Raw genomic sequence first — 42,123 nt, 5'->3', positions numbered from 1 at the left:
GCTTTTGAGCTTTTGAGCTTTTGAGCTTTTGAGCTTTTGAGCTTTTGAGCTTTTGAGCTTTTGAGCTTTTGAGCTTTTGGGCTTTTGAGCTTTTGAGCTTTTGAGCTTTTGGGCTTTTGAGCTTTTGGGCTTTTGGGCTTTTGTGGCGAGGGAGCTTGCTCCCGCTGGGCTGCGCAGCAGCCCCTCTCAAGCTCACTCAATCGACCTGATCCACCGCGTCGCCGGGCTCCAGGGCCGCTGCGCGCCCCAGCGGGAGCAAGCTCCCTCGCCACAGGCGTGGCGACCCCGATTCAGTCCTTACGGACCCAGCGCGCCTGGCGCCAGGCCTGTTGCTGGGCCTCGGTCTGGAAGGTCCAGGCCACGAAGCGACTCTGCTTCTGGCCCTGGGACATCTCCACCACCTGGCTGTGCAGCGCCCCGGCCTTTTTCAGCGCGGTTTGAATCGCCGGCAGGTTCGACGCTTTTGACACCAGGGTGCTGAACCACAGCACTTGCCCGGCCAACTGCGCGCTTTCGCCGATCAGTTGCGTCACGAACCGGGCTTCCCCGCCTTCGCACCACAACTCCGCAGCCTGCCCGCCGAAATTCAGCACCGGCAGCTTGCGCTTCGGATCGGCCTTGCCCAGTGCCCGCCACTTGCGCTGGCTGCCCTTGGTGGCTTCCTCCAGGGACGCATGGAACGGCGGGTTGCACATCGTCAGGTCGAACCGTTCGGTGTCTTCCAGCAGGCCCAGGAGAATCTGCTTGCGGTTGGCTTGCTGGCGCAACTGGATGGCTTTGTTCAAGCCATTGGACTGGACGATGGCCTTGGCCGAGGCGATGGCCGTCGGGTCGATCTCCGAACCGAGGAAGTGCCAGCGGTAGTCGCTGTAGCCGATCAACGGATAGACGCAGTTGGCGCCGGTGCCAATGTCCAGCACCTTGACTGCTGCCCCGCGGGGGATTTCACCGGCGTTGTGGCTGGCGAGCAAATCGGCGAGGAAGTGCACATAGTCCGCCCGACCTGGCACCGGCGGGCACAGGTAATCGGCCGGGATATCCCAGTGGGCGATGCCATAGAAAGCTTTGAGCAGCGCCCGGTTGAACACCCGTACGGCTTCGGGGCTGGCAAAGTCGATGCTTTCTTTACCGTAGGGGTTGATGATCACGAACTTCGCCAGTTCCGGCGTGCTCTTGATCAACGCTGGGAAGTCATAGCGGCCCTGGTGGCGGTTGCGCGGATGCAGGCTGGCCTTCTCACGCGGCGCCACGGTTTTAGCCTCTGGGGTGGACTTGGGCTTCTGGCGGGCTGGTTTGGGTGTGCGGGGGGCGGTCATGGGCGGGTCGATTCGGGGATGGCTCAAAAAGTGGCGGGCATTGTCCCACATCCGGCCTGGTCTTGAGGCTTGTGCCGATTAAATGTGGGGGCGGGCTTGCTCGCGATGGCGGCGACACATCCAGCATTGATGCAAGCTGACCCACCGCTATCGCGAGCAAGCTCGCTCCCACAGGGGCTCAGCATGAGTGAGAAAGTGCCAGGCAAAAAGAAGGAGGCCACCAGGGCCTCCTCCTTCAGCGACGAACCCTCGTTACAGACTGGAGATCCGCGCGTGCTGCTCGGCCAGTTTGCCCAAGGCCTGTTCCGCCTCGGCCAGTTTGGCCCGTTCTTTCTCGATGACTTCGGCCGGCGCCTTGTCGACGAAGCCGGCGTTGGACAGCTTGCCGCCGACCCGCTGCACTTCGCCTTTGAGGCGCAGGATTTCCTTGTCCAGGCGCGCCAGTTCCGCGGCCTTGTCGATCAGGCCCGCCATTGGCACCAGCACTTCCATCTCGCCGACCAGGGCGGTGGCCGACAATGGTGCTTCTTCGCCGGCAGCCAGGACGGTCACCGATTCCAGCTTCGCCAGTTTCTTGAGCAGCGCCTCGTTCTCGTTGAGGCGGCGCAGGTCTTCGGCGCTGGCATTCTTCAGGAACAGGGTTAGCGGCTTGCCCGGGCCGATGTTCATTTCGGCGCGGATGTTACGCAGGCCGAGCATGAAGGTCTTGAGCCATTCGATGTCGTCTTCGGCCGCCGGATCGATGCGGCTTTCGTTGGCCACAGGCCAAGGTTGCAGCATGATCGTCTTGCCTTGGGCGCCGGCCAGCGGTGCGATGCGCTGCCAGATTTCCTCGGTGATGAACGGCATGAACGGATGCGCCAGGCGCAGGGCCACTTCCAATACGCGCACCAGGGTGCGACGGGTGCCGCGCTGGCGCTCGACCGGGGCGTTTTCGTCCCACAGCACTGGCTTGGACAGCTCCAGGTACCAGTCGCAGTACTGGTTCCAGATGAACTCGTACAAGGCTTGTGCGGCCAGGTCGAAACGGAACTGATCCAACTGGCGGGTCACTTCGGCCTCGGTGCGTTGCAGCTGGGAGATGATCCAGCGATCAGCCAGGGTCAGCTCGAAGGCTTCGCCGTTCTGGCCGCAGTCTTCACCTTTATCCAGCACGTAGCGCGCGGCGTTCCAGATCTTGTTGCAGAAGTTGCGGTAGCCTTCGACGCGACCCATGTCGAACTTGATGTCGCGACCGGTGGACGCCAGCGAGCAGAAGGTGAAGCGCAGGGCGTCGGTGCCGTAGCTGGCGATGCCCTCGGCGAACTCTTCGCGGGTGGCCTTCTCGATCTTCTTCGCCAGTTTTGGCTGCATCAGGCCGGAGGTGCGTTTCTGCACCAGGGTTTCCAGGTCGATGCCGTCGATGATGTCCAACGGGTCGAGGACGTTGCCCTTGGACTTGGACATCTTCTGGCCCTGGCCATCGCGCACCAGGCCGTGGACATAGACCGTCTTGAACGGCACTTGCGGTGTGCCGTCTTCGTTCTTCACCAGGTGCATGGTCAACATGATCATCCGGGCGACCCAGAAGAAAATGATGTCGAAACCGGTGACCAGCACGTCGGTGGAGTGGAATTTCTTCAGGAACTCGGTCTGTTGCGGCCAGCCCAGGGTCGAGAAGGTCCACAGGCCCGAACTGAACCAGGTGTCGAGGACGTCGTTGTCCTGCTGCAACGTGACGTCCGGACCGAGGTTGTGCTTGGCGCGGACTTCGGCTTCATCGCGGCCGACGTAGACCTTGCCCGACTCGTCGTACCAGGCCGGGATGCGATGGCCCCACCACAGCTGGCGGCTGATGCACCAATCCTGGATGTCACGCATCCAGGAGAAGTACATGTTTTCGTATTGCTTGGGCACGAACTGGATGCGGCCATCTTCCACGGCGGCAATCGCAGGTTCAGCCAGCGGCTTGGTGGACACGTACCACTGGTCGGTCAACCACGGCTCGATGATGGTGCCGGAGCGGTCGCCTTTCGGAACTTTCAGGGCATGATCGTCGACGCTGACCAGCAGGCCGGCGGCGTCGAACGCCGCGACGATCTGCTTGCGCGCCTCGAAACGGTCCAGGCCGGCGTATTCAGCCGGGATCTGGCCGTCGATGCTCTCGTTCAGCGTGCCGTCCAGGTTGAACACCTGGGCTGCCGGTAGGACGTTGGCGTTCTTGTCGAAGATGTTCAGCAGCGGCAGGTTGTGGCGCTTGCCGACTTCGTAGTCGTTGAAGTCGTGGGCCGGGGTGATTTTCACACAGCCGGTGCCGAATTCCGGGTCGCAGTAGTCGTCGCCGATGATCGGGATACGACGGCCAACCAGGGGCAGCTCGACGAACTTGCCGATCAGCGCCTGGTAGCGTTCATCGTTCGGGTTCACCGCCACGGCCGAGTCGCCCAACATGGTTTCCGGACGCGTGGTGGCGACGATCAGGTAATCCTTGCCTTCGGCGGTCTTGGCGCCGTCGGCCAGCGGGTACTTCAGGTTCCACAGGAAACCTTTCTCGTCATGGTTCTCCACTTCGAGGTCGGAAATGGCCGTGTGCAACTTGGTGTCCCAGTTGACCAGGCGCTTGCCGCGATAGATCAGCCCGTCTTCGTGCAGGCGTACAAAGGCTTCTTTCACCGCTTCGGAGAGGCCATCGTCCATGGTGAAGCGCTCGCGGCTCCAGTCTACCGACGAGCCGAGGCGACGGATCTGGCGGCTGATGTTGCCACCGGACTCGTCTTTCCATTCCCAGACTTTCTCCAGGAATTTTTCGCGACCCAGGTCATGGCGATTCTGGCCCTGGGCTTCGAGGCGACGCTCCACCAGCATCTGCGTGGCGATACCGGCGTGGTCGGTACCCGGCTGCCACAAGGTGTTGCGACCCTGCATGCGGCGGAAACGGATCAGGGCGTCCATGATCGCGTTGTTGAAACCGTGGCCCATGTGCAGGCTGCCAGTGACGTTAGGCGGCGGGATCATGATGGTGTAGGAATCGCCCGCGCCTTGCGGAGCGAAATAATTCTCGGACTCCCAGGTGTTGTACCAGGAAGTTTCAATGGCGTGCGGCTGGTAGGTCTTATCCATGCGCGGCGGGACCCTATTGGCATTTATTCAGGAAAAGCCGGGAAGTATAGCGGGGCGAAGGACGCAGGGCGAGCCAGCACGCAGTGAGCGCGTATTAACAGGCGCAACAAATCCTGTGGCGAGGGAGCTTGCTCCCGCTGGGGCGCGAAGCGGCCCCCAAAAGTGTCAAGGTGAGTGAGAGGGGGCTGCTCGCCAGTGTTACGGCTGCTTTGCAGCCGAGCGGGAGCAAGCTCCCTCGCCACAAAAAGCGGGGGAGTGCTTTTATTCGTACTGACTGAGCAAGCGCTCCATCCGTGCATCCAGCCGACGCTTGATCTCGGTCTCGATGTGCGGGGCGAAGTCGTCGATGACGTCTTGCATGATCAACTGCGCAGCAGCGCGCAGTTCGCGGTCCAGGTGCAACAGGGCGTCGGGCCCTTTGGCTTCGGTCTTGGCAGCAGGCTTGGGTTCCGGCTGGCCGTTGATCGGGTCGAACAGCAGGGGGATCTGTTCGTCATGCACTGGCTCGTGCACGACCGTGTCGGTCAGCAGTGGCGGTTGCAGGTTGTCGTCGCCGAGCAGTTGGCGGATCGACTCGAGGTCATCCAGCAGGTGCGCGGGTTTTTGTGGCGGTTTTGGAGTGTCCATCGTAGGGCTCAGAGTCGCTGTAAACGGTGGTCTTGCAGAGGATAGCCCTGTTCGCGGTAGAAACGGAAACTCTCCCGCGCGGCTTGTCGGATGGCCGGGTCTTCGACCACCACTTCCGCCACACGGGCGAAGCGCTGGGCAAAGGCCGGAACTTTCAGGTCGAGGTTGACCAGCAGGTCCTGGTGCTGGCCGCAGTCGTCCCCCAGTCCCAGCACGATCACCCCCTCGGGTTCGCTTTCGGCCGGGCCGTGGGGCACGAAGCTCTCGCCCTTGAAAGCCCACAGGCGTGCGTCCAGGTCCTCGCGTTGGGCGGCATCGCTGCAATGCAGGTAGATGCGGTGGCCCATGCGCCAGGCCTTTTCGGTGAGCTTGCAGGCGAAATCCAGCCGCGCCGACGGGTCGGCGCTGGGCAGGATATAGAAATCGACTTTGGTCATTGCGGTTCCTGAGCCGCCGATGACCCCACCCGAGGGTGGGGCCAACGACGGTCATTGGTGTCAGGCCTTGGCGCGGTCCAGCAGGTACTGGGTCAGCAGGGGCACCGGACGACCGGTGGCGCCCTTGTCCTTGCCGCCGCTGGTCCACGCCGTGCCGGCGATGTCCAGGTGCGCCCAGTTCAGGTTCTTGGTAAAGCGCGACAGGAAGCAGGCTGCGGTGATGGTCCCGGCTTTCGGGCCGCCGATGTTGGCGATGTCGGCGAACGGGCTGTCCAGTTGTTCCTGGTATTCGTCGAACAGCGGCAGTTGCCAGGCGCGGTCGTCAGCTTGTTGGCCGGCGCTGAGCAGTTGGCCGATCAACTCGTCGTTGTTGCCCAGCAGGCCCGAGGTGTGGGAGCCCAGGGCGACGATGCAAGCACCGGTCAGGGTCGCGATGTCGATCACCGCTTGCGGCTTGAAGCGCTCGGAGTAGGTGAGGGCGTCGCACAACACCAGGCGGCCTTCGGCGTCGGTGTTGAGGATTTCAACGGTCTGGCCGCTCATGGTGGTGACGATGTCACCCGGACGCGAGGCCGTGCCGCTGGGCATGTTCTCGGCGCAGGCCAGGATGCACACCAGGTTGATCGGTAGTTGCAGTTCGAGCACGGCGCGCAGGGTGCCGAACACGCTCGCGGCGCCACCCATGTCGTACTTCATCTCATCCATGCCAGCGCCCGGCTTGAGGCTGATGCCGCCGGTGTCGAAGGTGATGCCCTTGCCGACCAGTGCGTACGGCTTCTCGGACTTCTTGCCACCGTTGTATTGCATGACGATCAGGCGCGGTGGTTGGGCGCTGCCCTGGCCAACGGCGTAGAACGAGCCCATGCCCAGGTCCTTGATCTTCTTCTCGTCGAAGACTTCGACCTTCAGGCCCTTGAATTCCTTGCCCAGTGCCTTGGCTTGTTCGCCGAGGAACGTCGGGTGGCAGATATTCGGTGGCAGGTTGCCCAGGTCGCGGGTAAACGCCATGCCGTTGGCAATCGCGGTGGCGTGGGTCACGGCGCGCTGGACTTCAGCCTGGGCGGCTTTGATGGTCAGCACGGTGATTTTTTTCAGGGTGCGGGGTTCGGCTTTCTGGCTCTTGAACTGGTCGAACCGGTATTCGCCGTCTACCAGGGTTTCGGCCAGCAAGCGGTTCTTGCCGTAGCTATCGCGGCCCTTGATCACCAACTCGTCCAACGCCAGGGCGGCATCAGCGCCGCCAAGGCCGTTGAGGGTGCCCAGCACGCCGGCGATGAGTTTACGGAACGGACGATCGCCCAGTTCAGCGTCCTTGCCCACGCCCACCAGCAGCACGCGCTCGGCCTTGAGGTTGGGCAGGTTGTGCAGTAACAGGCTCTGGCCGACCTTGCCGGCCAGGTCGCCGCGCTTGAGTACGGCGCTGATGGCCCCGCCGCTCAGGGTATCGAGCTGGGTGGCGACCACGCCGAGCTTGCGGTTTTCACCGACGGCAACCACCAGCGTGGCGGTTTTCAACGTTTCTGGGCTGACGCTTTTTACAACCAGTTCCATGTCCGGATCCCTGAGTCAATGGTCAAGATGCCAGGCGCTGACTTGTGGTGAGGGAGCTTGCTCCCGCTCGGTTGCGCAGCAACCGCAAAGAAGCGGGGTCTGCTACGCAGCCCAGCGGGAGCAAGCTCCCTCGCCACAAGTCCTGAGTGAAACGGTCACGGTCGCGCCGGCGACAAAGGCCGCAGTTTGAACCTCGGCGCCCGAGCCTGACAACCCTCGACGGCGCTAACTTTTGGCTTTAAGCACCGGCTTAAAGCGTGCGAAGTGACAGGCGCCTCCAATCACAGGATAATGCGGCTCTTTTTTCGGCGGCTCGCGTTGGCGGGCCGACTCGATACGTTTGCTTGTTTGGCCGCCTTAAGGGTTTTTATGCAAAGTCGCCGAACGGCGATCAGGCAAGGCGAAAACAGGCGAGGAAGCGGAGTTGACTGGCTGTCAATGAGCATTCCGAGCCTGTTTTCAACGCAGCATGATCGTCGCGCAGGCACTTTTCATACAAAACCCAGCCTGACAACCCTGGAGTGTCTGGTGTGATCGTCTTTCGTTATCTATCCCGTGAAGTCCTGCTGACCCTGAGCGCCGTCAGCGCCGTGCTGCTGGTCATCATCATGAGCGGGCGCTTCATCAAATACCTCGCCCAGGCGGCTTCCGGCGCCCTGGACCCGGGCTCGCTGTTCCTGATCATGGGGTTCCGCCTGCCGGGCTTCTTGCAATTGATCCTGCCGCTGGGGTTGTTCCTCGGCATCCTGCTGGCCTACGGGCGCTTGTACCTGGACAGCGAAATGACCGTGCTGTCGGCCACCGGTATGAGCCAACAGCGCCTGTTTCGCATGACGCTGTTCCCGGCCACGTTGGTGGCGTTGGTGGTGGCCTGGCTGAGCCTGAGCCTGGCCCCCCAAGGCGCCAACCAGTTCCAGTTGCTGATCAACCAGCAGGACGCCATGACCGAGTTCGACACCCTGGTGCCAGGGCGTTTCCAGGCCCTGCGCGACGGCACGCGGGTGACCTACACCGAACAGCTCTCGGACGACCGGATCGACCTGGCCGGCGTCTTCATTACCCAAAAGAACCTGTCTTCGGATACCAAGAAGGACCGTGGCATTTCCGTGCTAGTGGCCGAGAAGGGCCGGCAGGAAATCAACCCCGACGGCAACCGCTACCTGATCCTGGAAAACGGCTATCGCTATGACGGCAAGCCGGGACAGGCCGATTACCGGGCCATCAAGTACGACACCTATGGCGTGCTGTTGCCCAAGCCCGAGGTCAGCGACGAAGTCACTGATCGCGACGCGATGCCGACCGCCAGCCTGCTGGGCAACAAGGACATTCGTGCCCGTACCGAGCTGCAATGGCGCCTGTCCTTGCCGCTGCTGGTGTTCATCGTGACCCTCATGGCGGTCCCGCTGTCGCGGGTCAACCCGCGCCAGGGGCGTTTCCTCAAGCTGCTGCCGGCGATTCTTCTGTATATGGCTTACCTGACCATCCTGATTTCCGCTCGCAGTGCGTTGGAGAAAGGCAAGATTCCGCCCGCCTTGGGCCTGTGGTGGGTGCACTCGATCTTCCTGGCCATCGGCCTGGGGCTGCTCTATTGGGAGCCGCTACGCCTGAAGCTGGCCAGTCGTCGCAGCGCGCTGGAGGTGGCCCGTGGTTAAACTCGATCGGTACATCGGCAGCAGCGTGTTCATGGCGATCCTTGCGGTGCTGGGGATCATCCTCGGTCTGGCGACCCTGTTTGCCTTCATCGATGAAATGAGCGATGTCAGCGACACCTATACGCTGACGGACGTGGCGAGCTACGTGCTGCTGACGGCGCCACGGCGTTTGTACGACATGCTGCCGATGGCCGCGCTGATCGGTTGCCTGATCGGCCTGGGCAGCCTGGCCAGCAACAGCGAGCTGACCATCATGCGCGCCGCCGGCGTGTCCATTGGTCGGATCGTCTGGGCGGTGATGAAGCCCATGCTGGTGTTGATGCTGGTGGGTGTGCTGATCGGCGAATACATCGCCCCAGCCACCGAAAATACTGCCCAGGCCAACCGTTCCCTGGCCCAGGGCGGCGGCGATGCGCAAAGCGCCAAGCACGGCCTGTGGCACCGCCAGGGCGACGAGTTCATCCATATCAACTCGGTCCAGCCCAACGGCATCCTGTACGGGGTGACCCGTTATCGCTTCGACGACCAGCGGCACATGCTGTCGTCGAGCTTCGCCAAGCGCGCCAAATTCGCCGAGGACCACTGGCAGTTGATCGATGTCACTACCACCTTGTTCCATGACAAGCGCACCGAGGTGGTCGCCGCCCCACGGGAGCGTTGGGACGTGTCGATCAGCCCGCAACTGCTCAGCACCGTGGTGATGGCGCCCGAATCCCTGTCGATTACCGGCTTGTGGGGGTATATCCACTATCTGGCGGACCAGGGCTTGAATAACGGCCGCTATTGGCTGGCTTTTTGGGTCAAGGTGTTGCAGCCGTTGGTCACCGCCGCCCTGGTGTTGATGGCGATTTCCTTCATTTTTGGTCCGCTGCGTTCGGTGACCCTTGGCCAGCGGGTGTTTACCGGTGTACTGGTGGGCTTCACTTTCCGCATTGCCCAGGATCTGCTGGGGCCGTCGAGCCTGGTGTTCGGCTTCTCACCGCTGTTTGCGGTGCTGGTGCCGGCCGGTGTCTGCGCGTTGGCCGGGCTTTGGCTGTTGCGTCGGGCGGGTTGACCCCGATTCTTGTGGCGAGCGGGCTTCTGTGGCGAGGGAGCTTGCTGTGGCGAGGGGATTTATCCCCGCTGGGCTGCGAAGCAGCCCCCTGCGCCCTGCCTGGCACATCGCGATGGCTGATGGATCGTGGGGCTGCTTCGCAACCCAGCGGGGATAAATCCCCTCGCCACAATGGCGTCTGTATCAGGTACAATCCCCGGCTATTTTTCGGCGGGCTATGCCTGCAGCCTTTTTGAGTGTTGATCCGTGAGTGATTTGAGTCATATCCGCAATTTCTCCATCATCGCCCACATTGACCATGGCAAGTCGACGCTGGCCGATCGCTTCATCCAGATGTGCGGCGGCCTGGCCGAGCGTGAAATGGAAGCCCAGGTCCTGGACTCCATGGACCTCGAACGTGAACGCGGGATCACCATCAAGGCCCACAGCGTTACCCTCTACTACAAGGCCCGCGACGGCATCACCTATCAGCTGAACTTCATCGATACCCCGGGCCACGTCGACTTCACCTATGAAGTCAGCCGGTCGCTGGCGGCCTGTGAAGGTGCGCTGCTGGTGGTCGATGCCGGCCAGGGCGTCGAAGCCCAGTCGGTTGCCAACTGCTACACGGCCATCGAGCAGGGCCTGGAAGTCATGCCGGTGCTGAACAAGATCGACCTGCCCCAGGCCGATCCGGACCGCGTGAAGGAAGAAATCGAGAAAATCATCGGCATCGACGCCACCGACGCGGTCACCTGCAGCGCCAAGACCGGCCTGGGCGTGGACGAAGTGCTCGAGCGCCTGGTGCACACCATTCCCGCGCCGACCGGCAACATCGAAGATCCGCTGCAAGCGTTGATCATCGACTCCTGGTTCGACAACTACCTGGGCGTGGTGTCCCTGGTTCGCGTGCGCCATGGCCGCGTGAAGAAGGGCGACAAGATCCTGGTCAAGTCCACCGGCAAGATCCACCTGGTGGACAGCGTCGGTGTATTCAACCCGAAACATACCGCTACCGTAGACCTGAAGGCCGGTGAAGTGGGCTTCATCATCGCCGGTATCAAGGACATCCACGGGGCGCCGGTCGGCGACACCCTGACCTTGAGTTCCACCCCCGACGTCGATGTGCTGCCAGGTTTCAAACGCATCCAGCCGCAGGTCTATGCCGGCCTGTTCCCGGTCAGCTCCGACGACTTCGAGGATTTCCGCGAAGCCCTGCAGAAGCTGACCCTGAACGACTCGTCCCTGCAATACACCCCGGAAAGCTCCGATGCCCTGGGCTTCGGTTTCCGTTGCGGATTCCTGGGCATGTTGCACATGGAAATCATCCAGGAGCGCCTGGAGCGCGAATACGACCTGGACCTGATCACCACGGCACCGACGGTTATTTTCGAGCTGTTGCTCAAGAACGGCGAGACCCTCTACGTCGACAACCCGTCCAAGCTGCCGGACCTGTCGGCCATCGAAGACATGCGCGAACCGATCGTGCGGGCCAACATCCTTGTGCCTCAGGAGCACCTGGGCAACGTCATTACGTTGTGCATCGAGAAGCGTGGCGTACAACACGACATGCTGTTCCTCGGCACGCAGGTCCAGGTGACCTACGACCTGCCGATGAACGAGGTGGTACTGGACTTCTTCGACCGCCTCAAATCCACCAGTCGCGGCTATGCTTCGCTGGACTATCATTTCGATCGTTACCAATCGGCTAATCTGGTGAAGCTGGATGTGCTGATCAACGGTGAGAAAGTCGATGCCCTGGCATTGATCGTGCACCGTGATAACGCGCACTACAAAGGTCGTGCATTGACCGAGAAGATGAAGGAACTGATTCCGCGGCAGATGTTCGACGTGGCAATCCAGGCCGCCATTGGCGGGCAGATTGTGGCGCGTACAACCGTCAAGGCGCTCAGAAAGAACGTATTGGCCAAATGCTACGGTGGCGACGTCAGCCGTAAGCGCAAGCTGTTGGAAAAGCAGAAGGCCGGTAAAAAACGCATGAAGCAGGTCGGTAACGTGGAAATTCCACAGGAAGCCTTCCTTGCGGTGCTCAGGTTGGATAGTTAGGTCCTATGTCGCTAAATTTCCCGCTGTTGCTGGTTATCGCCGTGTTTGTCTGCGGCCTGTTGGCGTTGCTTGATCTGTTGTTCCTGGCGCCTCGGCGCCGGGCGGCCATCGCCTCTTATCAGGGCAGCGTCAGCCAGCCTGATGGTGTGGTGATCGAAAAGCTCAACAAGGAACCGCTGCTGGTCGAATACGGCAAGTCGTTCTTCCCGGTGTTGTTCATCGTGCTGGTGCTGCGCTCGTTCCTGGTGGAACCCTTCCAGATTCCCTCCGGCTCGATGAAGCCGACCCTGGACGTGGGCGATTTCATCCTGGTGAACAAGTTTTCCTACGGGATCCGCCTGCCGGTGATCGACAAGAAAGTCATCGAAGTCGGTGATCCGCAACGCGGCGATGTCATGGTGTTCCGCTTCCCGAGCGACCCGAACGTCAACTACATCAAGCGTGTCGTCGGCCTGCCGGGCGACACGGTTCGCTACACCGCCGACAAGCGCCTGTTCGTCAATGGCGAATCCGTGGCCGAACAGTTGCTCGGCTCCGAGCCGGGTACGCTGGGCAGTGCCGAGCTCTACCGGGAAAAACTCGGCGAGGCCGAGCACCTGATCCGCAAGGAAATGAGCCGCTACCGCGCGACACCGGACCATTCGTGGACCGTGCCGGCGGGGCACTACTTCATGATGGGAGACAACCGCGACAACTCCAACGACAGCCGGTACTGGGATGATCCGAACATTCCCAAGGACCTGCTGGGCATGGTCCCGGACCGGAACATCGTCGGCAAGGCCTTTGCGGTCTGGATGAGCTGGCCGGAACCCAAACTCAGTCACCTGCCGAATTTCTCGCGGGTTGGCCTGATCAAGTAATCACCCACGGCGCTGTTGAACACAGCGCCGAATGCTTTTCTGGAGCCTGCGCAAGGTTGCCCGAAGGCATGAAGCCAACGATAGTCAGGACGTATTTTTGAACACAGCGTTAATTGTCCCAAGCCAACGGCGCCTTGCCGCCGTGGCGGTGGAATCCAGCCACGAACTCAGCGTGGGTAAACCGTGAGCGTTTCTCTAAGCCGTCTCGAGCGTCAGCTCGGCTACACCTTCAAGGACCAGGACCTGATGCTCCTGGCCCTCACTCACCGCAGTTTTGCCGGGCGCAACAACGAACGCCTGGAATTCCTCGGTGATGCCATCCTCAACTTCGTGGCCGGTGAGGCGCTGTTCGAGCGTTTCCCGCTGGCCCGCGAAGGCCAATTGTCGCGTTTGCGCGCGCGCTTGGTAAAAGGTGAGACCCTGGCCGTACTGGCCCGTGGTTTTGACCTGGGCGACTACCTGCGCCTGGGCTCCGGCGAGCTGAAAAGTGGCGGTTTCCGTCGCGAATCTATCCTGGCCGATGCCCTGGAAGCCTTGATCGGCGCGATCTATCTGGACTCAGGCATGGAAATGGCGCGTGAACGCGTGCTGGCCTGGCTGACGTCCGAGATCGACAGCCTGACGCTGGTGGACACCAACAAGGATCCGAAGACCCGTTTGCAGGAATTCCTGCAATCGCGCAGTTGCGAGCTGCCGCGCTACGAAGTCGTGGATATCCAGGGTGAGCCGCATTGCCGTACCTTCTTCGTCGAATGCGAAGTGGTCCTATTGAATGAAAAAAGCCGGGGTCAGGGTGTGAGTCGTCGTATTGCCGAACAGGTAGCGGCCGCCGCAGCATTGATTGCCCTGGGTGTGGAGAATGGCAATGACTGATACAACCGTCACCCGCTGCGGCTATGTCGCCATTGTCGGTCGGCCGAACGTGGGTAAATCCACGCTGCTGAACCACATCCTGGGCCAGAAGCTGGCGATCACCTCGCGCAAGCCCCAGACGACCCGCCACAACATGCTGGGCATCAAGACCGAAGGCGCCGTGCAGGCGATCTACGTCGACACCCCGGGCATGCACAAGGGCGGCGAAAAGGCCCTGAACCGCTACATGAACAAGACTGCCTCGGCGGCGTTGAAAGACGTCGACGTGGTGATCTTCGTGGTCGACCGCACCAAGTGGACCGACGAAGACCAGATGGTCCTCGAGCGCGTCCAATACGTCACCGGCCCGCTGATCGTGGCGCTGAACAAGACCGATCGGATCGAAGACAAGGCGGAACTGATGCCGCACCTGTCCTGGTTGCAGGAACAGTTGCCGAACGCCCAGATCATCCCGATCTCTGCCCAGCACGGCCATAACCTCGACGCGTTGGAGCGGGTCATTGCCGAACATCTGCCGGAAAACGATCACTTCTTCCCCGAAGACCAGATCACCGACCGCAGCAGCCGTTTCCTCGCCGCCGAGCTGGTGCGCGAGAAAATCATGCGTCAGATGGGGGCCGAGTTGCCCTACCAGATCACGGTCGAGATCGAAGAGTTCAAGCAACAGGGCAAGACCCTGCATATCCACGCCTTGATCCTCGTCGAACGTGACGGCCAGAAGAAAATCATCATTGGCGACAAGGGCGAGCGCATCAAGCGCATCGGCACCGAGGCGCGCAAGGACATGGAACTGCTGTTCGACTCCAAGATCATGCTCAACCTGTGGGTCAAGGTGAAGGGTGGCTGGTCCGACGACGAGCGGGCGCTGCGGTCGTTGGGTTACGGCGACCTGTAATCCCCGGATCATGGTGGGCGGGCTCTTGTGGCGAGGGAGCTTGCTCCCGCTGGGCTGCGCAGCAGCCCCAATACCCTTCCGGCAACTCGGTGTGTCTGGTAGATCCAAGGGGGCTGCTTCGCAGCCCAGCGGGAGCAAGCTCCCTCGCCACAAGGCTCTCTTCCATAGTCGATATCTTCTGATATTCAGGCCCCTGATGTCCCCAAGCCAACCCATCGCCCAACCCGCCTACGTCCTCCACAGCCGCGCCTACCGCGAAAGCAGCGCCCTGGTGGACTTCCTCACGCCGCAAGGGCGGCTGCGGGCGGTGTTGCGTGGAGCGCGGGGCAAGGCCGGGACACTGGCGCGGCCGTTCGTGCCGCTGGAAGTCGAGTTCCGTGGTCGAGGCGAGTTGAAAAATGTCGGGCGCATGGAAAGCAATGGCGTCGCGGCGTGGCTCAACGGTGAGGCGCTGTTCAGCGGCTTGTACCTCAATGAACTGTTGATCCGCCTGCTGCCGGCCGAAGATCCCCACCCGGCCGTCTTCGACCACTACGCCGCCACGCTACTGGCCCTGGCTGAAGGGCGGCCGCTGGAGCCGCTGCTGCGCTCCTTTGAGTGGCGGCTACTGGATGACCTGGGCTACGGCTTCGCTCTGAACACTGATCTGCACGGCGAACCCGTCGCGGCGGACGGTCTTTACCGCTTACAGGTGGATGCTGGCCTGGAGCAGGTCTACCTGTTGCAACCGGGGCTGTTCAATGGGGCTGAGCTGCTGGCGATGGCCGAGGCCGACTGGAGTGCGCCAGGCGCCTTGTCGGCAGCCAAGCGGCTGATGCGCCAGGCCCTGGCTGTGCACCTGGGCGGGCGGCCACTGGTCAGTCGCGAGTTGTTTCGCAAGCCCTGATCAACCCGTATGCTGTGGGCCGACTATTCGTCCATTCAGGAGCCTTTTTGTGAGCACCAGCAATCGCATTCTTCTCGGCGTGAACATCGACCATGTCGCCACCCTGCGCCAGGCCCGGGGTACGCGTTACCCGGATCCGGTCAAGGCCGCATTGGACGCGGAAGAGGCGGGTGCCGACGGCATCACCGTACACTTGCGTGAAGACCGTCGTCACATCCAGGAGCGAGATGTGCTGCTGCTCAAGGACGTGCTGCAAACCCGCATGAACTTCGAAATGGGCGTGACCGAAGAGATGATGGCGTTCGCTGAGCTCATCCGCCCGGCGCACATCTGCCTGGTGCCGGAGACTCGCCAGGAGCTGACCACCGAAGGCGGTCTCGACGTGGCGGGGCAGGAGGCGCGGATCAGCTTGGCAGTGGAGCGCTTGTCGAAGATTGGCGCCGAGGTATCGCTGTTCATTGATGCCGACGAACGGCAGATCGAGGCTTCCAAGCGTGTTGGCGCGCCGGCCATCGAGCTGCACACGGGCCGTTACGCTGATGCCGAGACTCCCACGGATGTGGCCGATGAGCTGCAGCGAGTCGCTGACGGTGTCGCCTTCGGCCTGGCCAAGGGCCTGATCGTCAACGCCGGCCATGGCCTGCACTACCACAACGTCGAAGCCGTCGCGGCGATCAAGGGCATCAACGAGCTGAACATCGGCCACGCGTTGGTGGCCCATGCGTTGTTCGTCGGGTTCAAGTCGGCTGTATCGGAAATGAAGGCGCTGATCCTGGCTGCCGCCAAGTCCTGACCGCGGCCATAAGACTGGCTGCTCACTTAGGGCTTGCCTGATTCATTGTGGCGAGGGAGCTTGCTCCCGCTGGGCTGCGCAGCAGCCCCTTGGATCTGCCAGACACACCGGGTTGCCAGGGAGTTACTAGGGCCGCTTCGCGCCCCAGCGGGAGCAAGCTCCCTCGCCACAATGGTTCATCACTGCATCAGGGCTGCGCAGCAGCTTCTTGGATCTGCCAGACACACCGGGTTGCCAGGGAGTTACTAGGGCCGCTTCGCGCCCCAGCGGGAGCAAGCTCCCTCGCCACAGATTCATCACTGCATCGGGATGGTGTACAGCTGTCAGAGCTGCGGGCTTTCCTGGTTAGGCTTGCTCTTGTCGACTCCCGGCACGTGCAGATTGCCCTCGGCCACCTGGTTGCCTTCGAGCTGCGGCTGCGTCACCCAGGTCAGGATGTCGTAGTAGCGACGGATGTTCGCCACGAAATGCACCGGCTCGCCGCCCCGGGCGTAGCCATAGCGGGTCTTGCTGTACCACTGTTTCTGCGACAGGCGCGGCAGGATCTTCTTCACATCCAGCCACTTGTTCGGGTTCAGCCCTTCCTTGGCCGCCAGTTTGCGCGCATCGTCCAGGTGACCGCTGCCCACGTTATAGGCGGCGAGGGCGAACCAGGTGCGGTCGGGCTCCTGGATGCTTTCGTCCAGTTGATCCTTCATGTAGGCCAGGTACTTGGCGCCGCCCATGATGCTCTGCTTCGGATCCAGGCGGTTGGACACGCCCATGGCCTGGGCGGTGTTCTGGGTCAGCATCATCAGGCCGCGCACGCCGGTCTTGGACGTGACCGCCGGTTGCCACAGCGATTCCTGATAGCCAATGGCGGCCAGCAGGCGCCAGTCGACTTTCTCTTTCTTGGCGTAGGCCTTGAAGTGCTGTTCGTATTTGGGCAGCCGTTGCTGCAAATGCTGGGCGAAGGTGGTGGCGCCCATGTAGCCGAGGACATCGACGTGCCCGTAATAGCGGTCTTTGAGGCGCTGCAGGGTGCCGTTCTTCTGCACTTTGTCCAGGTAGCTGTTGATCTCGTTGAGCAGGCTGTTGTCTTCACCGGGGGCGACCGCCCAACTCTGGCTGCGGGCATCACCCAGGTCGAACGCCACGCGCACGTTGGGGAAGTACACCTGGTTCATCGCCACTTCGTTGGAGTCCACCAGGGTCAGGTCGATCTGGCCCTCATCCACCATGCGTAGCAGGTCGACCACTTCAACCGCGTCGGACTCTTCGTATTCGATGCCCGGGTATTGCTGTTTAAGCTGTGCCAGTTGTTCGGCGTGAGTGCTGCCCTTGAGCACCATGATTTTTTTGCCGGCCAAAGCGGCGGCGTCGGTGGGGCGTGACTGGCCGTTGCGGTAGATGATCTGCGGGGTGACTTCCAGGTAGGAGCGGGAAAACCGTACCTGCTTCTTGCGCTGTTCGCTGCTGACCAGGCCCGCGGCCGCCAATACCGGACCGTTGGGCTTGCCGATCTGGCTGAACAGATCGTCGAGGTTGTCGGCGGTCTCTATCTTCAGTTCCACCCCCAAATCGTCGGCGAAGCGCTTCACCAGCTCGTACTCGAAGCCGGTTTCACCGTTACGATCCTCAAAGTAGGTGGCGGGGCTGTTTCGGGTAACCACCCGCAGCACGCCATCCTCCTTTACGCGCTCCAGTGTGTTGGGTTTCTCAACACAACCACTGAGCACCAGGAAGAGTCCGGTTGCGATCAGCCATCTGGCATATCGCGGACGCAAAGCCGTTGGGGAAAACATCTGCGCAGTATACGCAAACGGCCCCTACCGCCATATCTCGACAGCAAAAGGCCAGTCTGCTAGCCATTGCAAAACATGTCCGCAACACAGGCCGGCCGGGGCGCGCAGGGCTTTGCATCGCTGAAAAATATCTCTTCGGCAGCCTTGGCGCGGGTGTCCGATACCGTCGCGCACGCAAAGACCGACATTCGGCCAGCACTGCGCGTGCCGTTTCGGGTGCCGTTGCCGGCGGTTTAGGCTAGAATGCACGGCCTCAAAGCACACCCCCTTCCCGAGGCTGTCCCGAAGATGTTGATCCTGCGCGGCGCTCCTGCCCTTTCTGCCTTTCGCCACAGCAAACTCCTTGAGCAACTGAGCCAGAAGGTTCCGGCTGTCAGTGGCTTGTATGCTGAATTCGCTCACTTCGCCGAAGTCACCGGCGGTTTGACCGGCGACGAACAGCAGGTGCTTGCGCGCCTTCTGAAGTACGGTCCCAGTGTTCCTGTCCAGGAGCCGGCCGGTCGCCTGTTCCTGGTACTGCCGCGTTTCGGCACCATTTCGCCGTGGTCGAGCAAGGCCAGCGACATCGCCCGCAACTGCGGCCTGGCGAAAGTCCAGCGCCTGGAGCGCGGTATTGCCTTTTATGTCGCCGGTGAATTCAGCGAGGCCGAGGCCCAACTGATCGCCGACGGCCTGCATGACCGCATGACCCAGGTCGTGCTGGGCAACCTGGAGCAGGCCGCCGGCCTGTTCAGCCACGCCGAACCCAAGCCACTGACCGCCATCGACGTACTGGGCGGCGGCCGTGCCGCGCTGGAAAAAGCCAACGGCGAACTGGGCCTGGCCCTGGCCGAAGACGAGATCGATTACCTGGTCAACGCTTTCCAGGGCTTGAAGCGCAACCCTCACGACATCGAACTGATGATGTTCGCCCAGGCCAACTCCGAGCATTGCCGCCACAAGATCTTCAACGCCAGTTGGGACATTGACGGCCAGAGCCAGGAAAAAAGCCTGTTCGGCATGATCAAGAACACCTACCAGATGCATAACGAAGGTGTGCTGTCGGCCTACAAGGACAACGCGGCGGTGATCGTCGGCAACGTTGCCGGTCGTTTCTACCCGAACCCTGAGACCCGCCAGTACGGTGCGGTCCAGGAGCCGGTGCACATCCTCATGAAGGTCGAGACCCACAACCACCCGACCGCCATCGCCCCGTTCCCGGGCGCGTCCACCGGTTCCGGTGGCGAGATCCGCGACGAAGGCGCCACCGGGCGTGGTGCCAAGCCCAAGGCCGGCCTGACCGGCTTCACCGTGTCGAACCTGCAGATCCCGGGTTTTGAACAGCCGTGGGAACAGCCGTGGGAAAAGCCGTACGGCAAGCCTGAGCGCATCGTCAACGCCCTGGACATCATGATCGAAGGCCCCCTGGGGGGCGCGGCGTTCAACAACGAATTCGGCCGTCCGGCCCTGACCGGCTATTTCCGTACCTTCGAACAGTCCATCACCACCCCGCGCGGTGAGGAAGTCCGTGGTTACCACAAGCCGATCATGTTGGCTGGCGGCATGGGCAACATCCGCGCCGACCACGTGCAGAAAGGCGAGATCCTGGTCGGCTCCAAGCTGATCGTCCTCGGTGGCCCGGCCATGCTGATCGGCCTGGGTGGCGGCGCCGCTTCCTCCATGGCCACCGGCACCAGCTCGGCCGACCTGGACTTTGCGTCGGTCCAGCGGGAAAACCCGGAAATGGAACGCCGTTGCCAGGAAGTCATCGACCGTTGCTGGCAGTTGGGTGAACACAACCCCATCAGCTTCATCCACGACGTCGGCGCGGGCGGCCTGTCCAACGCCTTCCCGGAACTGGTCAACGACGGCGGCCGTGGTGGCCGCTTCGAACTGCGCAACATTCCGAACGACGAGCCGGGCATGGCCCCGCACGAAATCTGGAGCAACGAATCCCAGGAGCGTTACGTCCTGGCGGTCGGTCCGGCCGACTTCGAACGTTTCCAGGCCATTTGCGAGCGCGAGCGTTGCCCGTTCGCGGTAGTGGGTGAAGCCACCGCCGAGCCGCAACTGACCGTCACCGACAGCCATTTCGGCAACAGCCCGGTGGACATGCCGCTGGAAGTGCTGCTGGGCAAAGCCCCGCGCATGCACCGTTCGGCCGTTCGCGAAGCGGAGCTGGGCGATGATTTCGATCCATCGACACTCGACATCGCCGACTCCATCGAGCGTGTACTGCATCACCCGGCCGTGGCGAGCAAGAGCTTCCTGATCACCATCGGCGACCGCACTATCACCGGCCTCGTGGCCCGTGACCAGATGGTCGGCCCATGGCAGGTGCCGGTGGCCGACGTGGCCGTGACCGCCACCAGCTTCGACGTCTACACCGGCGAAGCCATGGCGATGGGCGAGCGCACGCCGCTGGCGCTGCTGGACGCCCCGGCGTCCGGCCGCATGGCGATTGGCGAGACCCTGACCAACATCGCGGCTTCGCGCATCGGCAAGATTTCCGACATCAAGTTGTCGGCCAACTGGATGTCCGCCGCCGGTCACCCGGGTGAAGACGCCCGCCTGTACGACACCGTCAAGGCTGTCGGCATGGAGCTGTGCCCTGAGCTGGGCATCACCATTCCGGTGGGCAAGGACTCCATGTCCATGGCCACGCGCTGGAACGACGAAGGCGTGGACAAGAGCGTGACCTCGCCGCTGTCGCTGATCGTGACCGGTTTTGCCCCGGTCACCGACATCCGCCAGACCCTGACCCCGCAACTGCGCATGGACAAGGGCACCACCGATCTGATCCTGATCGACCTGGGCCGTGGCCAAAACCGCATGGGCGCCTCGATCCTGGCCCAGGTGCACGGCAAGCTCGGCTCGCAAGCGCCGGACGTCGACGATGCCGAAGACCTGAAAGCGTTCTTCGCCGTGATCCAGGGCCTTAACGCCGACGGTCACCTGCTGGCCTACCACGACCGTTCCGACGGCGGCTTGCTGACCACCGTGGTGGAAATGGCCTTTGCCGGTCACTGCGGCCTGAGCCTGACCCTCGACAGCGTGGCCGAGTCCAGCGCCGAAATCCCGGCCATCCTGTTCAACGAAGAGTTGGGCGCGGTGATCCAGGTTCGCCAGGACGCCACCCCGGACATCCTCGCCCAGTTCAGCGCGGCTGGCCTGGCCGACTGCGTTTCGGTGATCGGCCAGCCGATCAACAACGCCCACATCAACATCACCTTCAACGGCGACACCGTCTTCGAAGGCCAGCGCAGCCTGTTGCAGCGCCAGTGGGCGGAAACCAGCTACCAGATCCAGCGCCTGCGGGACAACGCCGACTGCGCCGAGCAGGAATTCGATGCACTGCTGGAAGAAGACAACCCGGGCCTGAGCGCCAAGCTCAGCTACGACGTCAACCACGACGTGGCCGCGCCCTACATCAAGAAAGGCATTCGCCCACAAGTGGCGGTCCTGCGCGAGCAGGGCGTCAACGGTCAGGTGGAAATGGCGGCGGCATTCGACCGTGCCGGTTTCAACGCGATCGACGTGCACATGAGCGACATCCTGGCCGGTCGTGTCGACCTGAATGACTTCAAGGGCATGGTCGCCTGTGGCGGTTTCTCCTACGGTGACGTGCTGGGTGCCGGTGAAGGCTGGGCCAAGTCGGCGCTGTTCAACAGCCGTGCCCGCGATGCGTTCCAGGGCTTCTTCGAACGTACCGACAGCTTCACCCTCGGCGTGTGCAACGGTTGCCAGATGATGTCCAACCTGCACGAACTGATCCCGGGCAGCGAGTTCTGGCCGCACTTCGTGCGTAACCGTTCCGAGCAGTTCGAAGCGCGCGTGGCGATGGTCCAGGTGCAGGAATCGAACTCGATCTTCCTGCAGGGCATGGCCGGTTCGCGCATGCCGATCGCCATCGCCCACGGCGAAGGCCATGCGGAATTCGAAAGCGAAGAGGCGCTGCTCGAAGCGGACCTGTCCGGTTGCGTGTCGCTGCGGTTCGTCGACAACCACGGCAAGGTCACCGAAACCTACCCGGCCAACCCGAACGGCTCGCCGCGCGGGATCACCGGCCTGACCAGCCGCGACGGCCGCGTCACGATCATGATGCCGCACCCGGAGCGCGTATTCCGCGCGGTGCAGAACTCGTGGCGTTCGGACGACTGGAACGAAGACGCGCCATGGATGCGCATGTTCCGTAACGCGCGCGTCTGGGTGAACTAAGGCGGTGTACAAGCTCTGCTTCTTCGTCCCGGCCAGCCATCTGGACGTGGTCAAAAACGCCGTATTCGCTGCCGGTGGCGGGCGAATCGGCGACTATGACCGCTGCGCCTGGCAAGTCCTGGGCCTGGGCCAGTTTCGCCCGTTGGACGGCAGCCAGCCGTTCATCGGCGAGGCGGGGCAGGTCGAGCAGGTCGAGGAATGGAAAGTGGAGCTTGTCGTAGCCGATGAGCTGATTCGTGGGGTGGTGGACGCGCTGAAACAGAGCCATCCCTACGAGACACCGGCGTATGAAGTGTGGCGGTTGGAGGATTTTTGATCCCGGGCCGTTGAAATGAAAAACCCGCTGATGAATCAGCGGGTTTTTTATTGGGCGCTATTTGAAGCCGATTTATCTATGTACACGAACCCTGTGGCGAGGGAGCTTGCTCCCGCTGGGCTGCGCAGCAGCCCCATAACACTCTGGCAACTCGGTGTGTCTGGCAGATCCAAGGGGCTGCTTCGCACCCCAGCGGGAGCAAGCTCCCTCGCCACGGGGGATTGTACTTTTCCAGAGAGAGTGGTGTGGATCACCGGTCGAACAACACAAATTCTCTGTGGGAGCTTGCTCGCGATAGCGATTCACCGGTGTAAACGGAACCACAGAGATTGGGGGACTAGGCTTTCACATCGGCCTGACGGCTCAGCACCATTCCCTCCAACACTTGCCACAACCCCGGCGCTTTCTCCCCCAGCAACAGGTGCCAGACACCGCCTTCCAACGGGCTGACCCCCTGGCATCCCAGTGCCCTGAGGCCGCTTTCCGACAGTCTTTTGCCATCGGCCAGGCGCACCCGCAACCGGCTCATCGCCACGCAATCGAGCTGCAACACATTGCCACCGCCACCCAGCGCATCCAGCCACTGTTGCGCTTCGACCCCGGACACGCTGGTCGCGGTGACCGGTTCAACCACCGTGGCCACGGGCGCAGCGGCAGGGCGGTCGGAGGAAGGCAGGGCCAGGCGGATTTCATCGGCGATGCTGTCGGCCATCGGCCCGACCACCACCTGCAAACTCCCGCCATTGCCGGGACGCACCACGGCCATGGCGCCCAGGGCCTTGAGTTGCGCGTCGGAGGCCTTGTTGCGATCCACCATGTCCAACCGCAGCCGAGTGGTGCAGGCGCCGACGGTGATCAGGTTGTCGGCACCGCCGAGTGCTTCGATGTAGGCCCCGGCTCGTTGGTTCTGGGCGATGACCGGTTTGTCACCGGCGGGCACTTCTTCACGCCCTGGGGTTTTCAGGTCGAAGCGGCGAATGCAGAAGTCGAACACCGTGTAATAGATCACGGCATAGACCAGTCCCACCGGCACCACCAGCCAGCCGTTATTCGACTTGCCCCAGCCGAGCACCATGTCGATGAAGCCGCCGGAGAAGGTAAAGCCCAAGCGGATGTTCAGCCAATCGGTGATCGCCATCGACAGCCCGGTGAGCAAGGCATGCAACAGGAACAGCAGCGGCGCAAGGAACATGAAGGCGAACTCGATCGGTTCGGTGACACCCGTGAGAAACGACGTCAGCGCCATGGACAGCAGGATCCCCCCCATGACTTTGCGCCGCTGGGGCAGGGCATTGCGGTACATCGCCAGGCACGCAGCGGGCAGGCCGAAGAGCATCACCGGGAACATGCCGGTCATGAACTGGCCGCTATTCGGGTCGCCGGCAAAGTAGCGGGTCAGGTCGCCGGTGACCACCGCGCCGGTTTGCGGATCGGTGAAGCTGCCGAAGATGAACCAGGCCATATTATTGAGGATGTGGTGCAGGCCGGTGACGATCAGCAGCCGGTTGAACACGCCGAACACGAAGGCACCGAAACTGCCGCTTTCCATCAGCAAGGCGCCGAAACTGTTGATGCCCTGCTGGATCGGCGGCCAGATCAGGCCGAACACCACCCCCAGGCCCACGGCGCTGAAACCGGTGACAATCGGCACGAAGCGCCGACCACCGAAGAACGCCAGGTATTCCGGCAGCTTGATGTCCTTGAAACGGTTGTACAGCGCGCCGGCCAGCAGGCCACTGATGATCCCGGCGAGCATGCCCATGTTGATGCTGGCATCGAGCACCTTCAAGGTCGCGATCATCACCAGGTAACCGATGGCCCCGGCCAACCCCGCCGTCCCGTTGTTGTCCCGGGCGAAGCCCACGGCGATGCCGATGGAGAAGATCAGCGGCAGGTTGGCAAAAATCGCCTGGCCGGCATCGTGGATGATGGCGATGTTCAACAGGTCGGTGTCGCCCAGGCGCAGCAACAGGCCGGCGATGGGCAGGATCGCGATGGGCAGCATCAGTGCCCGGCCGAGGCGTTGCAGTCCTTCGATGAAATGCTGGTACATGGCGTCTCTCCCTTTATTGTTCTTCGACGTGGCTCAGCCCAGGGGCCAGTGTTGATGACAGGCCTGGCGCACGGCGGCGGCACTGCCCAGGTTCAGCAGCTCGCCGCTGAGGCGGGCGCACTGGGCGGCGTCGAGGTGCCGCACGCGGTCCTTGATTGCGCCGATCTGCGGCGGACTGACCGACAGTTCACGTACACCCAGCCCGATCAGCACCGGCATCGCCAGTGGATCGGAGGCCAGGGCGCCGCATACACCCACCCAGCGACCATGTTTCGCCGCGCCGGCACAGGTCTGGGCGATCAGCCGCAGCAGCGCCGGGTGCAGGGCATCGACCCGGGCGGCGAGGCCGGCGTGGTCGCGGTCCATGGCCAGGGTGTATTGCGACAGGTCGTTGGTGCCGATGGACAGGAAGTCCGCATGCTCGGCCAATTGTTCGGCCAGCAACGCGGCGGCCGGCACTTCGATCATCACTCCCAACTGCGGGCGTTCGCCCAGGCCCAGTTCGGTGCCGAGGGCATCTAGGCGTTGGCGGATGTGCAGCAGTTCGTCGACTTCGGTGACCATGGGCAACAGGATCCGGCAGCGCCGCAGCGGACGGGTTTGCAGCAAGGCCCGCAGTTGCTGGTCCAGCAGATCCGGTCGCACCTGGGCCAGGCGAATGCCGCGCAGGCCCAGCACCGGGTTGGCTTCGGTCGGCAGCGGCAGGTAATCCAGCTGCTTGTCACCGCCCACGTCGATGGTGCGGATGATCACCGGCTTGTCGCCCATGGCCTCGAGCACGGCTTGGTAGGCCTGGCGTTGTTCCTCTTCGTCGGGCGCGGTATGACGGTCGACGAACAGAAATTCGGTGCGCAGCAAGCCAACACCGTCGGCACCGTTTGCCCAGGCCTGGGCTGCATCGTCGCTGGAGGCGACGTTGGCCGCCACTTCCACGGTGACGCCGTCAAGGGTCTGGGCCGGGGTGTGGGCGAGCGCTTGTTGTTGGGCGCGTCGGCTGGTCTGCCGGAGCTGCTCTTGATGCACCTGGGCCAGGCGCTCGGCGCTGGGCCTAAGTTCGAGGCGACCGTCGTCTGCATCCAGCACCACCCCTTGCCCCAGCGCCTGGGCAAGCAGCTCGTCACCCAGCGCCACCAGGCACGGCAAGCCTTTGCCCCGGGCCAGGATCGCCACATGGGAGGTTGCGCCGCCCTCGACCATGCACACGCCGGCCACGCCTTGGGCGCTGAGTTGCAGCAGGTCCGACGGGGTCAGTTCCTGGGCGGCGACGATGGCGCCGGGCGCCACGTCGAATTGCCAGGCCTCACCCAGCAACACCCGCAGGACCCGTTGGCGCAGGTCGCGCAAATCATTGGCGCGCTCGGCCAGCAATGTGCTGCCCAGTTGTTGCAGCACCTGGCATTGCCCATCGATGGAATGGCTCCAGGCGTGGGTCGCGGCGCTGCCTTGTTCGATAAAGAGGTAGGCGGCATCCAGCAACACTGGGTCTTCGAGCAACGCCAGATGAGCGCTGAAGATCGCTTCTTCGTCGCGGTGGCGTCGGGCCTTGGCGTTTTCCAGGGTGAGGCGGATTTCGCCACTGACCTGAGCCAAGGCATTGTCCAAGCGGTGTCGCTGCTCTTCGACGTCATGGCCGCCAGTGTCCTGGGGCAATTGAATGCCATTCAGCCGAACCAGCGGCCCGGCCACCAGGCCGGGGGCGGCACACACGCCATGGAGCACACCGTTTTCGGCGGCAGGGCGTTGCGGCTTGATGGCCGGCGCCACGGCATGGGCTTCTTCCGCCAGGGCTGTGGATAAGGTCGCCAGCAAGGCTTGCAGCGCCGCCTCGGCATCGCTGCCCTGGCAACTGACGTGCACTTGCGCTTGTTCGGTGATGGCCAGGCCCATCATCCCCATCACGCTGTCGCAAGAGGCCGACTTGCCTTGGAAATGCAGGTGCGAGCGGCTCTTGAAGCCCTGGGCGGTCTGGCGAATCAGCGCCGCCGGCCGGGCATGCAGGCCGCCGCGATGGGCGATGCGGACCTGGCCGAAGACTTCGTGGCCGATCTCCTGGTCATCGTGTGACGTTTCGCCCGGGGCCTTGGCGATGATATGCAGCAGTGGTTCGCCGACCTTCACCCCCTTGAGCGTGATGGGCCGCGCCTGGAAGTGTTCGCCGTTGGTGATGACCAACAGGCTGACCAGGCTCTTGCAGCGCAGTGCCACTTTGTCCACGTCGTAACGCAGCAGCGGCTGACCATTGCTGACCCGCGCCCCTTCCTTGACCAGCATGGAAAACCCGTCGCCCTGCAGCTCGACCGTGTCCAGGCCCAGGTGCAGCAACAGTTCGGCGCCGTTGTCGGCCCGCAGGGTCACGGCGTGGCCAGTGCGGGCGACGTGAATCACTTCACCAGCGCAGGGCGCGTAGAGGGTGTCGTTCAGCGGGTCGATGGCGATCCCGTCGCCCATGGCGCCGCTGGCGAACACCGCGTCCGGGACGTTGGCGAGGGTGAGCACCGGGCCGCTGAGCGGGGCGTTGAGGGTCAGCTCTTTATTATTGTTGGGCATGGGGCGCTCTCATCAGACTCTCTATAAAAAGAAAACCGTCGGTTCAGTGCGTACGGGTGACCTTGCTCAAGTACCGTGGCTGGTCCGGATCCAGGCCTCGGGCCACGGCCAGGCTCGCGGCCATCCCATAAAAGCTCTGGATCGCCAGGATCGGGTCCAGGGACGGGTGTTCGGCGCGGGTCAGCGTCAGGTCGCGTTCGGCGATGTCATCCGGCGCCGCCAGCAACACCCGGGCGCCGCGCTGGCGCATGTCGGCGGCCAGGCTCAACACGCCGGCCTGCTCGGCACCGCGAGGGGCAAACACCAGCAACGGGTAGTTTTCATCGATCAGCGCCATCGGCCCATGACGAACCTCGGCACTGCTGAAGGCTTCGGCCTGGATCGCCGAGGTTTCCTTGAATTTGAGCGCCGCTTCCTGGGCGATGGCGAATCCGGCGCCACGGCCAATGACCATCAACCGCTGGCAATCGCGCAGGGCCTCGACGGCAGCACGCCAATCCTGGCGGGCGGCTTCTTGCAAACCTTCGGGCAGGGCGCTGCCGGCTTCCAGCAACTCGGCGTCGTCCTTCCAGTGCGCCACCAGCCGCGCACTGGCGCTGAGGGTGGCGATGAAACTCTTGGTGGCGGCGACGCTGTTTTCGACGCCGGCACACAGCGGCACGCTGAATTCACAGGCGGCTTCCAGGGGCGAATCGGTGGCGTTGACCAGGGCCACGCTCAAGGCGCCACGCTTGCGCAACAGGCGCAGGCTGTTCACCAGGTCCGGGCTCTGGCCCGATTGGGAAAACGCGAATGCTACCTGGCCACTGACCTTCAGCGGCGCCTGTTGCATGGTCACCACCGACATCGGCAACGAGGCCACCGGGATGCCCAATTGCTGCATGGTCAGGTAGGCGAAGTAGCTGGCGGCGTGGTCGGAACTGCCGCGGGCGACGGTCATCGCCACTTGCGGTGGCTGACGGCGCAGGCGTCCGGCGATTTCCTCGAAGGCCGGGTCCAGTTGCTGCAACTGGCGCTCGACGGCTTCCCACGAGGCCAAGGCCTCTTCAAGCATTTTGGAAGTCAATGGCTTCTCCTTCGACCATCACGTCGGTCAGGGTCAGGGAACGGTCAAGGCGTACGCAGTCGGCCCAGGCGCCGGGTTGCAAGCGGCCGCGCTCGGGCAGGCCGAGGTAATCGGCAGGAAATTGCGACAGGCGCTGGGAGGCTTCGGCGATGGGCAAGCCGATTTTCACCAGGTTGCGCAGGGCCTGGTCCATGGTCAGGGTGCTGCCGGCCAAAGTGCCATCGGCCAGGCGCACGCCGCCCAGGCACTTGGTCACGGTGTGGCTACCCAGCTTGTATTCGCCATCGGGCATGCCCGCGGCGGCGGTGGAGTCGGTGACGCAATACAGGCACGGAATCGAACGCAAGGCCACGCGCATCGCACCGGGGTGTACGTGGAGCAAGTCCGGAATTAACTCGGCATATTGAGCATGGGCCAGCGCCGCGCCGACGATGCCTGGCTCGCGGTGATGCAACGGGCTCATGGCGTTATACAAATGGGTGAAACTGCTGGCCCCGGCGGCCAACGCCGCGACGCCTTCTTCATAACTGCCCAGGGTATGACCGATCTGCATGCGCACGCCCCGGGCGCTGAGGGCGCGGATCAAGGTATCGTGACCGGCGATTTCCGGGGCGATGGTAATCACGCGGATCGGCGCCAGGGCCAGGTAACTCTCCACCTCGGCCATCAGCGCGGTGTGGGCGAAATTCGGTTGCGCGCCGAGTTTTCCGGGGTTGATGTAAGGGCCTTCCAAATGCACGCCCAGGACTCGGGCGCTGCCGTTCGGGCGTTGTTCACAGAACTCGCCGAGGGCCTGCAGCACGCTGGCGATTTCTTCGCTGGGCGCGGTCATGGTGGTGGCCAGCAGCGCGGTCGTGCCGAAGCGCACGTGGGTGCGGGCGATGGTTTCGAACGCCGAGGCGCCTTGCATGATGTCCTTGCCGCCACCGCCGTGGACATGCAGGTCGATGAAACCGGGCAGCAGGTAGGGCAGGTCGTTGCTGGCCGGATCGCAAGGCCGGCCTTCGATGGACACGACTTTGCCGTGCGCATGGATCAGGCGGCCGCGAACCCAGCCATTGGCGGTGAGGATATTGTCTTCGGACATGGGGATTCTCTGGTCGTCTAACGCCGCAGCTCTGCGACAAAGTCGTAGTAGTCGTTGCGGCAATAGGTGTCGGTGACTTCGATGGGAGTGTTGTCTTCCAGGTAGCCGACCCGGGTCATCAGCAACATGGCGGTGCCGGGGGCGATGCCCACCAGGGCGGCGAACTCGTCCGAGGCGTTGATGGCCTGGATGTGTTGCAGGGCGCGCACCACCGGCTTGCCGATGCTGTCGAGAAATTCATAGAGCGAATCGCCCACTGCCTGTGGCTTGGGAATGATCGAGGCGGGCAGGGTGCTCATCTCGATGGCCATGACCGTGTCGTCGGCCTTGCGCAAGCGCTTGAGCCGCGCGACTTTGTCGGTGGGCGACAGGCCCAGGCGAATCAGTTCTTCGTGGGTCGGCGGAGTGATGTCCCGTTCCAGCCATTGGGAGCCCGGGACAAAACCCTTGAGGCGGAGCATCTCGCTGAAGCCGCTCAGGCGTGACAGCGGTTGTTCCAGGCGCGGTGTGATGAACGTCCCCGAACCCTGGTTACGGCGGATCAATCCTTGTTCGAACAACACTTCCAACGCCTTGCGCGCGGTCACCCGGGAAATGCCCAGTTGCTCGCTCAAGCTGCGCTCGGACGGCATCGCCTGCTCGGCTTTCCACTGGCCGGCATGAATCGCCGTCTCCAGGTTACGTGCCAGCTGCAGGTACAGCGGCGTGGGCTGGGTGTCGTCGGGGCGCAGGGCCAGGATGTCGTTCATGTGGGTGTCCGATGCGGTTATTGAGTTGTTTGTCGCCCGGTAAGTGAGGTGGAAGCTAATACCACTTGAATACCATGTCAACGCCGCATGCCCTGGATGTAGAGGGGTTATTGGAGGGTTTTGGTGGGGTGGGATTGAAGTGGTATTAGAGGTTGGGGGTTCGAAAGCAAAGATCGCAGCCTGCGACAACGGCCGCTGGGTGAACTGGTATTCATCTGTAGGTAATTTCTGACTTTGCGATTTTTTGATTTTATTTTTCGATGCTGACGGGCGGTCGTTCGAGCCACCAAGGCTAACGAGCTGTTGTGGCGAGGGGATTTATCCCCGCTGGGGCGCGAAGCGGCCCCAAAACCTGACAACGCGGTGTATCAGGCAAATTGAGTTAACGGCCTTGGGGCTGCTGCGCAGCCCAGCGGGGATAAATCCCCTCGCCACAGAAACTGCGGTCTGTCAGGCGCACCGAAGTTTCCGACAGGTTTTTAAGGTTGTCCCTCGGAAGTGGGGGCTCTAGCTTTCAGAACTCGCGGTCCCTCGGGCATGAGCCCCCAACATCTCCAGGCGTAAGCAGTCACTCACTGGCCGGTGGCAAGGCAGGGTGGCCGCTCTGCGCTCCAAGGAGCAACATCAGCATCTGAGGTCAATATGGAATTGCCGGACATGATCATCCCCCGTCTTAATACGAAAACCGCTCTGGGTCAGGCTTTGGTTTCAATGTTCAAGTCCGTCGAAGCGGAGCTGACGGTTGAAAATGCAAAACCAGGGGCGGTTAAAGTCATCGTGTTCGGTGGGTGCGCAGTGCACCTTTATACAAATCATCGTGTTTCTACGGATGTTGACGCCGAAATTTATGAGGCCAGCCTCCCGGAAGACTTCCATCTTCGAACGTTACTCGCAGAGGTACCCGAGCGATTTGTCGATGAGAGGTCTGGCCGGTTAATGGAGCTAAACTACGACCTGCAATACAACACAAGCTTTGGTCCGATTCACGAGGACTATTGGGCCCGAAGTCTCCCCCTTGAAGAGTTTCCGCTAGAGTCCCCTCTCCACGTTCACATTGCTGCACCTGTGGATATTGCAATTTCAAAACTGGGTAGGGCAACGGATCAGGACATTGGCGATATCATGGCCCTCCTGAGAGCAGGCTTCATATTGACCGCCGAGCTGCGCCGACTGGCATTGCAGGCGATTGATGTATATGTTGGCAACAAAGAGCCCCCAACCTCGGTCCTTACCTATATTTTGCAAAGTTATTTGGAGAATACAGATGGCGAAGCCTGCTAACGGCCACGTCCTCTCATCCGCGCTGGACACTCTGGTCAAACGCCCATTAAAGCAGGCAGATGACGCCGCGCTTGTGAGTGCAGCCAAGGCTGTCTGGTATTCAAATTCGGACCTGATGAGTGTCGCTCAGGCTTTTCTAAGTCGGCACACTGATGAGGTCGAGGTTCGTCGCGCAGGGTATTTGCTCGAGCGATTCACCCGTTTTTCATGTGTAACCGATAGCCGGGTGTCGGAAGTCTTCAAGGCGCTTGAGCTATTCTGGCGTTCGGCACCTAAGCACGAAGTGACTTCACAAGCCGCTGTTACGCTTCGCAGTCGTCGTGATGAACTCGCCCTCTCGTGGGGGGTGAGTGAAGGTCTTGGTTTGAAGGTACAGGTCCTCATGCCTTTTCAGACTCGGCATTATGAGGCTGAGCAGCGCGCAGCATTTGTTTGAATCCAAATGTTGTGATCGAAACCCGGCTTAGGCCGGGTTTTTTGTTGTATGAATGATCCTCATGTGGCGGGGTGGTCTGTCAGACGCACCGAAGTTTCCGACATGTTTTTAGGGTTGTCCCTCGGAAGCGCGGGCTCTAGCCTTTGGGTGTCGCTGCCAATTCAGCGACCGGGTTTGACCGTCCGAAAAATCACAGGGCAACAGGCCCGGACGTTTTGTCCTGGGCTCCATTAGATAAAGGAGCTTCCATTGAAAAATTCTGACATTCCCAAACCCGCCTCCACCTTTCCCTACGGCGATTACGCTCCCGAAAGACTGAAAGAAGCGGCCGACCGCGCGATGGACCATTACCTCAAGCCTGAGGACAGCGCATCAGAAGCCAAACCACCGGCGCAATTTTTCACCGTAGTGGACAGTGTCGATACTGAAGCCCTGTTAGCCAACCTCAGCGAAACCCTGGCGTCAGCCAACGCAATGCTCAGCGACCTTGCCTTCGACCTGGAAGGCTCGCGGCGGCATGTGGCGTTGGGGGGGGCGCAGATGATTGAGTTGGGGGCTTTGTTGGCGAACAAGGCTTTGGACCGGGTAGAGCTTCGGGCTTGATGCAATAAGTGCCGGCCTCATCGCGAGCTCGCTCCCACAGTGGATTTGAGTCGTTCACAAATATACCCATCGACACCAAACTCCTGTGGCGAGGGAGCTTGCTCCCGCTGGGGCGCGAAGCGGCCCCAAACCTTGACACCCCGATATGTCAGGTAAATTGAGTGGCCTGCCTTGGGGCTGCTGCGCAGCCCAGCGGGAGCAAGCTCCCTCGCCACGGGGAATGGTGTTTTGTGGCGAGGGGATTCATCCCTTGAGAACTATTGGTGGAGGTTCTCAAGCCGGCACACTTCTTTTTCGATGCCAATGCACTCGACCGGTTGGCTCACGCCTTTCTCGAAACGGCGTGCATTCATCAATAGACCGCCTTTGATACCGCCGATGAATGCGTAGGCGCCTTCACGCGAGCCAGCGCTAGGTATCGACAAATCAACCGCCACGCTGTTGGGCCTGACCTCATATACCCAGCCGCCATTTTTTGCTTCCTGGGTTGCCCAGAGCTTGGCTTCGCTATAATCGCGAAACGCTACAACGAGCGATCGGGCCGTGGAGTCCTCCAGCCAGCGCGCCGATCTCAAACTTGGTGGCAAAGAGTTCCAGCCCCGTAGCCCGTTGCTAAGCGCATCCGCTCCCTGCACGGAGTTGATCGTCGTAGAGCCGACGGCCCAAACGGATTGCTTGGTCGTTACCCATGCCAGCCCCTCTGGAGGCGTCAGCCGGCTCCAATTGATGGAAATCGCGGCGACGTCCTGCATCGACTCGCGGCCGGTGGGGGCTCGGTAGTTTGGGTTCGGCCTGCATTTGGCAAGATCGTCTTTGTGACAGGCCTGCTTGATGAAGTGTCCCTTGACCCCGCCCGGGAAGCTGATTTCCTGGTCTCTTGGAAAGGGCCCCCCCGATGGCACCTGATCGATTCCGTGGGGGGCAGTGAACTCGTACACCCATTCTTTGGCATAGTTTTGGGCCCAGGCCAGGCTACGCGTTGTACTGCTGAACACCGTTCCCGCGCTTCCACTCGCGTGGGTGATCCAGTCATATATCCATTCGTTTTCAGGGACGCCCACAGCTTTGGGCAACATCCCCTTCTCGAAGGCATCGAGGCCCTGACCCGTCGTATCTCCCCGATAGAGCGTGTCCATGTCGGTACGCCAGCGCAACAATGGCGTGGTTTTGTGAATATCCACGCTCGGATCCGCCGTAACCTGAAGCCAGGCTTGATACCACGGCTCCTCTTTACCCTCCGCAGGCGCCCCGGCCCCCCCACGCATCGGCACCCGACTGCCAAACACCCGCCAACGCCACCACCGCAACCGCGGTCGTCCGTATAAAACTGTTATGAGTTGTCATGATTTGATGTCCATCTGGAACGGTGAAGCCCTGTCGAATCACATACGTCATGACTGCCTATGCTTCGACGTGACACGTCTCACTATGAATTCTGCGGGGCGTCGCGCCACCGCATCAGTTTTGAGGGTAGATCAAAGCTGATAAGGCGGCTGCGCTCCGCTTCCGGGACTTGTAGCAAGATGTGAAACCGACACCGTCCCCTGTGGCGAGGGAGCTTGCTCCCGCTGGGGCGCGAAGCGGCCCCAAACCCTGACACCTCGATGTGTCAGGCAAATTGAGTTGCCTGCCTTGGGTCTGCTGCGCAGCCCAGCGGGGATAAATCCCCTCGCCACAGGGGGATAGTGTTTTGTGGCGAGGGGATTCATCCCTTGAGAATTATTGGTGGAGGTTCTCAAGCCGGCACACTTCTTTTTCGATGCCAATGCACTCGACCGGTTGGCTCACGCCTTTCTCGAAACGGCGGGCGTTCATCAATAGGCCGCCTTTGATACCGCCGATGAAGGCGAAGACGCCTGGACGGTTTCCAGCGCTAGGTATCGACAAATCCACTGCCACGCTATTGGGTCTGACTTCATATACCCAGCCGCCGTTTTTTGCTTCCTGGGTTGCCCAGAGCTTGGCTTCGCTATAATCGCGAAATGCTACAACGAGTGATCGGGCGGCGGGCTCCTCCAGCCAGCGCGCCCATCTCAAATTTGGTGGCAAAGAGTTCCAGCCCCGTAGCCCATTGCTAAGCGCATCCGCTCCCTGCACGGGGTTGATCGTTGTAGAGCCGACTGCCCAGAGGGATTGCTTGGTCGTTACCCATGCCAGTCCCTCTGGAGGCGCCAACCGGCTCCAGTCGATGGGAATCGCCGCGACCTCCTGCATCGTCTCGTGGCCGGTGGGTTCGCGGTAGTTTGGGTTCATCGTGCATTTGGCAAGATCGTCTTTGTAGCAGGCCTTCTTGATGAAGTACCCCTTGACCCCACCCGGGTAGCTGATTTCCTGCTCTCCTGGAAAGGGGCCTCCTGATTGTTCCTGGTCGATTCCGTGGGGAGCTTTGAACTCATACACCCACTCAATGGCATAGTGTTGGGCCAAGTTCAGGAGGCGTGTCGTGCTGCTGAACACCGTCCGCGCGGAGCCGCCCGCGTGGTTGTACCAGTCGTATATCCATTCGATCTCAGGGACATCCACTGCTTTGGGCAACAGCCCAACCTGGAAGGCACTGAGGCCCTGACCCGTCGTATCTCCCCGATAGAGCGTGTCCATGTCAGTACGCCAACGTAACGAAGGTATGGTTTTGTGAATATCCACACTCGGATCCGCCGTAACCTGAAGCCAGGCTTGATACCACGGCTCCTCTTTACCCTCCGCAGGCGCCCCGGCCCCCCACGCGTCGCCTCCCAACTGCCAAACACCCGCCAACGCCACCACCGCAACCGCGGTCGTCCGTATAAAACTGTTATGAGTTGTCATGATTTGATGTCCATCTGGAACGGTGAAGCCCTGTCGAATCACATACGTCATGACTGCCTATGCTTCGACGTGACACGTCTCACTATGAATTCTGCGGGGCGTCGCGCCACCGCATCAGTTTTGAGCGTAGATCAAGGTTGATGAGGCGGTTGCGCTCCGCTTCCGGGACTTGTAGCAAGATGTGAGATCGACACCGTCCCTTGTGGTGAGGGGATTTATCCCCGTTGGGGCGCGAAGCGGCCCTGAATTCCGGCAACGCGGTGTGTCAGGTAAATTTGAGTTGGCTGCCTTGGGTCTGCTGCGCAGCCCAGCGGGAGCAAGCTCCCTCGCCACAGGAGCTGCTTCGGGGCTACGGACGAATCTCGATCATGGTGCCATCCGGCACCAGGTTCCAGACTTCGCGCATGTCGACGTTGCGCATGGCGATGCAGCCATCGGTCCAGTCCAAGGTGTGGAACAACTGCTCAGGGTTCTCTTCCGAATCCGGCGTGCCGTGGATCATGATCATGCCCCCCGGTTCCACGCCTTCACGGCGGGCGCGGGCGGCGTCGGTGATGTTGGGGTAGGAAATGTGCATCGACAGGTAGAAACGGTCGCTGGTCTTGCGCCAGTCGATCCAGTAGAAACCCTCGGGGGTGCGCTTGTCGCCTTCGATCAGCTTGGGGCCTTTCTTGGCGCCCTTGCCCAGGGAGATGCGATAGGTCTTGAGCGGCTTGCCGTCGTTGATCAATTGCAATTGATGGGCGGACTTGAGCACCAGCACTTTTTCGATGGTCTTGCCGTTGTAGGTTCCCGGCGCGGAAGCCTGGGACACAGCGGTGAACGACAAGCAGAACAGGACAAGCAACCAGCGCATTGAAACGATATCCCTAGAGGTGTCGCGGCTATTAATGGGTTTTTTATGTATTGGCAGGCTGGGCCAGTGGCGGGATCGATTCGGATCGCACCGGGTAATCTTCGGCCCGGCGGTCCGCATAGAAATATTCCAGGGTGCGGCCCACCGTGCGGAACGCCAGTTCATTCCAGGGAATATCCGCTTCTTCGAACAGTTTCACTTCCAGGCTCTCGGGCCCGGCGGCGAAATCCTCATCCACCAGTTCGGCGCGGAAGAATACATGTACCTGGCTGATATGCGGTACGTCAATCAGCGTATAGATGCTCAAATTTCGCACACGGGCGCAGGCTTCCTCGGCGGTTTCGCGCACGGCGGCCTGTTCGACCGTCTCGCCGTTTTCCATGAAGCCCGCCGGCAGCGTCCAGTAACCACGCCTTGGCTCGATGGCGCGTCGGCACAACAAGACTTTACTGCCCCAGGTCGGTACGCAACCGGCCACGATATTGGGGTTCTGGTAATGGATGGTGTGGCAGGTGTCGCAAACAAAACGCAGGCGCGAGTCGCCTTCGGGTATGCGCTGGGTCACCGGGTTACCGCACTGGCTGCAGAATTTCATGCTTGGATTCCTGAATGCTGCGCCTATCTTGGCGTGCGTGGGCCGGTGCGGCAAGTTGTCGTTTCGCGACACGACGCGGTGCGGGGGTTGGGCCGCTTGAACGATTGGTGCATGATGCAAGGTAGCGAATAAATCGAGAAGTCTCATGCTGGACGAGCTACTGCATCGAGTAAGCAACCATACCCCGCACGATCTGCAGGCTGACCGACGTTTCCCTGAAGCCGCGGTGCTGGTGCCGATTACCCGCAGCGATGAACCGGAGCTGGTACTGACCCTGCGCGCCAGCGGGCTCTCGACCCATGGCGGCGAGGTGGCGTTCCCCGGCGGGCGCCGCGACCCGGAAGACCCGGACCTGATCTTCACCGCCCTGCGCGAAGCCGAGGAAGAAATCGGCCTGCCGCCCGGCCTGGTGGAAGTGATTGGCCCCCTCAGCCCGCTGATCTCGTTGCACGGCATCAAGGTCACGCCTTATGTCGGAGTGATTCCGGACTACGTCGAATACCAGGCCAACGATGCCGAGATCGCTGCGGTATTCAGCGTGCCGCTGGAGTTTTTCCGCAAGGACCCACGCGAACACACGCACCGCATCGATTACCAGGGCCACAGTTGGTACGTGCCCAGTTATCGCTTTGGCGAATACAAGATATGGGGACTGACGGCGATCATGATCGTCGAATTGGTCAACCTGCTGTACGACGCCGAAATCGACCTGCACAAACCGCCCAAGAGTTTCATCAATACCTGACGCCCCAGAGGACTCTCATGAAATATCGCCTGGGCGATGCCCGTGTCGAAACCCACCCACAGAGCTGGGTCGCGCCCAACGCCACGCTGGTGGGCAAGGTCCGCCTCGAAGAGGGCGCCAACGTCTGGTTCAACGCCGTGCTGCGCGGTGACAACGAACTGATCCTGATCGGCAAGAACAGCAACGTGCAGGACGGCACGGTGATGCACACCGACATGGGCTATCCGCTGACTATCGGCACCGGCGTGACCATCGGCCACAACGCCATGCTCCATGGCTGTACGGTGGGCGACTACAGCCTCATCGGCATCAACGCGGTGATTCTCAACGGCGCGAAGATCGGCAAGAATTGCATCATCGGCGCCAACTCGCTGATCGGCGAGGGCAAGGAAATTCCCGACGGTTCGCTGGTGATGGGCTCGCCTGGCAAGGTGGTGCGTGAACTGACCGAGGCCCAGAAGAAAATGCTCGAGGCCAGTGCGGCGCACTATGTGCACAATTCCCAGCGCTACGCCCGCGACCTGTTCGAGCAGGAATCATGAGCACCCCTGAACGCCCGGTGCCTTCGCCCTGCGTGAACATCTGTGCGCTGGACGATGACGACATCTGCACCGGTTGCCAGCGCACCGTGGCGGAGATCACCCGTTGGAGCCGGATGGACAACGAGGAACGCCGTGGGGTTTTGGCGTTGTGTCATGAACGGGCCAAGGCCAGTGGGTTGGTGTGGATGTTGCCGGCCAGGCGGTGATGTCCACTTGCGAACACAAAAACCTGTGGCGAGGGAGCTTGCTCCCGCTGGGCTGCGAAGCAGCCCCAATAACGCACTGACAACTCGGTGCGCCTGGCAGATCCAAGGGGGGGCTGCTGCGCAGCCCAGCGGGAGCAAGCTCCCTCGCCACAAAAGCCTCTCACACGGCTTTAGCCGGTCGCCGCCCCAACCACCGATCCAACCCCACCACCCCCAGCGCAATCCCGACAAACCCCAGCAATATCCCCCCAGCATTTATGAACACCTGTGGATAACCCAGGTTCGCCACATCGATGAAAGGGTAGGGGTAAGCCGCCAATAGATCCCCGCGCAGCAGGACATAGGCGAAATACGCCAAGGGGTAGATCACCCACAGCTTGATGTGACCCAGGCGCAAGGTACCTTTGGGCACCCACAGCCACCAATAGGCGATGTACAGCAAGGGCACCACGTCGTGCAGCAACTCGTCGGCTACGAACTGCCAACCTTCGGGTTGCCAGAGGTGGCGCAGCAGCAGGTTGTAGGCCAGGCCGACCAGGGCGATGCTCACGGCGATGCCGCTGCGCACGCTGGGCAGCAGGAACCAGCGCCGGGCCGCCGATTCGCCAGGGGTCAGTTCCCAGGTCAACACCACGGCCACCAGGGTGTTGGTCAGGACCGTGAAGAAACTGAAGAAACTCACCAGCCCGCCCAGCAGGCTCGCGTCCAGTTTCCAACGACCCAGCAGGATCAGATACAACTGGATGCTCAATCCCACCCAGCCCAGCAGTGCCGTCACCGAGACAAAACGCTGTCGCAGCGTGAGGTGACGACCCTGATCACTGCCCACGGCTCAGACCGGCCGCTTGGTGCGCATCAACTTGATGTACAGGCGCTCGACTTTCTCCCGCGCCCATGGCGTCTTGCGCAGGAAGGTCAGGCTCGACTTGATGCTCGGGTCGCTCTTGAAGCAACGGATGTCGATGCGCTCGGCCAGCCCCGACCATTCATAGTGCTGCACCAGGGCATTGAGAATCTGCTCCAGCGTCACGCCGTGCAGCGGGTTGTTGTTGGCTTCGGTCATGGGAGGTCTTCGCGCTAAAGGTGTAAAGCCGCGCACCTTAGCCGAGGTGCCCCTTTGGTGGAAGCATAGCCTTCATCATGGCCGCCAGCGCCAGGCGCACTGTTACCGAATCCGAGATGATTCATGTCAGCAAAAGCCCTTTCTCTATTGAGAACAGGACATTATCCTTGCCCGCTTGCTGAAACGCTTCTTCTGGCGTGCCGAAGTCTCTGCGTCCAGCTCAATCCTGCTGAAAGATCAAAGAACGCCCAGTGTTCAGATTTTGAAAGACAGCGCTGTCTTTCAGGATTTCTGTAGGAGCGAGCTTGCTCGCGATAACGATTGCACATTCAACATTGAAGCCGGCTGACACACCGCATCGCGAGCAAGCTCGCTCCCACAAGGGATCGCGGCAACCGAATTTGCCTTTTTTCAACTGAACCATGCCCCTGCAAGATCGTCATCTACAGTGACTACTTGCGCGGAACTCCTTAAAACGTCACGGAGAAACACACTATGAGCACTGAGGGTGCTTTGAGTCGAAGCCGTCTGCTACCGAGTTTGCTCGGCATTCTGCTTCTATTGATGGGCCTGGCCCTGTTGGCCGGGGGAGTCAAGCTGAGCACGCTTGGCGGCTCGTGGTATTACCTGCTGGCCGGTATCGGCCTGGCGTTGACTGGCGTGCTGCTGATCATGGCCCGCCGCGCGGCCCTGGGCCTGTACGCGCTGGTGCTGTTCGCCAGCACCGTGTGGGCGTTGTGGGAAGTGGGCTTGGATTGGTGGCAACTGGTGCCGCGCCTGGCGCTGTTGTTTGCCCTGGGCATCGTCATGTTGTTGCCGTGGTTCCGCCGCCCGCTGTTGACCGCCGATGCCTCGGCCACCGGAACCCGCGCATTGGGCGCCGCCGTGGTCATCGCCGGTGTCGCCGCCCTCGCCAGCCAGTTCACCAACCCGGGTGAGATCAAGGGCCAACTGGATCGTGACAGCGTGCCGGGCATGACCAACACCGCACCGGCCATGCCGGACGGCGACTGGAACTCCTACGGGCGCAGCGCCCATGGCGATCGCTATTCGCCACTGGCGCAGATCACCCCCGAGAACGTCAGCAAGCTCAAGGAAGCCTGGACCTACCGCACCGGCGACCTGCCAGGGCCGAACGACCCGGGTGAAACCACTGCCGAGAACACCCCGCTGAAGGTCAACGGCATGCTTTATGTGTGCACGCCCCACAGCCAGGTGATTGCCCTGGAACCTGAAACCGGCAAGGAAATCTGGCGTTTCGATCCGAAGCTTTCCACGCAAAAAGCGGAGAACTTCAAGGGTTGGGCCCACATGACCTGCCGTGGCGTGACCTATCACGATGACGCCGCGTACGCCTCTGCCGAGCAGAGCCCGACGGGCGCCGCCAGCACCACGCCCGTCAGCACCGTCTGCCCGCGGCGGATCTTCCTGCCGACCGCCGACACCCGCCTCATCGCCCTCAACGCCGACACCGGCAAGATGTGCGAAGACTTCGGCGACAAGGGCCAGGTCGACCTGACTGCCAACATCGGCGGTTTCACGGCCGGCGGTTACTACTCCACGTCGCCACCGGCGGTCACCCAGAACCTGGTGGTGATCGGCGGCCACGTCACCGACAACGTCTCCACCGACGAACCAAGCGGTGTGATCCGTGCCTACGACGTGCACACCGGCAAGCTGGTGTGGAACTGGGACAGCGGCAACCCGGACGACACCGCGCCGATTGCCGAGGGCAAGACCTACACCCGCAATTCGCCGAACATGTGGTCCATGTTCAGCGTCGATGAAAAACTCGGCATGCTCTACCTGCCGATGGGCAACCAGACCCCTGACCAGTTTGGTGGTTTCCGTACGCCGGAATCGGAAAAATATTCAGCTGGACTGACCGCCCTGGACATCGCCACCGGCAAGGTGCGCTGGTACTTCCAGTTCACCCACCACGACCTATGGGACATGGACGTCGGCGGTCAACCGACCTTGATGGACATGAAGACCGCCGATGGTGTGAAACCCGCTGTATTGGCGTCGACCAAGCAGGGCAGCATCTACGTGCTGGACCGCAGCAATGGCCAGCCGATCATCCCGATCAAGGAAATCCCGGTGCCCCAAGGCGCGGTGGAAGGTGACCACACCTCGCCGACCCAACCGATGTCCGACCTGAACTTCGTGCCGCCGGTTCTCAAGGAACGCGACATGTGGGGCGTGACCCCGTTCGACCAGATGCTCTGCCGGATCGACTTCAAGTCGCTGCGTTATGAGGGCATGTTCACGCCGCCGTCGCTGCAAGGCTCAATCGTTTACCCGGGTAACTTTGGTGTGTTCGACTGGGGCGGTATTTCGGTGGACCCGGTGCGCCAGATCGCCTTCGTCAACCCGAGCTACATGGCGTTCAAGTCCAAATTGGTGCCGGCAGCCGAAGTGGCCGGCGGTCCGGGTCGCAAGAGCGAAACCGAAGGCGTACAGCCGAACAAAGGCGCGCCGTATGGGGTGATCCTCGAAGCGTTGCTCTCGCCGATGGGCCTGCCTTGCCAGGCGCCGGCCTGGGGTTATGTGGCGGCGGTGGACCTGACCAACAACAAGACCCTGTGGAAACACAAGAACGGCACCGTGCGTGACAGCTCGCCGGTACCGATCCCGCTGAGCATGGGCGTACCGAGCCTGGGCGGCACCTTCACCACCGCCAGCGGCCTGGCGTTCCTCAGCGGCACCCTCGACCAGTACCTGCGTGCCTATGACGTGAAAAACGGCAAGCAACTGTGGGAAGGTCGCCTGCCAGCGGGGGCCCAGACCACGCCGATGACCTACACCGGCAAGGACGGCAAGCAATATGTGCTGGTCGTTGCGGGTGGTCATGGCTCCCTGGGGACCAAGCAGGGTGATTATGTGATTGCCTACAAGCTGCCGGATTAAGCCCAACCGGCGGCAATGAAAAAGGCGACACCTTTGCGGGTGTCGCCTTTTTTGTAGCTTGAACACAGGCCTTTTTGGGCTTTTGGGCTTTTGGGCTTTTGGGCTTTTGAGTTTTTGGGCTTTTGTGGCGAGGGAGCTTGCTCCCGCTGGGCTGCGCAGCAGCCCCTCTCAAGCTCACTCAATCAACCTGATC

At 61.8% G+C, this 42,123-nt stretch carries 35 protein-coding genes; 17 read left to right on the top strand and 18 right to left on the bottom strand.

All coding sequences use genetic code 11. The features are described 5' to 3' along the window. The 6 genes from BLU76_RS31695 to BLU76_RS17500 all read right to left on the bottom strand — a co-directional run. Positions 1–200: hypothetical protein (locus tag BLU76_RS31695; protein WP_218190245.1), on the bottom strand; the 200-nt coding region annotated here is incomplete at its 3' end. A 90-nt stretch (positions 201–290) separates the two neighbouring features. Then, the gene (gene rlmF, locus BLU76_RS17520) at positions 291–1,316 is read right to left on the bottom strand and encodes a 23S rRNA (adenine(1618)-N(6))-methyltransferase RlmF (RefSeq protein ID WP_063324526.1); all 1,026 of its coding nucleotides are present in this window, start codon (positions 1,314–1,316) and stop codon (positions 291–293) included. A 252-nt stretch (positions 1,317–1,568) separates the two neighbouring features. Further along, positions 1,569–4,415: a valine--tRNA ligase gene (locus tag BLU76_RS17515; RefSeq protein WP_092223654.1), complete on the bottom strand. Its 2,847-nt coding sequence runs from the start codon at positions 4,413–4,415 to the stop codon at positions 1,569–1,571. 261 nt (positions 4,416–4,676) lie between these two features. After that, positions 4,677–5,042 carry a hypothetical protein gene (locus BLU76_RS17510; protein ID WP_027911412.1) on the bottom strand — a complete coding sequence of 122 codons (366 nt, stop codon included), beginning with the start codon at positions 5,040–5,042 and terminating at the stop codon, positions 4,677–4,679. Positions 5,043–5,050: 8 nt separating this feature from the next. Further along, a complete protein-coding gene (locus tag BLU76_RS17505; protein WP_092223652.1) occupies positions 5,051–5,479 on the bottom strand; it encodes a DNA polymerase III subunit chi in 429 nt (142 codons plus the stop codon). A gap of 60 nt (positions 5,480–5,539) precedes the next feature. Continuing rightward, a complete protein-coding gene (locus tag BLU76_RS17500; protein WP_092146875.1) occupies positions 5,540–7,030 on the bottom strand; it encodes a leucyl aminopeptidase in 1,491 nt (496 codons plus the stop codon). Positions 7,031–7,560: 530 nt separating this feature from the next. Here BLU76_RS17500 and lptF point away from each other — a divergent pair. From lptF to pdxJ, 8 genes are all read left to right on the top strand, one after another. Further along, positions 7,561–8,682: an LPS export ABC transporter permease LptF gene (gene lptF / locus BLU76_RS17495; protein WP_063324530.1), complete on the top strand. Its 1,122-nt coding sequence runs from the start codon at positions 7,561–7,563 to the stop codon at positions 8,680–8,682. Then, entirely contained in the window at positions 8,675–9,736 is a 1,062-nt protein-coding gene (gene lptG, locus BLU76_RS17490; protein WP_063324531.1) for an LPS export ABC transporter permease LptG, read from the top strand. The genes lptF and lptG overlap by 8 nt, the downstream gene beginning before the upstream one ends. A 246-nt stretch (positions 9,737–9,982) precedes the next feature. Then, positions 9,983–11,782 carry a translation elongation factor 4 gene (lepA, locus tag BLU76_RS17485; RefSeq protein WP_063324532.1) on the top strand — a complete coding sequence of 600 codons (1,800 nt, stop codon included), beginning with the start codon at positions 9,983–9,985 and terminating at the stop codon, positions 11,780–11,782. Between the two features lie 5 nt (positions 11,783–11,787). Next, positions 11,788–12,642 (top strand): signal peptidase I, encoded by an 855-nt coding sequence (gene lepB, locus BLU76_RS17480; protein WP_063324533.1) that lies wholly within the window; start codon positions 11,788–11,790, stop codon positions 12,640–12,642. A 183-nt stretch (positions 12,643–12,825) separates the two neighbouring features. After that, positions 12,826–13,515, top strand: a complete 690-nt coding sequence (rnc, locus tag BLU76_RS17475; RefSeq protein WP_057448995.1) for a ribonuclease III — start codon at positions 12,826–12,828, stop codon at positions 13,513–13,515. After that, positions 13,508–14,410 carry a GTPase Era gene (era, locus tag BLU76_RS17470; RefSeq protein ID WP_063324534.1) on the top strand — a complete coding sequence of 301 codons (903 nt, stop codon included), beginning with the start codon at positions 13,508–13,510 and terminating at the stop codon, positions 14,408–14,410. The genes rnc and era overlap by 8 nt, the downstream gene beginning before the upstream one ends. A gap of 196 nt (positions 14,411–14,606) precedes the next feature. Beyond that, on the top strand, positions 14,607–15,296 hold the full coding sequence (gene recO / locus BLU76_RS17465) for a DNA repair protein RecO (protein WP_063324535.1): 690 nt from the start codon (positions 14,607–14,609) through the stop codon (positions 15,294–15,296). Between the two features lie 49 nt (positions 15,297–15,345). Continuing rightward, the gene (gene pdxJ, locus BLU76_RS17460) at positions 15,346–16,089 is read left to right on the top strand and encodes a pyridoxine 5'-phosphate synthase (RefSeq protein ID WP_063324536.1); all 744 of its coding nucleotides are present in this window, start codon (positions 15,346–15,348) and stop codon (positions 16,087–16,089) included. Between the two features lie 323 nt (positions 16,090–16,412). Here the strand turns inward: pdxJ and mltF are convergent, their stop codons facing one another. Further along, the gene (gene mltF / locus BLU76_RS17455) at positions 16,413–17,873 is read right to left on the bottom strand and encodes a membrane-bound lytic murein transglycosylase MltF (RefSeq protein ID WP_092146880.1); all 1,461 of its coding nucleotides are present in this window, start codon (positions 17,871–17,873) and stop codon (positions 16,413–16,415) included. Positions 17,874–18,161: 288 nt separating this feature from the next. Between mltF and purL the strand changes: the two genes are divergently transcribed. Next, a complete protein-coding gene (purL, locus tag BLU76_RS17450) occupies positions 18,162–22,070 on the top strand; it encodes a phosphoribosylformylglycinamidine synthase (protein WP_092223650.1) in 3,909 nt (1,302 codons plus the stop codon). 4 nt (positions 22,071–22,074) lie between these two features. Beyond that, the gene (locus tag BLU76_RS17445) at positions 22,075–22,386 is read left to right on the top strand and encodes a YqfO family protein (protein ID WP_092223648.1); all 312 of its coding nucleotides are present in this window, start codon (positions 22,075–22,077) and stop codon (positions 22,384–22,386) included. A gap of 337 nt (positions 22,387–22,723) precedes the next feature. Here BLU76_RS17445 and nagE read toward each other — a convergent pair whose 3' ends face one another. The 5 genes from nagE to BLU76_RS17420 are packed head-to-tail and all read right to left on the bottom strand — an operon-like array spanning position 22,724 to position 29,888. Further along, complete coding sequence (nagE, locus tag BLU76_RS17440; protein WP_092146886.1) at positions 22,724–24,439, bottom strand: N-acetylglucosamine-specific PTS transporter subunit IIBC; 1,716 nt, start codon at positions 24,437–24,439, stop codon at positions 22,724–22,726. 33 nt (positions 24,440–24,472) lie between these two features. Continuing rightward, entirely contained in the window at positions 24,473–26,986 is a 2,514-nt protein-coding gene (gene ptsP, locus BLU76_RS17435) for a phosphoenolpyruvate--protein phosphotransferase (RefSeq protein WP_092223646.1), read from the bottom strand. Between the two features lie 43 nt (positions 26,987–27,029). Then, entirely contained in the window at positions 27,030–28,052 is a 1,023-nt protein-coding gene (locus tag BLU76_RS17430; RefSeq protein WP_092223645.1) for an SIS domain-containing protein, read from the bottom strand. Then, positions 28,033–29,139: an N-acetylglucosamine-6-phosphate deacetylase gene (gene nagA / locus BLU76_RS17425; RefSeq protein ID WP_092223643.1), complete on the bottom strand. Its 1,107-nt coding sequence runs from the start codon at positions 29,137–29,139 to the stop codon at positions 28,033–28,035. The genes BLU76_RS17430 and nagA overlap by 20 nt, the downstream gene beginning before the upstream one ends. A 17-nt stretch (positions 29,140–29,156) precedes the next feature. Further along, positions 29,157–29,888, bottom strand: coding sequence for a GntR family transcriptional regulator (locus tag BLU76_RS17420; protein WP_092146894.1), 732 nt, complete (start codon positions 29,886–29,888; stop codon positions 29,157–29,159). 657 nt (positions 29,889–30,545) lie between these two features. Here BLU76_RS17420 and BLU76_RS17415 point away from each other — a divergent pair. The 3 genes from BLU76_RS17415 to BLU76_RS17405 all read left to right on the top strand — a co-directional run bounded on the left by BLU76_RS17415 (position 30,546) and on the right by BLU76_RS17405 (position 32,208). Then, positions 30,546–31,169, top strand: coding sequence for a DUF6036 family nucleotidyltransferase (locus BLU76_RS17415; RefSeq protein WP_256571812.1), 624 nt, complete (start codon positions 30,546–30,548; stop codon positions 31,167–31,169). Beyond that, positions 31,153–31,605, top strand: coding sequence for a hypothetical protein (locus BLU76_RS17410; RefSeq protein ID WP_092223638.1), 453 nt, complete (start codon positions 31,153–31,155; stop codon positions 31,603–31,605). The genes BLU76_RS17415 and BLU76_RS17410 overlap by 17 nt, the downstream gene beginning before the upstream one ends. A gap of 249 nt (positions 31,606–31,854) precedes the next feature. Beyond that, complete coding sequence (locus BLU76_RS17405) at positions 31,855–32,208, top strand: DUF6124 family protein (protein ID WP_092223636.1); 354 nt, start codon at positions 31,855–31,857, stop codon at positions 32,206–32,208. A 257-nt stretch (positions 32,209–32,465) separates the two neighbouring features. Here BLU76_RS17405 and BLU76_RS17400 read toward each other — a convergent pair whose 3' ends face one another. The 4 genes from BLU76_RS17400 to BLU76_RS17385 form a co-directional block, all read right to left on the bottom strand. After that, positions 32,466–33,389 carry a scabin-related ADP-ribosyltransferase gene (locus tag BLU76_RS17400; protein ID WP_139211617.1) on the bottom strand — a complete coding sequence of 308 codons (924 nt, stop codon included), beginning with the start codon at positions 33,387–33,389 and terminating at the stop codon, positions 32,466–32,468. A 538-nt stretch (positions 33,390–33,927) separates the two neighbouring features. Next, a complete protein-coding gene (locus tag BLU76_RS17395; protein ID WP_092223632.1) occupies positions 33,928–35,013 on the bottom strand; it encodes a scabin-related ADP-ribosyltransferase in 1,086 nt (361 codons plus the stop codon). Positions 35,014–35,362: 349 nt separating this feature from the next. After that, positions 35,363–35,869 carry a L,D-transpeptidase family protein gene (locus BLU76_RS17390; RefSeq protein WP_063324540.1) on the bottom strand — a complete coding sequence of 169 codons (507 nt, stop codon included), beginning with the start codon at positions 35,867–35,869 and terminating at the stop codon, positions 35,363–35,365. A gap of 43 nt (positions 35,870–35,912) precedes the next feature. Next, the gene (locus BLU76_RS17385) at positions 35,913–36,464 is read right to left on the bottom strand and encodes an NUDIX hydrolase (protein WP_092146906.1); all 552 of its coding nucleotides are present in this window, start codon (positions 36,462–36,464) and stop codon (positions 35,913–35,915) included. A 145-nt stretch (positions 36,465–36,609) separates the two neighbouring features. Here BLU76_RS17385 and BLU76_RS17380 point away from each other — a divergent pair, with 145 nt between their 5' ends. Genes BLU76_RS17380 through BLU76_RS17370 form a run of 3 tightly spaced genes read left to right on the top strand, consistent with a single transcriptional unit; the run spans position 36,610 to position 37,957 of the window. Next, the gene (locus BLU76_RS17380) at positions 36,610–37,209 is read left to right on the top strand and encodes a CoA pyrophosphatase (protein WP_092146908.1); all 600 of its coding nucleotides are present in this window, start codon (positions 36,610–36,612) and stop codon (positions 37,207–37,209) included. 17 nt (positions 37,210–37,226) lie between these two features. Next, positions 37,227–37,751: a gamma carbonic anhydrase family protein gene (locus tag BLU76_RS17375; protein ID WP_092146910.1), complete on the top strand. Its 525-nt coding sequence runs from the start codon at positions 37,227–37,229 to the stop codon at positions 37,749–37,751. After that, the gene (locus BLU76_RS17370) at positions 37,748–37,957 is read left to right on the top strand and encodes a DUF1289 domain-containing protein (protein WP_092146912.1); all 210 of its coding nucleotides are present in this window, start codon (positions 37,748–37,750) and stop codon (positions 37,955–37,957) included. The genes BLU76_RS17375 and BLU76_RS17370 overlap by 4 nt, the downstream gene beginning before the upstream one ends. A gap of 160 nt (positions 37,958–38,117) precedes the next feature. Here BLU76_RS17370 and BLU76_RS17365 read toward each other — a convergent pair whose 3' ends face one another. After that, a complete protein-coding gene (locus BLU76_RS17365; RefSeq protein ID WP_092223630.1) occupies positions 38,118–38,786 on the bottom strand; it encodes a Pr6Pr family membrane protein in 669 nt (222 codons plus the stop codon). Positions 38,787–38,789: 3 nt separating this feature from the next. Further along, positions 38,790–39,020 (bottom strand): VF530 family protein, encoded by a 231-nt coding sequence (locus BLU76_RS17360; RefSeq protein WP_092146916.1) that lies wholly within the window; start codon positions 39,018–39,020, stop codon positions 38,790–38,792. Positions 39,021–39,515: 495 nt separating this feature from the next. Here BLU76_RS17360 and BLU76_RS17355 point away from each other — a divergent pair, with 495 nt between their 5' ends. Continuing rightward, positions 39,516–41,930 (top strand): glucose/quinate/shikimate family membrane-bound PQQ-dependent dehydrogenase, encoded by a 2,415-nt coding sequence (locus tag BLU76_RS17355; protein ID WP_092223628.1) that lies wholly within the window; start codon positions 39,516–39,518, stop codon positions 41,928–41,930. Positions 41,931–42,123 lie beyond the last annotated feature (193 nt).

This window comes from Pseudomonas sp. NFACC08-1 (assembly GCF_900106735.1).
Classification (GTDB): domain Bacteria; phylum Pseudomonadota; class Gammaproteobacteria; order Pseudomonadales; family Pseudomonadaceae; genus Aquipseudomonas; species Aquipseudomonas fluorescens_Q.
The sequence above is the reverse complement of the archived record's forward strand: the minus strand, read 5'-3'. Positions and strand labels throughout refer to the sequence as shown.

Excerpts from the sequence above, each read along its gene's own strand:
- rlmF (WP_063324526.1), bottom strand. The coding sequence starts at position 1,316 with ATGACCGCCCCCCGCACACCCAAACCAGCCCGCCAGAAGCCCAAGTCC.
- BLU76_RS17515 (WP_092223654.1), bottom strand. The coding sequence starts at position 4,415 with ATGGATAAGACCTACCAGCCGCACGCCATTGAAACTTCCTGGTACAAC.
- BLU76_RS17510 (WP_027911412.1), bottom strand. The coding sequence starts at position 5,042 with ATGGACACTCCAAAACCGCCACAAAAACCCGCGCACCTGCTGGATGAC.
- BLU76_RS17505 (WP_092223652.1), bottom strand. The coding sequence starts at position 5,479 with ATGACCAAAGTCGATTTCTATATCCTGCCCAGCGCCGACCCGTCGGCG.
- BLU76_RS17500 (WP_092146875.1), bottom strand. The coding sequence starts at position 7,030 with ATGGAACTGGTTGTAAAAAGCGTCAGCCCAGAAACGTTGAAAACCGCC.
- lepB (WP_063324533.1), top strand. The coding sequence starts at position 11,788 with ATGTCGCTAAATTTCCCGCTGTTGCTGGTTATCGCCGTGTTTGTCTGC.
- era (WP_063324534.1), top strand. The coding sequence starts at position 13,508 with ATGACTGATACAACCGTCACCCGCTGCGGCTATGTCGCCATTGTCGGT.
- recO (WP_063324535.1), top strand. The coding sequence starts at position 14,607 with ATGTCCCCAAGCCAACCCATCGCCCAACCCGCCTACGTCCTCCACAGC.
- mltF (WP_092146880.1), bottom strand. The coding sequence starts at position 17,873 with ATGTTTTCCCCAACGGCTTTGCGTCCGCGATATGCCAGATGGCTGATC.
- purL (WP_092223650.1), top strand. The coding sequence starts at position 18,162 with ATGTTGATCCTGCGCGGCGCTCCTGCCCTTTCTGCCTTTCGCCACAGC.
- nagE (WP_092146886.1), bottom strand. The coding sequence starts at position 24,439 with ATGTACCAGCATTTCATCGAAGGACTGCAACGCCTCGGCCGGGCACTG.
- ptsP (WP_092223646.1), bottom strand. The coding sequence starts at position 26,986 with ATGCCCAACAATAATAAAGAGCTGACCCTCAACGCCCCGCTCAGCGGC.
- nagA (WP_092223643.1), bottom strand. The coding sequence starts at position 29,139 with ATGTCCGAAGACAATATCCTCACCGCCAATGGCTGGGTTCGCGGCCGC.
- BLU76_RS17420 (WP_092146894.1), bottom strand. The coding sequence starts at position 29,888 with ATGAACGACATCCTGGCCCTGCGCCCCGACGACACCCAGCCCACGCCG.
- BLU76_RS17415 (WP_256571812.1), top strand. The coding sequence starts at position 30,546 with ATGATCATCCCCCGTCTTAATACGAAAACCGCTCTGGGTCAGGCTTTG.
- BLU76_RS17410 (WP_092223638.1), top strand. The coding sequence starts at position 31,153 with ATGGCGAAGCCTGCTAACGGCCACGTCCTCTCATCCGCGCTGGACACT.
- BLU76_RS17395 (WP_092223632.1), bottom strand. The coding sequence starts at position 35,013 with ATGACAACTCATAACAGTTTTATACGGACGACCGCGGTTGCGGTGGTG.
- BLU76_RS17390 (WP_063324540.1), bottom strand. The coding sequence starts at position 35,869 with ATGCGCTGGTTGCTTGTCCTGTTCTGCTTGTCGTTCACCGCTGTGTCC.
- BLU76_RS17385 (WP_092146906.1), bottom strand. The coding sequence starts at position 36,464 with ATGAAATTCTGCAGCCAGTGCGGTAACCCGGTGACCCAGCGCATACCC.
- BLU76_RS17380 (WP_092146908.1), top strand. The coding sequence starts at position 36,610 with ATGCTGGACGAGCTACTGCATCGAGTAAGCAACCATACCCCGCACGAT.
- BLU76_RS17375 (WP_092146910.1), top strand. The coding sequence starts at position 37,227 with ATGAAATATCGCCTGGGCGATGCCCGTGTCGAAACCCACCCACAGAGC.
- BLU76_RS17370 (WP_092146912.1), top strand. The coding sequence starts at position 37,748 with ATGAGCACCCCTGAACGCCCGGTGCCTTCGCCCTGCGTGAACATCTGT.
- BLU76_RS17360 (WP_092146916.1), bottom strand. The coding sequence starts at position 39,020 with ATGACCGAAGCCAACAACAACCCGCTGCACGGCGTGACGCTGGAGCAG.
- BLU76_RS17355 (WP_092223628.1), top strand. The coding sequence starts at position 39,516 with ATGAGCACTGAGGGTGCTTTGAGTCGAAGCCGTCTGCTACCGAGTTTG.